Below are 54,457 nucleotides of genomic sequence, written 5' to 3' on the forward strand. Positions count from 1 at the left end.
CGACCGAATCCATCATCCGCTTGCGCTTGGTCACCAGCGCGAGATCCATGTCGGCGATCAGGATGCCCTCGCCGGGGCCGAGCGGTTCGGCGAGGTGCTTGCCCTCGGGCGAGACGATGGCGGTGCAGTTGCCGCCCCGGCAGGCGCCGCGCAGCCGCTCGTCGGGACAGACCTGCGCGACCTGCGCGTCGGTGAGCCAGCCGGTGGCGTTGACCACGAAGCAGGCTGCCTCCAGGGCGTGGTGGCGGATCGTCACCTCCATCTGGTCGGCGAAGATCTGGCCGACCAGCGAGCCCGGGAACTGCGCGGCGTGGATCTCCTCATGGCGCGCCATCAGGGCGTAGCGGGCGAGCGGGTTGTAGTGCTCCCAGCAGGCCAGCGCTCCGACCCGGCCGACCGCGGTCTCGACCACCGCGAGGCCGGCGCCGTCGCCCTGACCCCAGATCATGCGCTCGTGGTAGGTCGGGGTGATCTTGCGGCGCTTGAGCTTCAGCGCGCCGTCCGCGTCGAAGATCAGCTGCGCGTTGTAGAGCGAGCCGTGATCGCGCTCGTTGACGCCGAGCACGATCACGGCGCCGTGGCGGCGGGCGGCGGCCGAGACCGCCTGCGTCACCGGCCCCGGCACGGCGACCGCCCGCTCGTAGAGCTTCAGGTGCTCCGCGCCCTGCAGCGCAGGCGGCAGGACGAAGGAGAAGTAGGGGTAGTAGGGCACGAAGGTCTCGGGGAAGACCAGGAAGCGCGCGCCCTTGGCGGCGGCCTCGTCGACGGCGTTGAGCACGCGCTCCAGGGTCCCCTCCGGCCGGTCGAGGTCCGGCGCGATCTGGATTGCGGCCGCCCGCACGATCCGGGCCTCTGGCCGGCTCTCTGACATGGATGATCCTCCGGCGGGAACCGCGACCGCGTCACGCGCGGCCGCCGGCTGCGATGCGCACGCGTCAGACGGTCCAGGTGTCGATGATCACCGCGTTGTCGCGCTTGTGCAGGAGGATGCAGTCGAGCACGTCGAGGGGGTTGATCATGCGGATGCCCTCGATGAAGGCCGCCTCGCCGTGGCCGTAGAGGGCCTGGGTCGAGAACCGGCAGGCATAGACCTTGCCGCCCTCGGCCATGAACTTCTCGAGCTGGTTGTTGAAGTTGAGATGGCCCGGAAAAGCCTCGTCGCCGAGCCGCGGGAAGCCGCGCTGGACGCCGAGCGTGATGCCGGGGCCGTAGAGCAGGATCGAGGTCTCGAACCCCTTGCGCTGCAGGCGCGTCGCCTGGAGCAGGTTGACGAGGCCGATCGAGCCCTCGAACGCGACGGTGTGGAAGGTGACGAGCGCCTTCTGGCCCGGCTCGGCCTTCACGTCCTCGAAGACCTTCTCCTCGTAATCGACCAGGACGTCGCCCTTCTTGTGCGGTTCGCGGTTCACGGCTGGCATCGCTCACGCTCCTCGATGGGTTGGACCGCGGCAGAGGAAGCTGCGTGCGATCGGATCCTGTAATGGCAAGCGACATGCCAATTCATCTCGGGCGAATATGCATTCAATGCTCAGGCCAGGAATACATACAAATATCCATGCAATTTCCTCTGGTGATGATCCGATATCCGCGCCCGGACGCTCATTTCATCATCACGGATTGCACACGGGTAGCTCGCCACCTGCCGTTATAAGAACCACGGATTGTATGAATTGTATGGATTGTTCCGCCAATACCTGAAACCACCGGCGCGGTACGGCGCTTGCAGACCATACAATCAAGTCTTGATCGCATCTTGATGGTACGGGCGCGGAACCGATGAAGCCGACGGGGCAGGAGGGGCAGCCGGACGGCCGGACCGGTGCGGCGGATGTCTGGACCCCCGATCTCAAGCGCTGGGGCAAACCGCATTACCGCGCCATCGCGGAGGCCCTCGCGGACGACATCCGGTCGGGGCGCCTCGGCCCGGGCATGCGCCTGCCGACGCAGCGCGCCCTCGCGGAGGCGGTCGGGCTGAACTTCACCACCGTCTCCCGCGGCTACGTCGAGGCGCACAAGCGCGGGCTGATCGAGGGGCGCGTCGGCCAGGGCACCTTCGTGGTCGATCCGGCGCGGTCGGCCCGACCGGCCGGCCCCGTGCGGGCGAGCCGGGTCGGGCCGGTCGATTTCACCATGAACCTGCCGCCGGAGCCCGACCAGCCGGCGCTGCAGGCGCGCATGCGCAATGCGTTCGCGGAGCTGTCCGGCGACCTCGCCAACCTGCTGCGCTACCAGGGCTTCGGCGGGACCGACGACGACAAGGGGGCGGCCCTGCGCTGGCTCAGGGGCCGCGGGATCGTCGCGACGCGCGAGCGCCTGCTGATCTGCCCGGGCGGGCACAGCGCCCTGTTCGGCGTCCTGGCTCAGGTCGCGCGGGCGGGCGATACGATCTGCGCCGAGCGCATCACCTATCCGGGCATCCGGACGATGGCGGCGCATCGGGGCCTGCGCCTCGTCGGCCTGCCGATGGATCGGCACGGGATCGATCCCGACGCCTTCGCGGCCGCCTGCACCAAGGCCGCCCCGAAGGCGCTCTATCTCAATCCGCTGCTGCAGAACCCGACCACCGCGACCCTGCCCCGGTCGCGGCGCGAGGCCATCATCGCGGTGGCGCGCCGGTACGCCGTGACCATCATCGAGGACGACGCCTACGCGCGCATCTGCCCGACGCCGCCGCCGAGCTTCGCGGAACTCGCCCCCGAGATCACCTATTACGTGGCCGGCCTCGCCAAGTGCCTCGGCGCGGGCCTGCGCCTCGCCTATCTCGTGGCCCCGAGCGCCCGGGCCGCCCTGCCGCTCGGCGGCGCCCTGCGGGCCGCGACCGTCATGGCCTCGCCGATCGCGACGGCGCTGACGACGCGCTGGATCACCGACGGGACCGCGGAGGCCATCGTGCAGTTCGTCCGCGACGAATCGGCCGCCCGCCAGCGCCTCGCGGCCGCTCTGCTCCCGCCCGAGGCCTACACGGCCGATCCGCACGCCTTCCACGCCTGGATCACCCTGCCGGCGGGCTGGACGCGTTCGGCCTTCGCCAGCCAGGGCCGCTCGGCCGGCCTCGGCGTCGTCGCCAGCGATCCCTTCTGCGTGACGGGCACGCCCCCGGAGGCGGTCCGCCTCTGCCTCGGCGGTCCCTCGACCCGGCAGCAGATCACGAACGGCCTGGAGAGGCTCGCCCATGCGCTGGAGGGCTCACCGGCGCTGGCCTCGAGCTACATCTGATCCCGGGGCGACGCGGCCTCCGCCGACATCCGGCGGGCGCCGCGCAATCGCCCGGTGCGGCGCGCGAGACTCGGAAAGCACAGCGTATCGCCGGCGCGCGCCTCAGCGCCAAGTCTCACAGCGCCAAGTCTCACAGCGCCAAGTCTCACAGCGCCAAATCGTTCAACACCACGTCTCGATCCGGGTCCGATGGCGGGTGGCGTATGGCGGCCATCCGGGCCGAATGGCGCTTCACCGCCGACGAGGCCCGTATCAAGCTCGCCGCCTCCATCCGACAACAGAGGCGTGACAGAGCACGGCTGCCAGCGGGGCGGTTTTCGAGGGTCTTCCCGCGTACGAAGACCTCCGAGCCGTCAACAGATCTGGCTCGTGACCGTATCGCGCGCTTCCCAGCCGCGCCGGGGCCGGGTTAAGCAGGAGCGGCACAGGTCACCGCCAGAGATGACCGGCCCGCGAGGAAGCCCGAGAGGTCCGTCACGCCGCCGTCGCGGCGCTGATCGGCGTTCCTCGAATCCGCGCGGACCCCGCGACGCGTGACGAGGACAGGCCCCATGACTGGCCCGACGACTGGCTCCCCGGACGAGACCGCCCTGGAACGCGCGGCGATGCGCCGGATCGGATGGCGGCTCGTCCCGTTCCTGATCCTCGCCTACTTCATCTCGTTCCTCGACCGCGTGAATGTCGGCTTCGCGGCGATCCAGATGAACCACGAGGTCGGCCTCTCGGCGACCGTGTTCGGCTGGGGGGCCGGGATCTTCTTCCTCGGCTATTTCCTGATGGAGATCCCCAGCAACCTGATGCTGGAGCGCTTCGGGGCGCGGCTGTGGATCGCCCGGATCATGGCGACCTGGGGGCTGATCTCCGCCGCCATGGCGCTCGTGCAGGGGCCGTGGTCGTTCATCGGCCTGCGCTTCCTGCTGGGGCTCGCCGAGGCCGGGTTCTTCCCCGGCGTGATCCTCTATCTCACCTACTGGTTCCCCTCCGCCTACCGGGCGCGGATCATCGGGATCTTCATGATCTCGATCCCGATCTCGTCCTTCCTCGGCTCGCCGATCTCGGGGGCGCTCCTCAACGTGACCGGGCTGGGGCTCGCGGGCTGGCAGTGGCTGTTCATCCTCGAAGGGCTGCCGGCGGTGCTGATGGCGGTCGCGGTCCTGTGGCTGCTGCCGGATGGCCCCCGCGACGCGGCCTGGCTGCCCGCGGCCGAGCGCGACTGGCTGGAGCGGCAGCTCCGGGCCGAGGCGGCGCGCAACGCGAAGCGCGGGCAGGCGGCCAAGCCGCCCCTGTGGGAGATCCTGCGCGACCGGCGGCTCGCCCTGTTCGCGGCGATCTATTTCGGCTCGACGGCGAGCAGCTACGGGCTCTCGTTCTGGACCCCGCAGATCGTCAAGAGCTTCGGCCTCGGCAATGTCGAGACCGGCCTCTTGAACAGCATCCCGTACGGCTTCGCATCGGTCGCCATGATCCTCTGGGGGCGGCACAGCGACCGGATGGCCGAGCGGCGCTGGCACCTCGCGCTCTCCTTCCTGGTCCTGGCGCTCGGGCTCGCGGGCGGCACCGTGCTCACCGGGCTCGGGCCGGTGGTCGCGGCGCTGACCGTGGCGGCGGTCGGCGTCTACATGCTGAAAGGTCCGTTCTGGGCGCTCGCCACCGAGCAGATGCCCCCCGCCACCGCGGCGGCGAGCATCGCGGCGATCAACGCGGTCGGGAATCTCGGCGGCTTCCTCGGCCCCTACCTGATCGGCGCGATCAGGGACGGGACCGGCAGCTTCACCTTGAGCCTCCTGCCCCTGGTGGCCTTCGCGCTGCTCTCGGCCGCCCTGTCGCTCGTGCCGGGCCGCGCCCCGCAGCCGGAGGCGGGCGCCCGCCGGCCCTCGGCGGCCTGATCGCCGCGCGAACCGGTGCGGCGAACCTCCGGTTAGCCCGGTGTCGCCGCCGCGCGGCCGAGCCAGGAGCCGATGTCATGGATCTGAACACCACCGTGCGCGACGCCATCCTGGCGGAGCTGAAGCGCCAGGCGGAGGCGGAGGATCCCGCGCCGACGGTCGATCTGTCGGAGCCGGGCTACGCGCGGATCGCGGGTCGGATCGATCTTGAGGCGCTGATCATGGTGGTGGCGGGCGCCCTCGCGGGCGGTCCGTGACGGGATAGGACCTCATCCACACGCAGCGAGGCCGCCCCCTCGCGGAAGCGGCCTCGCCGATCGTCAGCCCGGGAGAGCGGCGGACCGGCAGGCCGGTCCGCCGCTCCCGTCGGGGGCTCTCAGTACGAGCCGAACTTGTAGTTCAGGCCGGCGCGGACGACGGCGAACTCGTCGGAGCGACGGCCGACGCCGCTGTAGACGACCGGGAAGTTGTTGGCGGCGTTGATGACGAACGCGCCCTGGTTGCGGTTGTTGTGGTCGAGGTTGACGTACAGGCCTTCGACCTTGAGCGTCACGGCCGAGGAGCGGAAGAAGTTCAGGAACGAGTCGGTGGGGAGCGCGTACTCGATGCCGCCGCCGACCGCGTAGCCGGTGCGGAAGCTGTCGTTGCCGGCGTAGCCACCGAACGAGCGATCCGAGGAGCCCGAGCCGTAGGCGAAGCCGCCGGTGCCGTACACGAGGGTGCGGTCGAAGGCGTAGCCGAGGCGGCCGCGCACGGTGCCGAAGTAGTCGAGGCTCGACAGGCCGCGCGGGTCGGTGACGTAGTAGCCCGGAGCCACGGCGCCGCTGATGAAGGCGTTGTTCCGGTTGCGGCCGAAGTCGAGGTACTGGGCGTCGGCCTCGATGCCGATGACCACGCCGGAGCCCGGGGTGAACTGGTAGTTGTAGCCGATCTGGCCACCGCCGGAGAAGCCGTCCTGGCTGCGGTCGCGGAAGGTGGCGACGGTGCCGGGGGCGGCGTAGGGGAAGGGCACGCCGAAGCTCGAGCCGGTCGAGCGGCTGGAGGCGTCGAAGGCGTAGCCGGCGTTGATACCGAAGTAGGCGCCGGTCCAGGTGAACACCGGCACGGGGGTGAACACCGGCGGCGGGGCGGCGCGGCGCGGCAGGTCGGCGGCCGAGGCGGCGCCGGTCAGGAGAGCCGTGGCGGCGCTCGCGAGAAGAAGCTTCTTGATCATCGGGTCCTCTGTCTCCCGTTGGGCGGGATGTGTGCCGGGCGACAAGAACGTCAGGATGCGTTCCGGCGATAGTGCAGGAATGCAACAGCGTGGGTGAGCCCCCGAACCCCACAGCCGAAAAGTGCGCTGGAGCACATCATGGCGCCGACTCGATTGGACGAGGTGGAACTATTAAGGGATCTCTGCCGCGGCACGGACTCTTTATATTTTGTTCATGCGTTCGATCGCGCGCTCTTCTGGGTAGGTCGATACAATGTCCGGTCCGGAGGGCCGCGCACCCGAGAAATCCTATCGCAAGTTGTCGTCTTCCATGTCCGGGGCACGCATATTGCGAAAGCACGGGGGTGTTGCCCAGACGCCGAGCCGAATCCCGGCATGCCTCAACCGCGTGGACGGGCCTCGGATGGTCTCCTATCTCTCCGGCATGGCTGAGACGCATTTCCGCCCGGATTCGGGCTTGGCGTTGGCCGCCGGCTCGCTGGAGGCTGCCGCATCCCTGGAGGAGATCGTATCCGTTCTCCGGCGGAACACGCGTGAAATCGTCGGCTCCGACGGGGTCGCGGTGGTTCTGCGCCAGGGCGACACCGTCTTCTACGCGGCGGAGGACGCGATCGAGCCGCTCTGGCGCGGGCGCCGGTTCCCGCTGGCGGATTGCATCTCCGGCTGGTGCATCCTGAACGGCGAGACGGCGATCGTGCCGGACATCGAGTCCGATCCGCGGCTGCCCGCAATGGCCTACCGCATGACGTCGATGCGCAGCCTCGTCATGGTCCCGATCGGCGTCCCCGACCCCGTGGCGGCCCTTGGCGCCTACTGGTGCGCCTCCGTCATCCCGGATGACGCGACCGTCTGCCGCCTGGAGGCGCTGGCCCAGCAGGCCGCGGCCGCCCTCGTGCGGATACGGCTCCTCTCCGACGCGATCGGCTCGCGGGCGCCGGAGCACCCCTCCGGTCCGTGAGGCCCGCGAGCCGCCGGCCGCATCACCCCTGTGCCGGGCGCGGGATCGTTCGGCCGTCCCGGTTGTTCTTCGGCTTCCCCGACTTGGTAGGAAGTTTGACGGCTCCCCATGAAGCGCCTCGTCCTCGCCGGCATCTTCGTCGCTCTGTTGCTCGCCATCGTGGCCATCGCGGCCACGTGGTCGAAGGTCACGCCCGTGACCCCGGCCGTCGCGCCCGATACCTCATCGACGCCCAACCCGACCGGCGAGCGGAAGTAGGGGGGCGGTCGGCCTCCGACGGCCCCGGCGCGGATCCCGTCCGCGGCCGAACGCACCGCGCGAGCCTGCGATCTGCCGGGAACATGCGCGCGGCTGCGGCCTTGGCCTTCTGACGGCTGCCTGGCGATCCGTCTGGAGGGTGCGAGAGGGCCATATGGGACAGGATGTCGACGCGGCCCGCGAAGCCTTCGGGTCAGTGCCACCGGGACGGCCGGCCCGACCCGCGGAGGAGACCGATCCGGCGGTCGGCGGCAGCGGCCCGCACGCGCCGGGCCCCGCCGCTCCCGAAGCCCAGGCCGTGCCCGAGACCGGCGGTTACGATACCCGGCCGCCCCGGCCCGGGCCGGACAACCGCAAGGGCGGCCACGGCGCGGGTTAGAGCGTCCCGGTGTAGCAACCGCGAAAGTCCTTCGCGGCGCAGGTCCTTGAGCGTGACGGGGATATCTGTGGGCGGCTGCAGATGGCGGCCGGATCGACAGATGAACATCACAAAAGATCGGATTTCGGAACGTCTTGTACCGGTGAAGAATTGGTCGTTCCGAAACGACCGACGGAGTCCATCATGCGTTCGCCCCTCGCCCTCGTCCTCGTGACCCTGCTCGGATCGAGCGCCGTGGCCCAGACCACGGTCACGGGCAAGCCGGCCGCCCCCGACGCCAAGACCAGCCAGCAATCCGGGGGCCAGGAGAGCGTGACCCGGCCGAACACCGATAAGATGACGCCGGACGGCACCGGGACCGGCGCGGCCGGCAGCGTCCGGCTCGAGAAGGGCGCGAACAGTTTCACGGAGGGCGAGGCCCGGGCGCGGCTCGCCAAGGCCGGCTTCATGAATGCCCGGGATCTCAAGAAGGATCCGGACGGCATCTGGCGCGGCACCGCCACGCGGGGCGGCCAATCCGTCCAGGTCGGCCTCGATTTCAAGGGCAACGTGTCGGCGCAGTGAGCCGGCCGCCGCCGCAGGAGGATGTTCATGGCCCAGCAGACCATCACGGCCCTCTACGACCGCTACGAGGATGCGAGCGCCGCGGTCGGTGAGATCGAAGGCAGCGGGATTCCGCACGGGGATGTCAGCCTCGTCAGCAACAACGAGGGCGATCGCCATGCCGGCATCCCCGGTGGCGCAGACAGGACCGCCGATACCCGGGACAGGACCAAGGACAGCGCGAAGGACGGCACCGGCGCGGGCGCGACCCTCGGCACGGTCGCGGGCGGCGCCGCGGGCCTCCTGGCGGGCCTCGGCCTGATCGCGATCCCGGGAGTCGGGCCGGTGGTCGCGGCCGGCTGGCTCGTCGCCACGCTGACGGGCGCCGGCATCGGCGCGGCCGCGGGCGGCCTCGCCGGCGCTCTGACCGGAGCCGGGGTGAGCGAAGGGGACGCGCATGCCTACGGCGAAGGCGTGCGGCGGGGTGGAACCCTCGTCACGATCCGCATCGACCCGGCGCGGGCCGCGCTGGCCCCGACGGTGACGGCGATCCTGGAGCGGCACGGCGCGGTCGACCTCGACGAGAAGGCAAGTGCCTGGCGCGCGGAGGGCTGGACGGCCCCGCAGGTCACCATGGGCACCGGTCCCGCGGGCACGACGGGGGGGCAGGGCCGGACCCGGACCTATCCGGCCACCACCGACCTCTGACCGGCCGGAGCCGCTTCGGAAGACCTGGGCAGGCAGACCGCGCGGGCGACCCGAGACGACGCCGTGGGCTGCCTGTACAGGCGGGCTGTATCGCAGAAGCTCAATCTATTCAGGAGGTCATCGTCTAAAATTTACTTCGTTTAAACCCTTGAGGTCCCCAAACGATCGGGAGGCAAAACGCAATTCGAAGGACCTCTTATGACCGACACACACGATGAGGCGACCGAGACCTTCGCGGTCATGACCGCCGCGCTCGTCTGCGCCTACGTGTCGAACAATCCCGTCCCGGCCGCGGAGCTGCCGGCCCTGATCGCCCGGGTGCACGGGGCCATCGCCGGCCTCGTCTCGGGCACCCTGACCGCGGAGGCCGGCGCGCCCGCGCAAGCCGAGATCGACCGGCCGAGCCCCGCCCAGATCCGCAAGTCGGTCCGGCCCGACGGGATCGTCAGCTTCATCGACGGCAAGACCTACAAGACGCTCAAGCGTCACCTGACCAGCCACGGGCTCGACCCGCGCACCTACCGGGACCGCTACGGCCTGCCGGCCGATTACCCGATGGTCGCCCCGGCCTATGCCGAGCAGCGCTCCGCGCTCGCCAAGGCGATCGGCCTCGGCCAGCCCGGCGCCATGGCCGAGCGCGAGCGCAAGGGCCGCAGCAGGGCCTGAGCGGGAGCGCCGCCTGTTTCCGGCGCCCGCGCTGCGGAGATTCGCCCATCTCGGGTTCGGGATCACCGTGCGGTTGCTCCGGGGGGGGCGCCCGGATGGCTCATGCGCCTCTCCCGGGCAGATGGGCGCATCCGTTGTCTTCCGCGGGGGAGGGCGCCTCGATCCGGGCCTCCCGTCCCGCCGAGACGTCTGACGACGCCGTGCCCGAGCGGGCCGGTCCGGGCGTCCCGGCCCCCGCACCGGTCCAGCCGCGGGCATAACCCCGCGAGATCAGCCGATCCTGCCGGGCGATGCGCCGCTCCGCCGCATCGAGATCGATCAGGGCGTCCGTGATGGCGGCCACGAGCGCGGCCCAGGCGTCACCCTGAGCCGCGCGATGATACGCGACCGCGATCGCCTCGGCCTCCTTGAGCGCCGCCCTGGGACGAATCTCCACAGGGACCTCCGCAGGATCTGCGTGCATTGCGGCTCCGATCCGTCTAGAACATTCCATGAACAAAGCGCATCGGTCGGACCGGTTCAACCGGGGGTGGCTTGCCGCCCCGGATTGCGGTGGATCGCTGTGGATGGATCAGGGAAACATCAATGCCGACGCGGCTTTACCGTTTCCATTGTACGGACGGCCATGAGCTGGTGACCGACCTCGGGGGCAGCCGGATGCCGAACGCCGCCCACATGCGGGTCCATGCCGAGCGCGTGGCCCTCGCCCTGATGGAGCGGGTGGTCGAGCGGTTCGATTGGTCGCGCTGGCAGGTCGAGGTCTACGACGCGCGGGGGCGCCGGGTCTGGATCCGGGCCTTCCCCGACGTGAACGTCGATGCGCGGGCCGCCTGAACGGCGCAGAACTTGGCAAGATCCTGGGAAGAAGGAGAAACGGGATGGCCTTCAAGCCGAAATCCGCCGCGGAGACCAAGGCGCGGGATCTGGGTCTCGCCCTGGCCCGGATCGCGGAGGACGAAGGGCTGCCGGCGCGCATCGGGGTGGACCGGCTGCGGCAGGCGAGCCCGCGGCTGACGCCGCTCGCGGTCGGCCAGATGGTCCGCAAGGAGCGGGAGACCGTGGCGGAGACGCTGGCCGCGCGTGGCCTCGCGCTGGTCGATTATTCCGACCACGGGCCGGGTCGCGGGATGGCCTTCACCATCGACGCGGCGGCGTAAGCACGCCCCTCAGGCGGCAGCCGGGCGGCCGCGCAACAGGCGGCCGACGAGGCGGAACGGCAGGAGCGGCAGCTTGAGCAGCGCCCGGGCCATCAGGATCGCGACGACCGTCAGAAGGGCCAGGAAGGAGTTCAGCATGGGGTGTCTGTCCGGAACCGGGCCGCCCCGCGGGGCTGATGACGCCAGGGGGCGCCCGGAACACGGCGAGACTATGGACGGACCCGGTCCAGCGGGTCGCAGGCCGGCTAGGTCGGTGCGGCGGAAGCGCCGAGCCGACTCGGCCGGCTCTCCCGGCGGCCGGGCCGGTCCATCCGCCCGATCGTGGAGCGCAGGGGCGAGGGAGGCTTCGCCATGGGCAGGCGCATCGCGGACTGCGTGGCCGGCCTTTCGGTTGCAGCGGGCGTTCCGTGAGAGGCTCTTCGGCCGCGGGGAACCGGGATGTCCCCCGCCCCTTCTCTCCAGCGAGCACCCCAGATCCGGAGCCCGCAATGTCCGCATCCGATTCCGACCAGTCCGACCCGCATCCATCCGCCCCGGACTCCGCCCGGACGGTGCTGAGCGAGGATCCGGCAGGGGCCCGTCCCTACCTCCCCGAGCCGATGTCGGGGCGCCCGCAGGGACCCCGGTCGCCGGGTCAGTCGGAGCCCGGCGCCATGGGGGCGTTCGAGCGCGACACCGATGCGAAGCCGCGGCACGAGGGTCCGGAGGGGGATGGCGGGACCGGCTATCGCGGCGGCTGACGCCGCGTCCGGCTGACGCCGCGTCCCGAGCGGCAATCCTCGGCTCTCGGCCCGCAGACAATCCCTACCGGCCGCTCGGGGCCGCCGTGCTCCCGGTCACGGCGTTGCCGCCGCTGTCGCCGCCGATGGCGCCCCGGGTGACGTTGTTGAACCGGGCGCCGGCCGGCATCCGGGCGCGCCGGCGCATCCGGTGGTGCCGGCGGACATGATGCCGGGCGCGCACGCTCGTCAGCAGGCCGTCCGATGCCGTCAGCGACGGGGACGGGCCGATCGGCGCCGCGTCGGCGGGGGCGGCCAGGGCGGAAGCCGCCAGACCGGTCAGCAGGATGGCGGCGAGGCTCGATGCGCGCATGGGGATCGTCTCTCCTTCGGCCGCAGCGGAACCCGGATCCCGGCCTTGGCTGGAAAAGCGCGACACCGGCCCGGAAGTTCATCGCCCCGGGACAGGTTTCGGAGGCGCCCCTACCATGCAGGACGGCCGTATAGTAATCCCGGCGGGCGGGACTGGGCCGGCAGCCGATCCCGTCCGCCCCATTCCGACCCCTGCCGATTGCGGGACCACGCCCATCGCCGCCCGTCCCGCGCCCACCCATCCCGAGGCCCCGCGGAGCGCCCGCCGGGCGCGCGGGGCCGCGACGCTTCCGGTCGGCTGCGGCGAACTCGGCGACCTGGTGCGGACCTACGATTGGGCGCGCACGCCGCTCGGCCCGATCGCCGACTGGCCGCAGAGCCTGATCTTCGCGGCCAGCACCGTGCTGCTCTCGCCGGTGCCGATCGTGCTGCTGTGGGGCGCGGACGGCATCATGATCTACAACGACGCCTATTCGGGCTTCGCGGGCGGGCGCCACCCGCAGCTCCTCGGCTCCAAGGTGCGCGAGGGCTGGCCGGAGGTCGCGGATTTCAACGACCACGTGATGCGCGTGGGGCTGGCCGGGGGGACGCTCTCCTACCGCGACCAGGAGCTCACCCTGCACCGCTATGGCCGGCCCGAGCAGGTCTGGATGAACCTCGACTACTCGCCGGTCTTCGACGAGGACGGGAAGCCCGCGGGCGTCATCGCCATCGTGGTGGAGAGCACCGAGCGGGTGCTCGCCGAGCGGCGCCTGCGCGAGAGCGAGGCGCTGTTCCGCACCCTCGCGCAGGGCATCCCGCAGCTGATCTGGCGCGCCGGGAACGACGGGGCCTGCATCTGGGTGAGCCCGCAATGGATCGCCTACACGGGCCAGGGCGACGACCGCAGCCTCGGATGGGGCTGGCTGGACGCGGTCCATCCCGACGACGTCGCCACCGCCCGGACCGCCTGGCAGGAGGCCGCGGTCAGCGGGCAGCTCTCCTACGAGCACCGGCTGTGCAGTGCCGGGAAACGGTCGCGCTGGTTCCAGACCCGCGCCGCCCCGGTGCGCGACGGGGAGGGGCGGATCGTCGAGTGGCTCGGCACCTCCACCGACATCGACGACCTGCGCCAGCTCCAGGAGCGGCAGCAGGTCATGGTCGCCGAGCTGCAGCACCGCACCCGCAACCTGCTCGGGGTCGTGCGCGCGATCGCCAAGCAGACCATGGCGCTGACCGGGCCGGGGGAGCTGTTCAAGCAACGGTTCAACGACCGCCTGTCGGCGCTCTCGCGGGTGCAGGGGCTCCTGTCCCGCTCGGACCAGGAGCCGATCACGCTGCGCACGCTGATCGAGACGGAACTCGCCGCCCTCAACGCCCCCGCGGCGCAGACGCGCATCCGGATCGCGGGACCGGTGGTGCGCCTGCGCAAGGCGACCGTGCAGACCTTCGCGCTGGCCCTGCACGAGCTGGCCACCAACGCGCTCAAATACGGCGCCTTCACCGCACCGCAGGGCTCCCTGAGCGTGACGTGGCGGATCTGCCAGTCCGAGGAGGGGCGCCGCCTCCTGATGGACTGGGTCGAGGAGGGGCTGGTCCGCCCGCCGGAGGCCCGGGACCCGCCTCCGCGGAGCGGCTACGGGCGCGATCTCATCGAGCGGGCGCTGCCCTACGCGCTGAAGGCCAGGACCCACTATGCCTTAAGCGAGACGGCGCTCCGGTGTACGATCGACATCCCCCTTCCCGAGGGTGAAACCGCAGGGAGCCTGCCATGACCTCGACCACGGCGCTGACCGGCCGGCGCGTGCTGCTGGTCGAGGACGATTACTTCATCGCCATCGACCTCAAGACATGGTTCGAGGAGGGCGGCGCCGAGGTTCTCGGCCCGGTGCCCAGCGTGGACGAGGCGCTGGCGCTGATCGCCGGCACGGACGCGATCGACGCGGCGGTGCTCGACATCAACCTGCAGGACGAGCTCGTCTATCCCGTGGCCGACGCGCTGCGCGCGCGCGGCGTGCCGTACCTGTTCGCCACCGGCTACGACCCGGCCGCCGTGCCGCCGCCCCACGGGGCCGTGGCCCTCTGCCAGAAGCCGATCGACCCGCAGGTCGTGGCCCGGGCGCTGTTCGGCTGAGGGGCTCGGGCGCTCCGGCGCCGCCAGCGACCCGGCCGAGACGACCCGGCCGAGACGACCTGATCGAGACGACTGGGGCGTTGGCACCGGGGCGCAGGTCGCCGATGCAGCTCGGCGACAGCATCACGCCCTCCGCTACCGGACCGGTCAGGCTCACCCCCAGAACCGCCGCGTCTCGGCTCAGCCTGCCGGTCCAGCGTGCTCGTCCGGCTCGCGCAGGTGCCGGTCGATCGGGTCGGTCACCAGTCGGCAGGCGGCGAAATCTGCCATCACGGGCATTTGCCGCCCGTACCGACCCAGGATCTGTGTCTGATACGGGTATGACCGCGTGCTCTCTAAATATATTTGTTATTTATTGATTAATTTTGTTCCCGGTTTTCAACAAGCGGACCAGAATCATAGCACTAACATGATCGTTTTGGCATGATTCAGATCCGGTGGCGCGAATACAGCCGTGCCCACCACCAAAATTATCCGCAGTGGACTTGAGACGACGATGCCTTTACTTTGGACGGATTGTCTCGCCGCGCGTGCCGTCCATGAACAGCCTTGAGAGCCGCCATCCGATTCGTTCCCGCGGATCGCTGGACGTGTCCCTCGGTGGGTCCGGATCGCCCCGGCCAAGCGCGCCCGCTGATCGGGGCGCCGGCATGTCGCCCGACGACTCAGATGCGGTGGAGGACGCAGCCTCGGGCCGCACCACGATATCCGCTACGGGCGTCGCGATCCACCGCTTCGAGCGGCCCCAGGATCCGAACGCCATCGGTCCCGCATGGCAGAATCATCTCGCGCCCATCTTCGAGGTGAGCTTCCGCCCGGAGACCGATCTCACGATCCCGATCTCCATGCACGGGTATCACCTCGGCGAGCTCCTGATCGGCGACGTGACCGCGCCGGCCCACATCCTGGTGCGGACACCGGAGATGATCACCCGGCAGGGCATCGATCACATCCTGCTGCAATTCTACCGCAAGGGACGCAGCGAGGTGCAGACGGATCGCCGGGTCAACCCGGTCACCGACGTGCAGTGCATCGTGTTCGATCTGGCTCAGCCGGTGCGCATCGTCGCCGACGCCGTCGATGCCACGAACGTCCTGATCCCGCGCGCCCTGCTGGAGGACCAAGGCTGCTACCCGGCGGCCCTGCACGGCCGCGCCATCGACCACGATCAGGACCCGTTCGGGCGGCTGGTTCACAATTTCCTGGCGAATGTCGTGGCGTGCGGCGAGCTGCTCGACCCGCGCGAGGCCCTCTCGGCCTCGACCGCGATCGTGCAGCTCTGCGCGAGCTGGCTGCGCGGGCAGGCGGATGGGCGCCCCGAGGCCAGCCAGGACATCCGGATCCGGATCCGCCGCTTCATCGAGGCGGAACTCAGCAACCCGAAGCTCACGCCGGCCCTGATCGCGACGGAACTCGGCCTGTCGCGCTCGACCCTGTACCGGCTGTTCGCACCGAACGGCATCGTCGCCTATATCCGCGACCGCCGCCTGATGGCGGCCATGCGGATGCTCGTGCGGGATGACGGGTCGCGGCCCGCCCGCATTGCACAGGTCGCCTACGCGGTCGGCTTCGCGGACGAGCGCACCTTCCGCCGCGCGTTCAAGCACCGGTTCGGCTTCGTTCCCAGTGTCGCCGGCCCGCTCCGTCTGGGGGGCGAGCCGGATCGCATGCCGGGGGCGGTCCTGCGCAGCTGGATCGAGAGCCTCTGATCCGGGGCCGCCCGGTCACGCGACCACCCCGGATCGAGGCCGCGATCCTGTCTTGCGGGCGAGGACCCGCAATCCGCACCGCCCGCGGGCAAAAGATCGAACCCGCCGGCCCTGTCGTCGCGAATGCCGGGCCTCTGTCCCGCAAGCAGACACGGGGCGTCCGATTTCACGACACTTTCCGTGATCTGTGCGGTGCCCCGGCCGCGATCACGAAAAATTAGGTCCGGCCGGGTCAGGCCTGCCGCCCGATCGCGGAACCTCACCGCGTCCGGGGCGTCGGGCCGGTCGCAACGCTTGCGGCCGCCGCCCCGGAGGCCCATCCGGAGGGCGCGATGGCTGGCGGAACAGGCGGATCGATCGGGCAGGCGCGGGCCGGCCTTGGCCGGGCGGGCGCGCCATGAGCGAGCCCCGGGGCGTGTTCGCCTTCGCGCATATCGGCGACCTGCACTTGCAACAGCCGGACGACCCGAACGCAGGCGACCTGCGGGCGATCCTCGCGGAGGTCGACGGCCTCCATAAGCGCGGCCTCCTCGACTTCGCCTATCTGCCGGGCGACCTCGCCGAGGACGGGCTGGCGGCACAATACGCGATCCTGACCCGGACTCTGGCGGCCCACCCCGATCTGCCGATCCGCCTGATCGCCGGGGATCACGACCGCCAGCACGGCAGCATGACGGATTTCGATGCCTTTTTCACGCAGGTGATGGGCAGCCCGCAGGGCGGCCACCACCGCGCGCACGATCATGACCTGTCCAAGTCCGGGCAGCCCGATCCCGTCCCGCAATATTACTTCGCCGAGACCATCGGCGGCGTGCGCTGCCTGTTCCTCGACATGATCAGCGCCGGCTACGGCCAGAAGGGATTCGGCCTCGATTTCCGGCTCGGTCCCGACCAGCGCGCCTGGATCAGGACCGAACTCGCGGCGGCCGAACGGGACGGCCTGCCCTGCGCGGTCTTCGCCCACACCTATCCGGACGACCTTCGGATCCCGGAGGTGAAGGCGGAGCTCGCCGGACTGATCCGCGGCCACAAGGTCCGCCTCGTCGAGATGGGCCACACCCACTACAACGAGCTCGCCCATGATGGGCGCACGCTCTATGCCGCGGCCCGCTCGGTCGGACAGAACGAGGAGGGCTCGGTCGGCTACGCGGTCGCCGCCATCGACGGGGCCGTGACGAGCTGGCGGTTCAAGCCCCTGGACCAGGACCTGCCCTTCGTCATGATCACGAGCCCGGCCGACCGGCGCCTCGCCACGGAGCCCCTGGAGGCCGGCGGGACGATCGCCGTGCGGGCCCTCGTGCTCTCGAACGCCCCCCAGGCGGCCTGGTCCTGCGAGGCCCGCGTCGATGGCGGCCCGGCTCACCCGATGCGTCCGGCCGGCCCGCGCATCGTCGAGGCGCAGGTCCCGTGGCCCGACGGGTCGCGCCGCCTGTCCGTCACGGCGGCGGACGGCACGGGCTGCTCCGACACCGAGACGATCGAGCCCGTCTCGTGCGGATTCACGCCGCCGCCCGCCCCGGAGCGCCCGGGCAGCGACGCGTTCCGCACTGAGGCCTGGCCCGGCAAGGGCATCCGCGGCGACCAGCTCGGACCCAACCGCAACGGTCGGGACTGGTAGCCGGCCCCATCCGAAACGCTGCAGACATCCCTTCCCCGACTCACCCGATACAGGACGACCGGAACCGATGGGCGCGCTGACGCTGTCCCCCAACATCACGACCTGGGCGATCACGGCCCTCGCGACACTCGGCGTCATCCTGCGGCCGTTCTCGTGGCCGGAGGCGATCTGGGCCGTGCTGGGCGCCGGCGCCCTCGTCGCCCTCGGGCTCTTGGCCCCCGCCACCGCCTGGGAGGGCGTCCTCAAGGGCACCGACGTCTACCTGTTCCTCGTCGGCATGATGCTGATGTCGGAGGTCGCCCGGAAGGAGGGCCTGTTCGACTGGCTGGCCTCGATCGCCGTGCGCGCCGCCAGGGGCTCGGCGGCGCGGCTGTTCACCCTGGTCTATCTCGTCGGCACCGTCGTCACGGTGTTCCTGTCGAACGACGCCTGCGCGGTGGTGCTGACGCCGGCCGTCTACGCCGCCACCAAGGCCGCCAAGGTGGAGAACCCGCTTCCCTACCTGTTCATCTGCGCCTTCATCGCCAACGCGGCGAGCTTCGTGCTGCCGATCTCCAACCCCGCCAACCTCGTGGTCTTCGCCGAGCACATGCCGCCGCTCATGCGCTGGCTCGCCCTGTTCGCGCTGCCCTCCCTGCTCGCCATCGCCACCACCTATGCGGTGCTGCGCCTGACCCAGGCCAAGACCCTCCGCGGCCAGAGCGTGGCGACCGATGTCGAGGCCGCGGCGCTCTCGCGCACCGGCCTCGTGGCGGGAATCGGCATCGTGGCGACCGGCGGCGTGCTGATCGGGGCCTCCGCGCTCGGCCTCGATCTCGGCCTGCCGACTTTCGTGGCGGGCTTGGCCACGACCATCGTCGTGCTGCTGCTCAAGCGCGGCGGCCTCGTGGAGGTCGCCAAGGACGTGTCGTGGAGCGTGCTGCCGCTGGTGGCCGGCCTGTTCGTGCTGGTCGAGGCCCTGGAGAAGACCGGCGTGCTCGCCATGCTGGCCGATCTGCTCAAGGGCTACGCCCACGCCGCCCCGGCGGAGACCGCCTGGGGGGCGGGCGGGCTGATCGCGGTGCTGTGCAACCTCGTCAACAACCTGCCGGCCGGCCTGATCGCGGGGGCCGCCGTGCACGCGGCGGACGTGTCCGAGAAGGTGGCGGGCGCGATCCTGATCGGCGTCGATCTCGGCCCGAACCTCTCGGTGACGGGCTCGCTCGCCACGATCCTCTGGCTCACCGCCATCCGCCGCGAGGGCCAGGATGTCGGCGCCTGGACCTTCCTCAAGCTCGGCCTGCTGGTGATGCCGCCGGCCCTCGTGCTGGCCCTCGCCGGCCTGCTCCTCCTCTGATCCCCCGAACCCAAGGTCCGCGCGCGTGACGGCTGCCCTGCTCTATCCCTTCATCCTGGTGGCCGGCGCGTTGCAGGCCCTCGGCAACGCCATGAACGCGCAGCTGCGCGGCAAGCTGGTCAATCCCTGGCTCGCCGCGACGGTGTCGTTCCTGCCGATCGTCTTCGTGTTCGCGACCCTGTTCTTCACGATGCCGACGCCGCTGCCGAACCTCGCCTCCCTGAGCAAGATGCCCTGGTACGCGCCGCTGGGCGGCGTCGCCGGCGCGGTGGCGGTGTTCGGCGGGCTCGCCTTCATCGACAAGGTCGGCGCCGGGCCGTTCAACGGCCTGACGCTCACCGCCAACATCCTCACCTCTCTGGCGATGGATGCGTTCGGCCTGTTCGGCCTGCAGGCCTCGGGCTTCAAGCCGCTGCCCTGGCTCGGCGGCCTGCTGATGGCGGTGGGCGTGACCTTCATCGCCCGCTCGGGCGGCAAGACGGAGGGCGGCGAGACGGGGATGGGCGGCAAGCTGCTCTACCCGTTCATCCTCGTGGCGGGCGCCCTGATGGCGATCGGCGTGGTGTGGAACGCGCAGCTGCGCGGCGCCCTGGAGAATCCCTGGCTCGCCGCCTTGGTCTCGTTCGTCCCGGTCGTGTTCGTGTTCGCTTTGCTGTTCCTGCTGCGTCCCTCGCCCCTGCCGAGCCGGGCGGACGTCGCGGGCGTCCGCTGGTGGATGCCGCTCGCCGGCCTCACCGGGGCGGTGGCGGTGTTCGCCGGGCTGCTCTTCGTCGACAAGGTCGGGGCGGGCGCCTTCAACGGGCTCCTGATCACCGCAAACCTGCTCACCTCGGTGGCGCTCGATCATTTCGGCTGGTTCGGCATGAAGCAGGTCAAGGCCGGTCCGCCGCGCCTGATCGGGGCCGCCCTGATGGTCGGCGGCATCGTCCTGATCTCGCTGTTCTGATCGCCCGGGGCGATGGGGACCCTTCCCGCCTGGCTGCTGCGCCGCGAGGCCCTGCTCCTGGCGGGCGCAGCGCTCCTCGGCGCGGGCGGGGTGGCGGCGTGGTCCCTGCTCCAGGCGACGGTGCTCACCATCGCGGTCGCCCCCCGGGACGGCACCGAGCCGGAGCTGATCAAGGCCTATGCCGACGCGCTGGACGCCGGGCATGAGAGCGTCCGCCTGAAGATCCTGTCCTTCGACGACGTGCGCGAGAGCGCCGCCGCCCTGCAGGAGGGCCGCGCCGATCTCGCGGTGGTCCGCCCCGACGTGCTGCTGCCGACCAACGGGCTGACCGTGGCGATCCTGCGCGATCAGGCGATGATCATCGCCTCGCCGGAGCCGGCCGGGATCACGAGCTTCCCGCAGCTCGCCGGCAAGCGCCTCGGCATCGCGGCCCACCGGGATGCCGATCTCGGGCTGCTGGGCAACATCCTCGGCTATTACGGCCTCACCCTGGAGGAGTCCGGCCCCGTGCGGGATTCCACGGTCCTGCTGGTGCCGGTCGAGCAGGAGGCGGTGGCGGAGGCCTTCCGCGAGAAGCGGATCGACGCCTTCGTGAGCATCATCGCGCCCTCGGCGCCGAAGGCCCTCGCCCTGGTGGGAACCGTGCAGGGGCTCGCCCGCGGCGGCAGGGTCGCGTTCGTCGCCGTCGAGGACGACGACGCCGTGATCGAGCGCTTCCCGCGGCTCCAGGCGGTGACCATCCCGGGGGGCCTGTTCGGCGGCCGCCCGAAGCTGCCGGCCGACGACGTAAAGACCGTGGGCGCCTCCTACCGGCTGATGGCCCGGGCCTCCCTGAGCCGCGTGGTGGTGGCCGACGTGACCCGGCAGCTCTTCGAGAAGCGCACCGCCGCCGCGCAAGGCACGGACGCGGCCGAGTACGTCCAGGCCCCGGCCTACGACACCACGGTGGCGGCCACCAGCGCGCGCATCCCGATCCATCCCGGCGCGATCGACTATTACGAGCGCGAGCCGCATGGCTTCATCGAGCGCTACGGCGACACGCTCTACCTCCTCGGCGCGCTGGCGGGCGGCCTCGTCTCGGTGCTGGCCTGGATCCGGCAGCGGCTCGCGAGCCTGCGCGGCGCGCGGATCGACGCGCTCATCGACCGGCTCCTGGAGATCGCGGGCCAGGCCCGGGCCCTGCGCGACCCGGCGGCGATCGAGGCGCTGACCGTCGAGGTCGACGCGCTCGCCATGGACGTGGTCCGCTACACGCGGGAGCGGGAGCCCGCCCCTCCGGTCCTGTCGGCGGCCACCGTCGCGATCGACACGGCCCGGGCCACCATCGCGGATGGCCGGATGCGGGCCGAGGAGGTCGGGGCACATGCCGGGCGGTCCGTGCGGCGGCACGGTTCCGGCGGGACCTGACGACCCGCCGCGAAGCCGTCTTTCGAAGACGCGTCGCGCGTTTCGCAGGCTCGGGCCGGCGCCCGAGAAGAAGATGTTTGCTTGCCGATCAGAATAGAGAACAAGAGTCTCCACGCGCCGGGAAATTCGAAAGACGCGTCCATTGCCGGAGGGCGGGTCCGGGGCGACATTCACCGCCATGCGCACGCGTTCCGACATCCGGCCGACGGCCTTCGATCCGTTCGGCGAGCCCGTCACGGACGGCGTCGCGCGCGCCTGCCCGGAAGCCACCGGCGACCGGACGGCCCGGCGGGTCGGCGGTGCCGTGTTCTGGACGCTCGCCCTCGTTATCTTGGCCGGCCGCATCTACGCCTACGACCTGCCGGCGGTGCAGGATGTCGCCGCCCATGCGGTTCAGGTGCTGGCCCTGCGCTGAGCGGGCAGGCCCATCCTCCTGTTCGCCGCGCCGCGGGGCCCCGCATCCCGCGTGGGGCTAGCCTGATTTCGTCTTTGCGAATCGCTTGAGCAGACGCTCGCGCTTCAGGCGGGACAGGCGATCGATCCAGAAGACGCCGTCGAGCTGATCGATCTCGTGCTGGATGACCGCGGACTCAAAATCCTCCGCCGTCTCCTCGTGTTCCGTGCCATCGAGGTCGCGATAGGCGAACCGCACCCGGGCGGGTCGGGTGATCCGCTCCCGCACCCCCGGCATGCTGACGCTGCCCTCGTCGTGGGTCGCCGTTTCGGGCGAGGCCCAGAGCAGGACAGGGTTCACGTAGACGCGCCGCTGCGCCTCCGGCGACATCCGGATCACCACGAGCCGCGCGGACACCCCGATATGCGGGGCGGTCAGGCCGATGGCGCTGACGTCCCGGAGCGTGTCCCAGACATCGGCGACGAGCGCCGACAGGTCCGGTCCGAAGGCCTCGATCGGGGCGGCCGGATGCGAGAGGCGCGGATCCGGGAACAGGATGAGGGGGCGGGCCGGCATGGCGGTTCACCTGCGACGATGTGGCTGCGGCCTTCCTGTATCGCGCCACCGCGACGGGGCAATCCGGCCGTGCCCTCTACCGGAGCTGACCGCCTCCCGAAGTGTGCGACCGGTGCCCCTCCACCCGCGCGATGGCAAACCGGGGGACTGCTCGCCGATCCGTTCCGGATCCGCCGAGCCGCCTCAAAAACGCACGGCCCTTGCATCAGGAAGGCCCGAGCCACGGGAGTTCGTCGCTTGGTCCGGACCGTCTGCCCGCACGATTGCCCCTCCGCCTGCAGCCTCGACGTGCAGGTGGACAACGGCCGCGTCGTCTCGGTCCGCGGAGGCGACAACCCCTACACGGCCGGGGTGATCTGCGCGAAGGTCAGCCGCTACGGCGAGCGCGTCCACCATCCGGACCGGCTCCTCCACCCGCTGGAGCGCGTCGGCCCGAAGGGCAGCGGACAGTGGCGGCGGATCGCCTGGGACGCGGCGCTCGACCGGCTGGCCGGGGCCTTCACGGAGACGGCGGAACGCTGGGGGCCGGAGGCGGTCTGGCCGTACAATTCCGGCGGCACCATGGGCCTCGTCCAGCGCGACGGGATCCACCGCCTGACCCACGTCATGGGCTATTCCCGGCGCAAGCGCACCATCTGCACGGCGATCGCCATCGCGGGCTGGAGCGCCGGGACCGGCCGGATCGCCGGGCCGGACCCGCGCGAGATGGCGCTGTCCGACCTGATCGTGGTCTGGGGCGGCAACCCGGTGAGCACCCAGGTCAACGCGATGACCCATATCAGCCGCGCCCGGAAGACCCGGGGCGCCAAGCTGGTGGTGATCGACCCCTACCGCACCGGCACCGCTTCCGCCGCCGACCTCCACCTCGCCCCCCGGCCGGGCACCGACGGGGCGCTCGCCTGCGCGGTGCTCCACGTGCTGTTCCGCGACGGCTACGCCGACCGCGCCTACCTCGCCGCCCATGCCGAGGATACGGCGGCGCTGGAAGCCCATCTCGCCTCGCGCACACCCGAATGGGCGGCTTCGATCACCGGCCTCGCGCCAGCCGAGATCGAGGCCTTCGCGGCGCTCTACGGCCGGACGCCGCGCAGCTATATCCGCTGCGGCTTCGGCTTCACCCGCAGCCGCAACGGCGCCGTGAACCTCCACGCGGTGACCTGCCTGCCGACCGTCACCGGCGCGTGGCAGCATGAAGGCGGCGGCGCCCTCTGGCAGCAGGCCGCGATCTACAACTGGGACAAGACCCTGACGGAGGGCCTCGACGCCAAGGCGCCGGGCGTGCGCGAACTCGATATGAGCCGGCTCGGCGCCATCCTGGCCGATGATCCCGACGCCCTGCAGGGCGGCCCGCCGGTGCGCGCCATGCTGATCCAGTCGGCCAATCCCGCCGTCTCGGCCCCCGACAGCGCCCGGGTGCGGGCTGGGCTCGCGCGGCCGGACGTGTTCGTGGCCGTGCACGAGCAGTTCATGACCGAGACCGCGGCGCTCGCCGACCTCGTCCTGCCGGCCACCACCTTCCTGGAGCACGACGACATCTACGGGGCCGGCGGCCACAGCCACATCCAGGCGGGACCCGCCCTCCTGCCGCCGCCGGGGGAATGCCGCTCGAACCACGCGCTGCTCGCCGCCCTCGCCGAGCGCCTCGGCGCGGACCATGCGGGCTTCCGCCTGAGCGCCCGGGAACTGGCGGATGCCACCCTCGCGCGTTCGGGCTGGGGCGGCCTCGACCGGTTGGAGGCGGCGGGCTGGATCGACGCGCAGCCGGACTTCGCCGAGAGCCATTTCCTCACCGGGTTCGGCCATCCGGGCGGGCGCTTCCGCTTCGCCCCCGACTGGGCGGCTTTGGGCCCCCGCGCGGCCGGGATGCCGGTGCTGCCCGACCATTGGCCGGTGGCCGAGCCCGGCGATTCCGAGCACCCGTTCCGGATGATCGCCCCGCCGGCCCGGCAATTCCTCAACACGACCTTCACCAACGTACCGGAATCGCTCCGCCGCGAGGTGCGGCCCACCTGCCTGCTGCATCCGCAGGACGGCGCGCGGCTCGGGATCGCCACGGGCGACGCGATCGAGATCGGGAATGCCCGCGGCCGGGTGCGGCTGCACGCCCGCCTCGCCGAGGGGCAGCAGCCGGGCGTCGTGGTGGTCGAGAGCCTGTGGCCGAGCGCGTCGTTCGGCGGGGGCGGCGGGATCAACACGCTGATCGGGTCCAGGCCGGCGGCGCCCAACGACGGCGCCGCCTTCCACGACACCGCGGTCTGGGTCCGGGCGGCCTGAGCCCCGGTGTTGGTTTCGAAAGGTCGGGACCTTTCGCGGGTCCAGGGCAGAGCCCTGGTAACGATCTCAGGGTTCCACCCTGAGAACCCGCCAAAGGGCTGAAGCCCTTTGGAAACCCAGGACCGGAGTGCAAACAGGCGCTCAGCCCTTCTTCACGTTCCAGAACACCGGCACGCCGTCGAGCACCCCCGTCAGGGACGGCTTGTACGAGGTCTGGTTGAAGTATTGGCCGAGCGGCAGGTAGGGCAGGTCGGTGAAGGCCTGCCGCTGCAGGTCGTCCGCGAGTTTCTTCCGGGCGGCGGTGTCGGGGGCGTCGAGCCACTGATCCCGCAGGGCCTCGATCTTTTCGCTCGTCGGCCAGCCGATCGCCGCGGTCTGGCCGGTCCCGCGCAGGAAGGCGCTGACCGCCGGGTTGGCCTGATCGAGCCCCGCCCAGAAGGTGCAGAAGGCGCTCCAGCCGCCCTGGGCGACCGGCTCCTTCTTGGCCCGCCGCTGCACCACCGAGCCCCAATCCATCAGCTGGTAATCGACGTTGAAGCCGGCGCGGGTGAGCATGTCGGCGGCGACATCGGCCAAAGCCTTCAGGCTCGGGAAGTCGGAGGCGCCCATCAGCACCACCTTCTCGCCCTTATAGCCGGCCGCCGCCAGCGCGGTCTTGGCCGCGTCGTAGTCGCGCTTGGCCGTGAGCACGCCGAGGCCGGCCTCGCTCGCCATCGGCAGGCCGGGGCAGAAGAAGCCGGTCGGCACGTGGATCAGCTTGGGGTCGGTGCCGGTCACCGCCTGCATGAAGTCGGTCTGGTCGACGACCTTCAGCAGCACCTGCCGGATCGCCGGGTTGTCGAAGGGCGGCTGCAGCTCGTTCATCCGCAGGCAGCCGATCAGGCCCGTCGGATCCGTGATCCGCGTCGTCAGCCCGCCCAGCGTCGGCACGAGGTCGGCGGGCGGCTGCTCCCACCAATCCATCTCGCCCGTCTGCATGGCCGAGGCTGCGGTGGCCTGATCGGGGATGACGCTCCACTCGACCCGGTCCACGAACACGCGCTTGGGTCCGGACGTCCATTGCGGTTCCCCGCCCTCGCGGGGGACATAGCCGGCAAACCGCTCGTAGACGACCCGGGCGCCGACCACCCGCTCGTCGGCCTTGAAGCGGAACGGTCCGCTGCCGACCATCTCGGTCACCTGGGTGAACGGGTCGGTCTTGGCCAGCCGCTCCGGCATGATCGCGCAGATCGCGGAGCCGACCTTGCCGAGGGCGTCCGGCAGGAGCGCGAAGGGCTTTTTCAGGCGGAACTGGATCGTTTTGTCGTCGGGGGCGGAGAGTTCGTCCGTATAGGCCATGAGCGTCTGGCCCATGGCGTCGCGCCGGCCCCAGCGGGCGATGCTGGCGACGCAATCCCGGGCGAGGACGGGCGTGCCGTCGTGGAACATCAGCCCGGGCCGCAGCGTGAGGCGCCAGAGCTTGCCGTCATTCTCCACATCATGACCCGCGACCATCTGCGGCTGGGCGCCGTAGCTGGCATCCGTGCCGTAGAGCGTGTCGAACACCGCGAGCCCGTGGTTCCGGGTGACGTAAGCGGTCGTCCAGATCGGATCGAGCACCGTCAGGTCGGCCTGCGGGATGAACTTGAGGACCCGCGCGGCCGTGCCCTGCGCCAGAGCCGGGGCGGCGAGCGCCGCGCCCGACAGGGCCATGAAGGATCGTCTGTTGAGCATGCCAGCCTGTCCACCCGGTGAGGTCGGTCGGACCTTAGCACGCCCCGGGCCAAGCTTGCGGATTCACGCATCCGCTCCGGCAATGCGCCTCAGGACCGGGCGCGGATCGCTTCTGCCGGGCGGGCGAGAGGGCCTGTCGCGCTCCGTCACCGAGGCGGCCGCCCGACGCAGTCGCGTGAACATCATAGCCGGACCAGGAAAGGCAGGACGGCCCAGGAACTCTCACAGCCCCCGAGCCGGCCGGCGCGCGGCAGGACGTGCGCGGGAAGCACTTTATTCGGGCCGTAATAGGAGCGTTTGTCCTCAGATCGACCGCTTGAACAAGGTTTTGTCAACAGAAAGACTTTATTGCCCATCACAGGGCCGATGCGGTCGAGCCCGGCCGTCAGGGCGTCCCGCGGACGTCATCCGGCCGGCGACGGCCAGCCGGTCCCCGACCGGTCGCGACCCTCCAGGATCCAAGTGTCACCATGAACTTCACGGTCTCCGCCCGCATCGCCGCGCGCCGGTTCGCCTACCAGCACGCCTCCATCCTCACGGCCCTGGACCAGGGGATGAGCCTGATCGCCGCCGGCATGGCCGACGTGACGATCACCGACGGAAGCGGCCGGACCCGATCGCCCGCTTCCCTCTACCAGTCCCTGTTCGGCGGCGGCCGCGTCGATGCGCTGCAGGCCGAGGCGATTCCCGGGGTAATGCAGGCCGCGTGATCGGCTCGGGACCGCGCTGTCCGGCCGTGGTTGACGCCGCTGACCTTGTGAACAAAGAAATCCGACGGATCCGCGATCGTGTTTCTGGACAATCCACGAGATCACGCCTAACCTAAGAGTGTTCGTGCCGCCGAGGTTCCGGCGCGAATGCTTCCAAGGATCATCGTACATGAAGCGCCGTAGCGCGCGGCCGTTTATGGTCGAAGTCAAGCACGCCCGGACTCCCCGCACCGCTCTGAGAGATGCCGAGCCGCAGGCGCGGCCCGACAAGATCCTCTGGCCGGAGCTGACCGAGGCCGAGCCGAAGCCGGTGCAGCCGGCCCTTGAGACGCCGGCCCCGCGGCCGGGGCCGAAGGAGCCGGATGCCCCGGTCCGGCGGGTCCTGCCGAGTCTCGTTCCGATGTTCGAGAATACGGGCGAGGCCGAACCCGAGCCTGAAGCGGCGATCGAGCCGCCGCCGCGCCGGACGCGGACCCGGCGTGAGCGCGCCCCCGCCGTCGCGCAGACGGTCCGGAAGGCGCAGCCGGCCGAAGCGATGGTGGAAATCCGTCCGGCCATGGTCCGACCGGAAGTGCCCGAGGCGGAGCCGAAGGCGGCGAAGCCGGTCGAGCCGGAGTCGCATGCGCCGCCGCGGCCCACACCGTGGCGCCGGACGAAGGAGCTTCGGCTCGGCGAACGCTGGAAGCGCCGTCTCCCGCCCTATCTCCGCTGACCCAGATTCGATCGTATCACGATTGCGGGCCGCCCGGTGAGAACGCTCTCCGCCGAAGCGGAGGCCGGTTCGGTGCAGGACAGCGCGCTGAAACGCAGGCTTGGCGCTGGGCTCGATTGCAACGCGCACCGGACACGACAGTGACGCCACCGTCATCTTCGTCGTGGAACAGGCGCGGACATCTCCCCGTCCCTCCCCCCCGGCAGAGGGGGGAGGGGGACGCGCACGAACGTCCTGTCTCCTCTGCGGGGAGATGTGTGAACCTTGAAGCCCTTGCGGGGGAGGGGGCAGGTCGCGCTTGCCGATCCGGTCGGCCGACAAGTCTCCGTGTGCCGTGTGCGACGCGCGCGGGCACGGATCTCACAGCGGACCGCCAGCTTTCCGGATCGCATCACGCCGGAAGGCGCCCACCGGTGGCTTATGCCGCCGTCCGTTCGGGCATCGCGTTTCCGGCCAGGCGCGAATTGCGGTATCGCGCATCGCTCGTGACCTCGCGCTGGATCCAGGGCGGCAGAGTTACCGGCTGATCCTCCCGCTCGAGTTCGATCTCCGCGAGGATCAGGCCCGCGAGCCCGCCACCGTACACGTCGACGTCCCAGGTGGCCCCGGCATGCTCCACCCGGAAGCGCGTCTTCTCCAGGCGCCGGCTGGCCGGCACATGCGCCAGCAGCGCCATGCCGTCCGCCGGGGGGATCGCGAACTCGACCTCATCGCGGCGGCAGCCGCGCCGCGGGCCCTTCCACGTCACCAGCATGCGCTCGCCCGCTTGGCGGATGCGGATCGTGTTGGCGTCGTCGGTGTAGAGATAGCCCTGAATCAGCGGCGTCCCCGACCGGCAGTGCGCCAGCACGGAGGGGCGCGCGATGAACTTGCGCTCGATTTCGATAGCCATGCGGCGACTCAGGGTCGTTGAACCCCGGAATTTTCGCCGACTAACCGACGCGTGGCAAGCAGTTTGGCTGATCCTGAGGATCGCGTGAAAAGCATGGCTCTTTGCGCGCTGAGGCGGGATGTCGAGAGGAATTTTTCAACTATGTAAAGGCGGCAGGAGTCTTGAGATTGCAGAATCGCCTCAGGCAAAGTCACCCCTTCTCACTTGCGAGTTCATCGCTGAAGCCGGAATCGAAACGCCCGAATCTGAAGAAGCTGGTCCGGAAGGCGCAGGCCAAGCCGCTCAGCAAGCCGCTCAAGCAGGTTGCGGCGCTGCCGTTCCGGGTCGGCTCGGATGGCCAGGTTGAAGTGCTGCTGATCACGTCGCGCGATACCGGCCGCTGGATCATCCCCAAGGGCTGGCCGATGATCGGCCGCAAGGCCCACCGGGCCGCCGAGCGGGAGGCGTTCGAGGAGGCTGGCCTGACGGGGCGGATCGCGGCGGATCCGGTCGGCTGGTACCGCTACGAGAAACGCGTCGCCCAGGGGCGCGCATTGCCCTGCAAGGTCCGCGTCTACCCGCTGCGGGTCGAGGTGCAGCACCCGCGCTGGCCGGAGCAGGCGCAGCGGACGCTCCGGTGGTTCAAGCCGGAGGATGCGGCGCGCCTCGTCCACGAGGACGACCTCCGGCGGCTGCTCGCGGGCTTCGCCGTGACGCGCGCCGACGCCTGCATCTGACGGCCTGCGGCCGGATGGGACCCGCGCCGCCGACGAGCGCGCGCATCGGGCGGCGCGACGCAACCCCTCCCGGGACGGCCGTCCCGCCGGGAACCCCGGCAGCGCCCCGTCGTTGGTCCGTCAGATTGGATCGTTTCTAAGATTCGAGCGGTCTTCTGAAGCCACGCCCGGCCGGTCCTGCGGCCGCCGGTCCTACGGGAGCCTGATCATGAACGCGAAGTGCGAGACCTGCCGGTTCTTCGACGAGCACAAGGGCAACGGCGCCGTTGCCCAGAACGATGCCGGCCTGTGCCGCTTCAACCCGCCCGTCAGCCAGCCCGCGCCCGAATCGAAGGGCCTCTGGCCCGTGGTCGCCGCCGCGGACTGGTGCGGCCACTACACCCCCGAGATGACGGCGGCCGAGTAAGCGCCCCGCACGGACGGACGATCGGGGCCGGCCTTCGGGTCGGCCCTTTCGTTTGCGCGGGTCTCGGCCTCGGAGCCGCGCCGGATGGACCCAGCCTCGCGCCACCCCCCTGATCGTCGCGCGCTTGTCGCCTACCTTGGAGCCAATCTAGGCTGTCGATGCTTCTCCGCGGGTGAGCCGATTCATGTCGATCCGCGTCCCCGTCCCGCGCGGGGAAACCGGGAAGCACCGCCCGCCCAGTTTTGATTCGAACCGGAGAAGCTTGATGGTGGGAGCCACCGCACCCGCGGCCGCTGCACGAACCGACGAGCCGGTCCTCGTGAAGGTCACCTTCACGGTGAACGGCCAGCGCCGCGACCTCGAACTCGACACCCGCACCAGCCTGCTCGACGCCGCGCGCGAGCACCTGCACCTGACCGGCTCCAAGAAGGGCTGCGATCACGGCCAGTGCGGCGCCTGCACGATGATCGTCGATGGACGGCGCATCAACGCCTGCCTGACGCTCGCGATCATGCACCAGGGTGCCGAAATCACCACGATCGAGGGACTCGGCCAGCCGGACCACCTGCACCCGATGCAGGCCGCCTTCGTGAAACACGACGGCTACCAGTGCGGCTACTGCACGCCGGGCCAGATCTGCTCGGGCGTCGCCGTGCTGGAGGAGATCACGGCCGGCATCCCGAGCCACGTGACCGCCGACCTCGAGGCCGCGCCCCAGGTCACCGAGGCCGAGATCCGCGAGCGCATGAGCGGCAACATCTGCCGCTGCGGCGCCTATTCCAACATCGTCGCGGCGATGACCGAGGTGGCAGGAGCGCGGGCATGAAGTCCTTCACGTACGAGCGCCCCACCTCCCCCGCGGAGGCGGCCGCCGCCGTCGCGCGCACGCCGGAGGCGAGATTCATCGCCGGCGGCACCAACCTGCTCGACCTGATGAAGCTGCAGATCGAGACCCCGCGCCACCTCGTGGACGTGAACGGCCTCGGCCTCGACACGGTGGAGCCGACCGAGGAGGGGGGCCTGCGCATCGGTGCCCTGGTGCGCAACACCGACCTCGCGGCCCATCCGCGGGTGCGCAAGGATTACGGCGTCCTCGCCCGGGCGCTCCTCGCCGGCGCCTCCGGCCAGCTGCGCAACAAGGCGACCACCGCCGGCAACCTGCTCCAGCGGACCCGCTGCCCGTATTTCTATGACACCGCGCAGGCCTGCAACAAGCGCCAGCCGGGCTCCGGCTGCGCGGCGCTCGACGGGGTGAGCCGCCAGCTCGCGGTGATCGGCGGCAGCGAGGCCTGCATCGCCACCTATCCGGGCGACATGGCGGTGGCCATGCGGGTGCTCGACGCCCAGGTCGAGACGATCGACGCCGCCGGCGCCGCGCGCAACATCCCGATCGCCGAGTTCCACCGCCTGCCCGGCGATGACCCTGCGCGCGACACGAACCTCAAGCCCGGCGAGCTGATCACCGCGGTGACTTTGCCCAAGCCGGTGGCCGGCACGCATATCTACCGCAAGGTCCGCGACCGGGCGTCCTACGCCTTCGCGCTGGTCTCCGTGGCGGCGATCCTCCGCAAGGACGGCTCCGGCCACGTCGCCTTCGGCGGCGTCGCCCACAAGCCCTGGCGGGTGGAGGCGGCCGAGGCCGACCTGCCCAAGGGCGCGAAGGCCGTGACCGACAAGGTCTTCGCCGACGCCAAGCCGACCCACGAGAACGCCTACAAGCTGAAGCTCGCCGAGCGGACCCTCGGCGCGGCGCTCAACCAAGCGAGGGCCTGAGCCATGAAGTTCGATTCCCCCGCCGGCCAGAACCCGATCGACCGCCTCAAGGTCGTGGGCCACGCCACCGACCGGATCGACGGCAAGTACAAGACCAGCGGCACCGCCCCCTACGCCTATGAGCGCCACGACGTGGCGCCGGACGCCGCCTACGGCTACGTGCTCGGCTCCGCCATCGCCAAGGGCCGGGTGCGCAGCATCGATACGGCCTCGGCCCGGCAGGCCCCCGGCGTGATCGGCGTGGTCACCACCCTCGACACGCCCCGGATCGAGCGCGGCGTGATGAACGTCGCCTACCTGTTCGGCGGCGACGTGATCCAGCACTACCATCAGGCGATCGCCGTGGTGGTGGCCGAGACCTTCGAGCAGGCCCGGGCGGCCTCCTTCCTGGTGACGGTCGATTACGCCCCGGACGACGGCGCGTTCGATCTCGCCGCCGCGGCCAAGACCGCCGAGCCCGTTCCGGCCGATAGCGGCGAGGGCAGCGGCGGGAACGGCGAGGAGCGGGTCGGCGACTTCGAGGGCGCCTTCGCGCAGGCCCCGGTCACGCTCGATGCGACCTACACGACCGCCGACGAGAGCCACGCCATGATGGAGCCGCACGCCACGACGGCGGCCTGGGACGGCGACAAGGTCACGCTCTGGACCGCCAACCAGATGATCGGCTGGGGCCATGGCAGCCTCGCCAAGATGCTCGGCCTGCCGAAGGACAAGGTCCGGCTCGACGCGCCCTATGTCGGCGGCGGCTTCGGCGGCAAGCTGTTCGTGCGCGCCGACGCGGTGCTGGCGGCGCTCGCCGCCAAGGCGGTCGGGCGCCCGGTGAAGGTGGCGCTGACGCGTCCGCTGATCGCCAACAACACCACGCACCGGCCGGCCACGATCCAGCGGGTGCGCATCGGCGCGACGCAGGACGGCACCATCACGGCGATCGCGCACGAGAGCGTTTCCGGCAACCTGCCGGACGGCGATCCCGAGACGGCGGTGAACCAGACCAAGTACCTCTATGCGGGCCAGAACCGCCTGACCGCCATGAAGCTCGCCCGGCTCGACCTGCCCGAGGGCAACGCCATGCGGGCGCCCGGCGAGGCCCCGGGGCTGGCCGTGCTCGAAATCGCCATGGACGAGATGGCGGAAAAGCTCGGGATGGATCCGGTGGAGTTCCGCATCCGCAACGACACGCAGGTCGTGCCGACCCAGCCGGATCTGCGCTTCTCGCAGCGCGACCTCGTCGGCTGCCTCAAGCTCGGCGCGGAAAAATTCGGCTGGGCCAAGCGCAACCCGAAACCCGGGCAGGTCCGGGACGGGCAATGGCTCGTCGGCCTCGGCATGGCGGCGGCGTTCCGCGACAACATGGTGATGAAGTCGGGCGCGAGGGTGCGGCTCGGCGCCGACGGCACGGTCACGGTCGAGACCGACATGACCGACATCGGCACCGGCAGCTACACGATCATCGCGCAGACCGCGGCCGAGATGATGGGCGTGCCCCTCGACAAGGTGGCGGTGCGATTGGGCGACTCGGACTTCCCGGTTTCGTCCGGATCCGGGGGGCAGTTCGGCGCCAATTCCTCGACCGCCGGCGTCTACGCGGCCTGCGTGCGCCTGCGGGAGGCGGTCGCGCAGAAGCTCGGCTTCAACGCCACCGACGCGGTGTTCGAGGAGGGACAGGTTCGGGCCGGCAACCGCGCCATCCCGCTGGCCCAGGCCGCGTCCGACGGCGAGCTGGCCGCCGAGGACACGATCGAGTTCGGCAAGTTCTCCAAGACGCAGCAGGTCTCGACCTTCGGGGCGCATTTCGTCGAGGTCGGCGTGGACGTTGACACCGCCGAGGTGCGGGTGCGGCGGATGCTGGCGGTCTGCGCGGCCGGGCGGATCCTCAACCCGAAATCGGCCCGCAGCCAGGTCATCGGCGGGATGGTCATGGGCACGGGCGCGGCCCTGATGGAGGAGCTGGCGGTCGATACCAAGCGCGGCTTCTTCGCCAACCACGATCTCGCCGGCTACGAGGTGCCGGTCCACGCCGACATCCCGCACCAGGAGGTGATCTTCCTCGACGAGGTCGATCCGATGTCCTCGCCGATGAAGGCGAAGGGCGTGGGCGAGCTCGGCTTCTCGGGGATCGCCGCCGCGGTGGCGAACGCGGTCTACAACGCCACCGGCATCCGGGTGCGGGACTATCCGATCACCCTCGACAAGCTGATCGACCGCATGCCGGACGCGGCCTGATCGCGGGGGGCGCCTACGCGGGTTCGCAGGAGGCAGGCGCTGGGCACGCGCCCTCCCTCCCCCGCAACGGGGGAGGGGGACGCGCGGTACCGACTTCCGGTGTGTGAAGATCGCAACGCTTGGGCCAGGGGACCGGCCCCTTCAAGCGCGCGCGAGCCCGCCGATACATCAAACCGATCCATCAAACCTATGTCGCTCGTAGTCCTACGGGGTGAGCGAGGTCGGTTTCCGGGAAGCGGCTCTCGAGCCGCCCCGAGACGGATGCCGATATCGCTCAAATCCGCGCCCGCCGCGCAAGCTAAAGGCGCCAATGCGGCTCCGGGAATGAGAGACTAAATTTCATGTCATAAAAGACGATCGCCACCAGATCGTGACCGGAGGGCGGCCAATACCTCCGCTTCTGCCGGGAATGTGAAGGTGGTGAGCCGTTCGGTGGCCGCTGAACCGGAACGCTTTCGGCGGATACCGGGTTTCCGGCCGCGCACGACGTGCGGTCCGCGAGACCGGTGCGCTGTTCCTCCAGGGAGCCCGTCAATGGACAAGACAGTCGCTGGCCTCGTCGGGGCCGTCACCCTTCTGGCCGCCGTCGATCCGGCCCAGGCCGCAATGCCGGCTCCGGTCCGGTTGCAGGCGGCGATGCAGGCCGAGAGCTATGCCGACCTCCTGAAGCCGATTCCCGATGCGGTGGCGCTTCTCAAGGAATCCGACGCGGCGGCGCAGGCCGAACCCCTGCCGGCCGCCTCAGAGAGCGATGCCACGGTCCAGCAGGCACAATATTACTATCACCACCACCATCATCACCATCACCGGTTCTTCCGGCCGTTCTACCACCACCATCACCATCATCACCGGTATTTCCGGCGGTACCATCACCATCACCACCATCATCACGGGTATTACGTCCCGTACGGGTACTGAGCAGCCCGGCGGGGGCGCCCGGGCCCCCGCCGCAGCCCTGCCGTCAGCCCTGGCTCTTGGCCGCCCCCAGGATGCGCCGGTAGGTCCCATCGAACACCGTGTTGGTCGCCGAGGTCCATTGCGAATCCGCCGACAGCGTGTGCCGGCTCGCGTAGATGCGCCGCGACTGCAATTCGCGCTCGGCGGCCTCGTCCTCCGGCATCGGCACGAGCTCGAACTCCGCGTCCACCGGCACGACGGTAATCTGCATGAACGGCTCGCCCTGCCGGAACACATGGGTGCGCCCCTCGTCGGGGGCCTTGAACACCATGAAGTACATCATCGGCCACCAGTGGCGCAGGAGCGCCGGCACCGCGACCGGCACGGTCCCGGTCCGGTCGGTGTAGAAGCGCGGATGCGGTTCGGTCCGGATCGCCCAGCCCTCCTCCACCTTCAGGTCGAGGAGGATCTGGTAGGTGTAGTAGGCCTCGCCGAAGCTCCGGAACGGCGGCCATTGGAGGCCGGGCTCGGGCGGCGGCCCGAAATCGCCTTCGAAGACGAGTCGGCCCTCCCGCGTGCTGACGCGCAGCTCGGGCTCGTAGGGATAGAACAGCTCGATCCCCGCCTTGGCGGCCTCCGAGAAGGGGATGCAGTGCCAGGCATATTCCTGCGATCCGTCCGTCCGGGGCTCCGGCTGCCCGGCCCAGCCCGGGATCTCGAGCCGCGTGCGGCGCGGGCGCAGGCCCGGCTCGTTCAGCCTGAACTTGACCTGCCGCATGCTGATACTCCCCGGCGATCCGGCTCCCGCGGAGCCGCTCCGCAACGCGTCCGGGCGGGCGTCCTGCCGCCCGGCTGCTTCGCGACGTGCTCTAACTCGCGATCCCCTGTTCCGGTTCGCCGCCCGGACGGCCCGGCTCCACCCCGCCACGGCAACGTGACCGGACGCGAACCGGCACAGACCGGGTCCGGCCGCGTTGATGCGGCACCTTTCGCTTGGAGATCCCAATGGCGGACCCGTTTGCGCCGCAGCCCGCGGTGCTGTTGGTCGAGGACGATCCGGTGCAGCTCATGGAGGCGGCCGCCGCCCTGCGGGAGGCTGGATACGCGGTGGCCGAGGCCTCCACCGTCGCGGCGGCGCAGGCGCATCTGGCCGCCCGGCCCGAACTCGTCGCCATGGTGGCGGATGTCGATCTCGCGGGCGCGCCGCTCACCGGATTTTCCCTCGCCAAGGCGGTGGCGGCGCGCTGGCCCGAGCGCGCGATCCTGATCGTGTCGGGGCTCGTCTGGCCGGCCGAGGGGGAGATGCCGATGGGGGCGGGTTACCTGCGCAAGCCGTTCACCGCGGACGGGCTGGCGAAGGCCCTGCGGGCGGTGCTCACGGCGCGGGGCCTGGAGGGGCCCGGTGCCGTGCCCGATCTCCGCCCGGCGGGAGGCGCGCAGGATCCGCGTTGACGCCGCTCCCCCGGCCCGCCGGCGAAGGGGGTTGGAGGCCGATCAGGCGCCGCCTGCGCTCGTCTCCGCGTCGCCGTCATCCGACAGGAGCCAGTCGGGCAGGCCGGGAATGACCTCTCCGGCGATTGCGCCGGCGCTCTCAAGGGCTCGACCGGCCTTCGCCTCGGGGCTTTCCGCCCGAACCTCCGCAAACAGCTTACGGGCCAGACGGTCGAGTTCCTCGTCCGAGAGCTGCTGCGCGTTCGGATCCACCATCGGATACCTCCTCGACGGAGTGGGTCGCCCCGCTGGGTGCGGGATATCCGGATAACAGGCCGCGCCGTCCGCCAGAGCGCATCGGACGGCAGAATCCTGCGCTGCGGTTAGCCGGCCGTATGCGGGGCTGCGGCGGATATGTCCCGAAGCGGGAGCGCTCCGCCGGGAGAGCGTTGGCCGGCGGGTCCGATCGCCCGTCCGGGCGGCGGAACATATTTCCCAGATCTGATCACCGTAAAATGCAGTAACGATCCTGTTATCCCGATCCCGTCTCCGTGTTTCGGAAAGTAAACGAGGTGTGGCAGCGCACGTTCTGCATACCTTTGCATGCCGATTACGGATCTCGGGCGTGCGGCTCGGGTTCACCGACGCAGCCGGATCCACCCGGCCCATTCGCTCCCTCAGGAGATCCCAGTGACGCGCTTGACCCTCGCCACCGCCCTCATGGCGGCCCTGGCGACCCCCGCCTTCGCGCAGGTCGTCGAGACACCCACCGACACCCAGGTTTTCATACCCCCCGGGGCGCCCGGCCTGGTCACGCGCCAGACCAATTCGACGGGCGACGCGGGCGCCGCCACCTATTCGCCGACCGGCCGTGCGGCCGACGGGATCGAGACGGACTCGGCGGCCGCCGGCAACGAGGATCAGCCCTCCCGGGTCGGCTCGATCGGCAGCGGCGGCGCCGGCGGCAACGGCGGCGGCTGAGAACCACCCGATTACTGCGCACCCCGTCCCCGGCTCGGCGCCGGGGTGCGTGTCATCCGGCGCGGCGCCCGCAGCGGATATAGGCGGCGGTGCCCCACGCGCTCGTCCAGGTCAGGCGATCGCCCTCGACGACGAGGCGGACATGGGACGACCAGCGGCGGTCCTGGCCGGCGCAATCGGCCGCCATGGTCCAGACGTTGCCCGAGCGGCGCGTGTCGCGGAACGTGCAGAGCGTGTCGCCGGCCCTGGCGCGTTCGGACGTGATCGTGGCCGGCAGGTAGCCGTGCCGGCGCGACGGGGCGCCGCAGGCCTCGGCCGTCGGCCCCCAGGTCCCGACATAAGTCCCGACATAATCGGCGCTCGGGCGGGATGGCGCGGCCGATCCGGCCGGCGGAGCGGCGAGGGCCGCCGGGGGCGGTGCGGGCGGCGTCTCGGCCGCGGGGCTTGTCGCCGGGATGAGAACGCCCGCCGGTTCCCCGGGCTGCGCGAACGCCAGGGCGCGGCGCGGCAGATCTTCCGGCTGGTCGATCAGCGGTTCCCCGACGGTCAGAGGCGTCGGCGTCCGGAACGGCATGTCCTCGGTCAGATAGGCGGCGCAGTAGGCGAACAGGCCGATCCAGCCCGCGACGAGGACGATCTGAGGCGCGCAGGAGCGCCGGCCTTCGTGCGGAGAGTCGACGGCCGGCCCCGCCAGAACGATCGCCGTCACCTCACCCCTCCTCGCGCTGCCCCGCGGGGCCATCACCGGGCCTGGACCCTGAACTCAGTTTTCGTCACCCGGAAGCTACACCGGGCGCCCGAGATCGAGAGCTTCTCAGTATCGGGCCATGGACTGGTTTATTAACGTCGGGTAAATCGTTAACGATACGTTAATGGCCGAGTCGGCTCCGGTTCCGGCAGGTGCGGCATGCCCGATGCCCCGTCGGCGCCGGCCTGTGGGACAGGGTGGAACACGCGCCGTCCCGGGCCGGCGGACGGCGCCGGATGACGCGGCTCGGGCCGGTCGCACGAAGTCCTTCGGACGCCCGGAAGCCCTGTGCAGAGTCCCCGGCAGTCTCGGCCTGTGAACCGCGAAGTAGAGAGCAAAATATCGCTCGACAGTGATATAGGTTTAAGATCTAGTTAATTCGCCCGGATTGTGGGCGCGCGCGAGCTCGTTTCATGGCGTGGACGTCTTTCCGTAACATGCTCTCCTCGACCGAGGGGGGATCCGACTCGCACCCGCCGGCTCAGGGGCAGGCCCAAATCGCATCCCGGCCGCCGACCGAGCCGGCCATGCCGCAGGCCCGGGCGCGCCTGAACGCCGAGGCGCCGGCCCAGCGGGCCGCCCTGCCGGATCGGAGCCATTCCTCCCTCGACGCGATCGGCAAGCGCGACGAGATGCTGCGGCAGCGCATCGACGCCATGGTCGACCGGCTGGAGGATATCCGCTCGCTGCAGGACGACTTCGTGTCGATCCTGGAGCCGATCGTCAGCATCAGCGACGAGCTTCCGCGGGCGAGCATGCGCATCGCCGAGCTGGAGACCTCGCTCGCCCAGGAATTCCAGACCGGCAAGGCGATCCGGCTGGAGGCCGCCGAGCTCTCGGCGCGCATCTCGGTCCTGACCAACGAGTATTCCGAGGCCTCGGCGCGGGTGGCCCGGGCCGAGGAGCAGCTCCACGCCCGCGACGCCGCCCTGGCCGCCCAGGCGATCGAGCTGCGGGACCGCGTGCTGGCCTTCGAGAATCTGGAGCGGCGCCTCGCCGCCGAGATCGAGCAGGGCAAGGCGCTGGTCGCCGAGGGCAAGGCGCTGCGGACGGAGGCCCAGGCCGCCGACAGCGCCCTCACGCGCACGGAGCACGACCTGCTGGCGGCGCGGGAGACGCTGGCGGCCCTCGAACAGGACAACCGGCGGCTGCGGACCCAGAACGAGGAGCTGACCCTGCGCCTCGACGAGCTGGAGGCCCGGTGCCGGACCGTCGAGGGCACGGTCGAGGCCGAGCGCCAGAAGGCGCGGGCCGCCGAGGGCCAGCTCGCCGCCGAGACCGCCAATCGCGTCCGCCTGGAGGCCCAGTTCGAGACCGACACGGCCGCCCTGCGCACCGAGCGCTCGGCGCTCGCCATGAAGCTCGAAGCCGCCGTCAACCGGGCGGACACGAACGAGCAGCTCCTCGGCCAGGCCCGGGCGCAGCTGCGCGACCGGGACGAGGCCCACCGGCTCGCGGAGCGCAATTTCAAGGAGACCAACATCGCCCGCGTCACCGCCGAGCGGCGCCTGGAGACCGTCCAGGAGGACCTCGCCCGGCAGACCGAGCGCTTCGTGGAGATGCAGCGCGCCCGCGGCGATCTCGAGGCGCGCTGCGACATGCTGACCAAGGCGCTGGCCGCCAAGGACGCCGCCCTGGAGCAGGCGGGCGCCCGCAACGCCGCCCTGACCGAGCGGATCGAGCAGCTGACCCATCGCCAGGAGGCGGCCCGGATCGAGTTCGAGGCCACCAACCGGCGCCTCGCCGAGGATCTCCAGAACGAGCGCTCGGAGCGGGCCCTGGTGCAGGGCGCCCTCGACATCGCCCGCGAGACCCGGGCGACGCTCCAGAAGCAGTACGAGGCGCTCAAGCGCTCGGGCCGCGGCTGGCGCAAGCCGGACGGGGCGGGCGAGGGCCTGCCGCACGGGCCGGCCCTGCATGCCGAGCGGGACGAGCCGAGCAACGTGCACCCGTTCGCATCTCCCGGCACGGCCGGTTGATCCGATGCTGTCCTGTGAGGGGTTCCAACGATGAGCGATAGGGCTTCGATCGACGCGGCCTACACCGGCAGCCCGAACGTGATGATGCGCGCGTGGCAGGCGAAGGCGGATGCGTCCCCCGAGAAGGTGGTCAGCTTCATGGGGCTCGAGAACCGCAACGGGGCCGTCCCGACCAACGACAGCCCGAACGGGGGCGGCCCTGCCGTCACCCGGGAATGGTCCTCGGCCGTCGACCTGATCCGGGAGGCCAGCGAAGCCATCCGGGTCGGCGAGGAGCGGGCGGCCGAACTGGAGGCGCAGCTCGCCCAGGTGGTCGCGCAGGCCGATCTGGAGATCCGGCGCCTGGAGCAGGAGGTCGCCACGGGCGTGCAGAACCTCGCGCGCTCCGAGGAGCGGGTCCGGCTGGCGGAGGCGCGGGCCGCGGAGGCCGAGGAATGGCTCGTGCGCCTGCACGACGCGGCGATCGAGGCCTTCGGCAATCGGGCCAAGCCCACCCCCGTGGCCAGCGCCCCCGAAGAGACCGAGTAGCCCCGGTCCCATGCGCGGATGGCGCAGCCGACGACCAGAGAGGCCGACATGATCGCCGAGGCGCTGCCGCTGGCGCCGGATCCGCACGCCGCCGTCCGCGTGATCGATCCGCGCCTGACCCTGGCGCTCATCCGGCAGGCCGGGGATCAGATCAGCGACTTTCAGGGGTGGCGCGCCGTCATCCAGCAGCGGGCGCGCGGGTTGTTCCGGCAGGTCTACGAGGAGCGCAGCGTCAAGGACGCGACGATCCGCGCGCTCGAAGCCGACCTGTCGCGGATGGACCGGCGGAACGCCGATCTGGAGCGCGCCCTCGCGGAGATCGCTTCGGACTACGAGCGCGTCGTCATGCGCTGCATGGAGGCCGAGTTCCGGGTCATCCAGGCGGAGCACCGGGCCTTCATCGCCGAGCGGTCGGTGTTCCGGCTGGACGATCTGCTCGACCGGGTCGGAGACCCCGCGGGGATCACGGAGCAGGACTGACGTCGGCCGCGTAACCGAACCTTTCACTTGGGTTAGCACTTATTGGGGGATGAGCGGATCAGTCCAGGCCCCGGCACCCTACGCCCTCGTCGTCGACGATGACGGCTTCATCCGCATGGACGCGATGGACATCCTGGCGGAGGCCGGATTCCGCACCTTCGAGGCCAGCGACGGCGACAAGGCCATGGCGCTGCTCGGCCGGGAACACGCCGCGATCGTGCTGCTGTTCACCGACGTGCAGATGCCGGGCTCGCGGAACGGTTTCGCGGTGGCGCGCGAGACCGCCAGCCGCTGGCCGCACATCGCCATCGTGGTGGCGTCCGGGCAGGTGCAGCCGGGGCCGGGCGACATGCCCGAGGGCGCCCGCTTCATCGGCAAACCCTTCACCGCCGACATGGTGCACGATCACCTGCGGGAGATCCTCCCGGATGGGCAGAAGCCGGAGCCGCTGCGTCAGTAGGGCCCGGGCCGACCGGGTTGCCGCGATGCCCGTCTCCGCCCGCGGATCGTGTCGGGCCGGTGGCCGGGCTCGCGTGCGGATCGGCCCGGCGCGGCCTTCGCCCGCCGCATCATCACCCTCCGTCCGGAGGCAATCGGGAGAAGACGCATCTCATTTGCGGGTCCGGATCCGGGTCGCGGTTGCATCCCGCCCACCGGCCTGATTCACAGTGGCGGATCGACGTCCCGCCCGCATCGCCACGAGTCTATCGGTTCATGCGACACGACACGCTGCGCCTCGGCGCCTTCTTCTACGCCACCGGGCACCATGTGGCCGGCTGGCGCCATCCCTCCAGCGAGGCGGATGGCGGCCTCGTCCTCGAGCGCTACGTCGGCTGGGCGCGGAAGGCCGAGGCGGCGAAGTTCGATCTCGTGTTCCTGGAGGACGGGACCGGCATCCGCGACAGCAACCTGCGCTCCAGCGAGCGGACGGCGCGCTCGACTCATTTCGAGCCGGTGACGCTGCTCTCGGCGCTGGCGGCGGTGACCAGCCGGATCGGGCTGGTGGCGACCACCTCGACGAGCTTCAACGAGCCCTACAACGTCGCCCGCCGCTTCGCCTCCCTGGATCATCTCAGCGGCGGCCGCGCCGGCTGGAACCTCGTGACCTCGACCACCGACGCGGAGGCCGCCAATTTCGGCGGCGACCGGATCGCGCAGCATGGGGACCGCTACGAGCGGGCGGAGGAGTTCGTCGACGTCGTCCTCGGCCTGTGGAACACCTGGGACGACGGAGCGGTGATCATCGACAAGGCGAGCGGCCAGTTCTCGAAGCCCGACGGCTTCCGCCCCCTGAACCACCGCGGCAAGCATTTCACGGTGCGGGGGCCGCTCAACATCTCGCGCACGCCCCAGGGGCAGCCGGTTCTGGTGCAGGCCGGGGCGTCGGGTCCCGGCAGGGACCTCGCGGCGCGCACCGCCGAGATCGTGTTCACCGCCAACCAGACCCTGGAGGAGGCGACCGAGTTCTACGGCGACCTCAAGGACCGGATGGGTCGCTTCGGACGTGAGCGCGACGACCTGAAGGTGATGCCGGGCCTGTTCCCCGTGGTCGGGCGCAGCGAGGCGGAGGCGCGGGCGAAGTTCGAGGCGCTTCAGGACCTGATCGATCCCGTCGTCGGCCTCGCCCTGCTGGAGCGGATGATCGGCGGGTTCGACCTCTCCGGCTACGATCCGGACGGGCCGGTGCCGGAACTGCCCGAGGCCAACGGCGCCAAGTCGCGCCAGCAGCTGATGTTCGACCTCGCCCGCCGGGAGGGGCTGACCCTGCGCCAGCTCTACCTGCGGATCGCGGGCGCGCGCGGCCATTCGCAGATCGTCGGGACCCCCGCCCAGATCGTGGACGAGATGGAGGAACGCTTCCGGGCGCAGGGGGCCGACGGCTTCAACATCATGCCGGCGACCCTGCCCGGGGGCCTCGACGACTTCATCGAGCTGGTGCTGCCGGAACTGCGCCGCCGCGGTCTGGTCCGCACCGACTACGAGGGGCGGACCCTGCGCGGCCATCTCGGCACGCGGCCGCCGGCCGGTCAGATCCAGCGTCTGGGGTGATCGGGCGATGCCTTCTCGCCGGAGGGGCCGGCAGCAATTCCTGGCGGCGGCCGCCGGCATCAAGCCGTAGCTCCTCTCGGACAAGGCCGCCCGCTACGCCGCGCGCCCGTGGGCCGCGACTCTGCCGGCGGGCTGCCTTTCCAGACGCTCTCCAGCCCCACCGCCGAGATGCGGCCCGGCCTGTTCGCGTCCGCCGCGCTCAATCCGCCGCGGTTGTCATCGTCATCAGCCTGGACCGATAGGCGATCGCGCCCGCGTCCTGCGGGTCGACGGACCAGGCGAGGTCGCGGGGCGGTCCCGTCGGCCGCAGAGGCTTGGCGCCCACGGTGTCGTGGTTGGCCGCGGCGATCATCGTCGCCAGGGCATCGGGGCCCTCGAGCGACGCGAACGGCAAGGTGGCTTGAGGAGCCCGGTCGAGGGACGTCGCGAAGGCGACGTCGCCACCCGGCCGCGTGACCCGGCTGACCTCGGCGACGAGCCGCGCCGGGTCTGGCACGCAGTCGAGCACGTTCAGCGCGACGACGAGGCGGAACGTATTCTCCGCGAAGGGAAGGGCCTGGGCGTCGGCGATCCAGAAATCCACCCGATCGGCCTCGGGCGGGAAGTGGTAGGTCTCCCGGCGCTCATAGGCGTCGCCACCGTGCCGGAGCGGGTAACGCAGCAGGCCCCGATCGAGGATGCCCCGGCCGATCCGCAGCAGGGGCCAGTTCAGGTCCACGCCGAGCACGGGCGCGTCGTGGCTGGCCGCGAGGTCGAAGCTGGTCCGGCCGGCAGCGCAGCCGAGATCGAGCCTCGGGCCGCGCCCAATGCCGAGGTGCCTCAGGACCTCCGCCAGGCAGTGCCGGGCGTGGCCGGGCGGCGGCTCCGCACCGTCCGGCTCGCCCTCGAACAGATCGCCGTAATGATCGTGGGCATATCGCGATTGCTGCGCGCGGGTGATGTTGTGGGCCGAGTCCGGCCCGACCGCCGCGCTGATCACCGCCTCCACCGCGGCATCCTCGACATCGCCCGCCAGGACGAGCGGAAGATTCGCCGACAGCCAGCCGCGGACGTCCGGGACCAGGATCGGGACCCCCGCGATGATCGGGAAGCGCTCGCCGCAATCCGGATCGAGGCAGCGCAGGACCCCGGACACGACCGCGTTGCTCGTCGCCTGCGCGCCCGGCTCCAGCACCAGGGCATCGCGGCGGCAGGTCGGGCAGATGGGTTTCAGGGCGTCGAAATGCAGGCGCCGCATCGGGTCAACCGCCGATCATCACGGTGGCGTTCTGCCTGCGCGGGAGCGCCAAGCCGAGCGCGTTGAGGTTGCACCGGCCCACGCCGCACGATCCGCTGAGCCGCACCGGCTCATCAACCACCATCATCCGATCCGATCCTGTAATCATTTTTGCTCTTACATAGGGGATATCCCGCCCTACGGCCAGTGCTCATGACTGACCATCCACGATTTCGCGAGTGAACGAAAAGATAATTGCTCACAATAAACAACGCAAAAACTTATTTATTCTGCTGGATAACAACTCCTAGAACATGTCTTGACATCAGAAACACATCATTTTCGAACGGAAAGCTGTTACCGCAGAAGTTTATACGATTTCACTTTGACAATGTGTGATTGTTTCGCCAACGCTGAGGTTTCTTCCTGGATGCGGCAGCGCGATTCGCCCGGCAGGGAGCGGGCTCCGGTGCAACCAACCAGGCCGGGTGCGGGACCCCTGCGTTCAGGCCATCGCTGCCGTCAGGCGGCCACCACGCCGGACCCGGCGTCAGCCCGCGTGACAGGCCACGTGGCGTCCCAATCCTGCACGCAGTGACCGGGCGAGACCTCCCGGTACAGACGTTCCGGCGGCTCGTAGTCCGGGGACCGGATCGGGCTGCGGATCTCGTCGTCCGGCAGGGCGTGCCGCGCCCGGCGCCGGGCCGGATCAGGGACCGGGACGGCGGCCAGCAGCTTCTTCGTGTAGGGGTGCTGCGGGTTCCCGAACACGGCGTCCCGCGGGCCGATCTCCACGATCTCGCCGAGATACATCACGGCGACCCGGTGGCTCACCCGCTCCACCACCGCCATGTCGTGCGAGATGAACAGGTAGGCGAGCCCCAGCTCGGCCTGCAGGTCGAGCATCAGGTTCACGACCTGCGCCTTGACCGAGACGTCGAGCGCCGAGACCGCCTCATCGGCGACGATCAGCCTTGGGTTCAGGGCGAGTGCCCGGGCGATGGCGATACGCTGGCGCTGGCCGCCGGAGAATTCGTGCGGGAAGCGCGTCGCCATGTCGGGGGTGAGCCCGACCCGGGCGAGCAGATCCGCGGCGCGGCGCAGGGCCTCCGCGCGCGAGGCGAGGCGGTTGATCAGCAGCGGCTCGGCCACCGCGGCGCCCACGCTCATGCGCGGATCGAGGCTCGCGAACGGATCCTGGAATATCATCTGCATCCGGCGGCGGCGGGTGCGCAGGGCGCGGGCGTCGAGGCCCGTGATGTCCTCGCCGTCGAGGACGACCGAGCCCGACAGGGGCTCGACGAGCCGCAGGATCGAGCGGCCGGTGGTGGACTTGCCGCAGCCGGATTCGCCCACCAGCGCCAGGGTCTCGCCGGCCGCGAGGCTGAACGAGACCCGCTCCACCGCGTGACACCGGCCGGTCACGCGGCCGAACAGGCCCGAGCGGATCTCGAACCGGGTGGTCAGGTCGCGCACCTCCAGCAGGGGGCGCTCGGCGGCCTTGACGGTGTCGGGCAGGGGGGCGCGCTCGTCGAGCGGTGCCGCCGCCACGCCGGTGGCCCGGTCGATCACGGGGAAGCGCATCGGCCGGGCGTGGCCCGCCATGGTGCCGAGCCGGGGGACGGCGGCGAGCAGCGCCCGCGTATAGGGCTCGGCGGGCTCGGAGAAGATCCGCGCGGTGGGGCCGGCCTCGACGGCACGGCCCTTGACCATCACCACCGTCCGGTCGGCGATCTCGGCCACCACGCCCATGTCGTGGGTGATGAACAGGACCGACATCCCCGTCTCGTCCTGGAGGCTCTTGATGAGGTCGAGGATCTGGGCCTGGATGGTCACGTCGAGGGCGGTGGTCGGCTCGTCGGCGATCAGGAGCTTGGGCCGGCAGGCCAGCGCCATGGCGATCATCACCCGCTGACGCATGCCGCCCGAGAAGCGGTGCGGGTAGTCGTGCAGCCGCGCGCGGGCCGCCGGGATCCGCACCGTGTCGAGGAGGCGCAGCGCCTCCGCCTCGGCGGCGGCGCGCGACAGGCCCCGGTGCCGGATCAGCGCCTCGGCGATCTGGAAGCCGATGGTCAGCACCGGGTTCAGGGAGGTCATCGGCTCCTGGAAGATCATGGCGATGGAATCGCCGCGCACCCGCCGCATCTCGGCCTCGGAGGCGGTCAGCAGCTCGCGGCCTTCGAAGCGCACGCTCCCGCCGATGCGGCTCGCGTCCCGGGGCAGGAGGCGCAGGACCGACAGGGCGCTGACGCTCTTGCCCGACCCGGATTCGCCGACGAGCGCCACGGTCTCGCGGGGGGCGACCGCGAAGGAGACGCCGTGCACGACCTCCCGCCAGCGCCCGTCCGAGCGGAAGGAGACCGTGAGGTCGCGGACGGTGAGGATCGGGTCCGTCATGGCCTGTCTCCCGGAGCAGTCACGAAAGCGTAGGGCGTCGCGCCCCGTAAGCGAGGGGCGGGTCACAAGCACAGGACGGTCCATCCTGGCTGCAGGCGGGCGCTCCGGCTCTCGTATCGGCGCCAGCGAAGGCCGCTCGCCTGCATAATCGCCCCGTCTGGACGCCCCATCGCGCGGGGCCGATCAATCCGTCATCTTGAATACAGTACGCAATATCGATGCGGATGGCGCGGGGTTTGCGAGATGCCGTCCGTGACCGCGATGACCGTACCGCCCACCCTCCGTCGCACCCTGCCCGCCGCCGATCCGGCGGCCGCGCGGGCGCGCGTCCCGTTCCCGTTGTCACGCCGGGCCATTGCGCCCCTGCCTAAGAATTGTTCAAACTCGCCCACAAGGTGTGGGCCGGCGATCAGTGCCTGAGATCCGCACCGCCAGGGAGATCACGATGGACCGCAGGACCTTCCTCAAGGGCTCGGCTGCGCTCGGTCTGGCCGCACCGCAGGTCGCGAGGCCGGCCCTCGCCCAGGGCGCCAAGGTGCTGCGCTTCGTCCCTCAGGCGAACCTCGCCAATTTCGATCCGATCTGGGGCACCCAATACGTGGTGCGCAACGCCGGCACCCTCGTGTGGGACATGCTGTACGGCGTCGATGAGCAGCTGAAGCCGCAGCGCCAGATGGTCGAGTCCGAGGAGGTCTCGGATGACAAGCTGACCTGGACCTTCCGGCTGCGCCCCGGCCTCACGTGGCACGACGGCGCGCCGGTCCTGTCCAGGGACGTGGTGGCGAGCCTCACCCGCTGGATGGCCCGGGACCCGATCGGCCTCATGATCCGCGGCGTCCAGGACGAGCTGGCGGCGGCCGACGACCGGACCTTCCGCTGGCGCCTCAAGAAGCCCTTCCCGAAGCTGCTCTACGCGCTCGGCAAGACCAACGCCCCGATGGCGCTGATCATGCCGGAGCGGATCGCCAAGACCGACCCGTTCACGCAGATCACCGAGTATGTCGGCTCCGGGCCGATGACGTTCGTCCGCAACGAGTGGGTGCCGGGCGCCCGGGCGGTGTTCGAGAAATTCGCCGGCTACAAGCCCCGCGAGGAGCCGAATTCCTGGCTCGCCGGGGGCAAGCGCATCCTCGTCGACCGGGTCGAGTGGGTGATCATGCCGGACGCCGCCACCGCCTCGGCGGCCCTGCAGAACGGCGAGGTCGATTGGTGGGAGAACCCGATCTCCGACCTCGTGCCGCTCCTGCGCAAGAACAGCAGCATCACCGTCGATATCGCCGATCCGCTGGGCAATATCGGGTCGTTCCGGATGAACCACCTGTATCCGCCCTTCGACAACCCGAAGATCCGCCAGGCCGTCATGGCCGCCATGAGCCAGGAGGATTACATGCGGGCGATCGTCGGCGACGACGACAGCCTCTGGAAGAAACTACCGGGCTTCTTCACCCCGGGCACGGCGCTCTACAGCGAGGCGGGCGGGGGCCAGGTCGGCAAGGGCGACATCAAGCTCGGGCAGAAGCTGCTCAAGGAAGCCGGCTACAAGGGCGAGCCCGTCATCTGCGTGGTGGCGCAGGACCAGCCGATCACCAAGGCGCAGGGCGACATCACCGCCGACCTCCTGAAGCAGATGGGCTTCAACGTCGATTTCGTCGCCACCGACTGGGGCACCACCGGCACCCGCCGCGCCTCGAAGGCGCCGCCGGCCCAAGGCGGCTGGAACATGTTCCACACGTGGCATGCGGGCGCCGACACCATCAACCCGGCGGGCTACCCGGCGGTGCGCGCCAACGGCGACAAGGCCTGGTTCGGCTGGCCCAACGTCCCGCCCGTGGAGGCGGGGATCGCCGAGTGGTTCGACGCCGCCGACCCGGCCTCCGAGAAGGCCGCCATCGACAAGGTCAACGCCGCCGCCTGCGAGGGCGTGGTCTACGTCCCGACCGGGTTCTTCCTCGGCTACCAGGCGTGGCGGAAGAATGTCTCGGGCATCGTGAAGGGGCCGATCCCCTTCACCTGGGGCGTGTCGAAGGCATGAGGGGGCGGGTGGTCATGGCGACGGACGCGCGCCTTCCCTCCCCCCTCTGCGGGTTCGAGACCTTACGGGTCACCCGTCGCACCAACAACGATCGCGGTTCACCCCCCTCGCCCCGCTTGCGGGGAGAGGGCTCCGGCGACCCTGTCGTCGCCGGAGCGAGGCGGCAGCCGAAGGTGAGGGGGCTTATCAGGATGAGACTCTTCCGGAATCGCCCCCTCACCGCCGCTCCGGCTGCGCCTCCGCTTCCCGCACGGACGACGAGGTCCGTGCGGGCCTCTCCCCGCACGCGGGGAGAGGGGGGCGCCGCGCTCTGTGTTCGAGGGAGCTTTGTAAGCGTCATCATGCGCAGCGGAGGGAAGGGGCGCAGCGGCGCCCGCCGCGCCCTCCCGGCCACCCGATAGCGAGGATTCATGCTCGGCTATATCGGCAGGCGCATCCTCGCCACCATCCCGGTCATGGCGGTGGTCGGGCTGTTCGTCTTCAGCCTCCTCTACTTCGCCCCCGGCGACCCGGCCGCCATCATCGCGGGCGATCAGGCGACGCCCGACGACGTCGCCCGCATCCGCGCCACGCTCGGCCTCGACCGGCCCTTCCTGGTGCGGTTCGGGGAATGGTCCTGGCACATCCTGCACGGAGACCTCGGCACCTCGATCTTCACCAACCTGCCGGTCACCACCATGATCGGCCAGCGGGTGCAGCCCACCGTCTCGCTGATGCTCGTCACCCTGGTCTTCGCCATCGCGGTGGCGGTGCCGCTCGGCGTCGTCGCCGCCTGGAAGGCCGGCAGCCTGATCGACCGCCTCGTGATGGGGCTCGCCGTGACGGGCTTCTCGGTGCCGGTCTTCGTGGTCGGCTACGTGCTCGCCTACGTCTTCGCGCTCCAGCTCGGCTGGCTGCCCGTGCAGGGCTACACGCCGATCGAGCAGGGGCTCTGGCCCTGGCTGTCCAACCTGATCCTGCCGGCGGTGACGCTCGGCCTCGTCTACATCGCGCTGATCGCCCGGGTGACCCGGGCCACCATGCTCGACGTGCTGAGCCAGGATTACGTGCGCACCGCCCGGGCCAAGGGGCTGGCGCAGGGGCCGGTCCTGTTCATCCACGCCCTCAAGAACGCCGCGGTGCCGATCGTCACCGTCATCGGCATCGGCATCGCCCTGCTGATCGGCGGCGCCGTGGTGACCGAGACGGTCTTCGCCATTCCCGGCCTCGGGCGCCTCACGGTCGATGCGATCCTGCGGCGCGATTACCCGGTCATCCAGGGCGTCGTGCTGCTGTTCAGCTTCGTCTACGTGCTCGTGAACCTCGCCATCGACCTCTTCTACACCGTGCTCGACCCGAGGATCCGCTATTGACCGCGACCGTCGCGCCCTTCTCCGATCACGCCCCGCCGGCGGGCCTCCCGCCCGAAGGGGCCTCCCCCAAGGTACCGCCGCCGCCCGGCCTCGCGGTCGCGGCGCCGCTGCCGGACGTCATCCCGGCCCGCAAGCGCCGGGGCAAGGTCTGGTCCTACACCCGCCGCAACCCGACCATCGTGGTCGGCGGCGTGCTGCTGCTCATCGTGTTCCTGATGGCCGTGCTGGCGCCGTGGCTCGGCACGGTCGATCCGACCGCCCTGGCGCCGGCCAAGCGCACCCGGCTGCCCTCCGCGCAGTACTGGTTCGGCACCGACATGCTCGGCCGCGACGTCTATTCGCGGGTGGTCTACGGCGCCCGGGTCTCGCTGCTGGTCGGCTTCTCGGTGGCGTTCCTCGCCTCGATCGCCGGGCTCGCGGTCGGGCTCATCTCCGGCATGGTGCGCTGGCTCGACGGCGTGGTCATGCGGATCGTCGACGGCATGATGTCGATCCCGCCGATCCTGCTCGCCATCGCGCTGATGGCGCTGACCCGCGGCTCGATCCAGAACGTGATCATCGCCATCACCATCGCGGAGATCCCCCGCGTCGCCCGCCTCGTGCGCGGCGTGGTGCTGTCCCTGCGCGAGCAGCCCTATGTCGAGGCGGCCGTGACCACGGGCACCCGGATGCCGGCGATCATCTGGCGCCACATCCTGCCCAACACGCTGGCGCCCATGACCGTGCAGGCGACCTATATCTGCGCCTCCGCGATGATCACCGAGGCGATCCTGTCGTTCATCGGCGCGGGCGTGCCGCCGGCCACCCCCTCCTGGGGCAACATCATGGCCGAGGGCCGGGCGCTCTGGCAGGTGAAGTTCTACATCATCCTGTTCCCGGCCATCTTCCTCTCGATGACGGTGCTCGCCGTGAACCTCGTCGGCGACGGCCTGCGCGACGCCCTCGACCCCCGCATGGCGAAAGACGTCTGATGAGGAGCGGCAGCATGAGCGGCACCCCCCTCCTGTCGATCGAGAACCTGCAGGTCCATTTCCGCACCCCCGACGGAGTGAACCGGGCGGTGGACGGGGTCTCGTTCGCGATCCGCTCGGGCGAGACCCTGGCGATCGTGGGCGAATCCGGCTGCGGCAAGTCGGTGACGTCCATGTCGATCCTGCGGCTCCTGCCCGAGCCGCCGGCCCGCATCGCCGGCGCGATCAGGTTCGAGGGCAAGAATCTCCTCGACCTGCCCGACAGCGCCATGCGCAGGATCCGCGGCAACGACATCAGCGTGATCTTCCAGGAGCCGATGACCTCGCTGAACCCGGTGCTGACGGTCGGCCGCCAGATCGGCGAGACGCTGCGCCTGCACCAGGGCCTGAGCCGGCGCGCGGCCGAGGAGCGGGCCGTGGAGATGCTGACGCTGGTCGGCATCCCCGAGCCCCGGCGCCGGGTGCGGGAATATCCGCACCAGCTCTCCGGCGGCATGCGCCAGCGGGTGATGATCGCCATCGCGCTCGCCTGCTCGCCCAAGCTCCTGATCGCCGACGAGCCGACCACCGCCCTCGACGTGACCATCCAGGCCCAGATCCTCGACCTGATGCGCGACCTGAAGGCCCGGGTCGGCGCCGCGATCATGCTGATCACCCACGATCTCGGCGTCGTGGCCGAGGTCGCCGACCGGGTGGTGGTGATGTATGCCGGCCGCAAGGTCGAGGAGGCGCCGGTCCGCGACCTGTTCCGGGCGCCGCGCCACCCCTATACCCGCGGCCTGATGGGGGCGGTGCCGAAGCTCGGCGCGGTCGAGCACGGCGCCGACGCGCGGCTCGCCGAGATCCCCGGCATGGTCCCGAGCCTGAAGGGGCGGATCGAGGGTTGCGTCTTCGCCGGGCGCTGCCCGGACGTGACCGACCTGTGCCGCGCCTACGCGCCGGCCCTGGAGCCCAAGGCCCCGGGCCACCTCGCCGCCTGCCATTACGCGCCGAAGGACGCGCTGGCGGCGTGACGTCTTTTCCTGATCAGACCGACACCCGCCCGCGCCCTCCCTCCCCCCTCTGCGGGGGAGGGTACCCTGCGCAGCAGGGGGGGAGAGGGGAGCGACGCTTCAGAAAGGGGCGCCGGCCCTCACGTTTGCTCCGCGCCTTCCTGAAGCGTTGCTCCCCTCTCCCGACCCTCGCTGACGCGAGGCCCACCCTCCCCCGCAGAGGGGGGAGGGTATGCGCGGCTTTCGGCGCGCCTTACCTTGATCGGGAGCCCCGCTCATGAACCCGGCCCCCCGCACCCTGCTGGAGGTCAACGACCTCAAGAAGCATTTTTCCCTCGGCGGCGGCCTGTTCGGCCGGTCCAAGCGCGTGCTCAAGGCGGTCGACGGCCTGTCCTTCACGGTCGCCCGGGGCGAGACCCTGTCGCTCGTCGGCGAATCCGGCTGCGGCAAGTCCACGGTCGCCAAGGCCTTGATGCGCCTCTACGCGCCCACCGCCGGTCAGGTGGTGCTGGATGGCCGACGCATCGACGACCTCTCGCCCGGGACGCTCCGGCCCCTGCGGCGCCACATCCAGATGGTGTTCCAGGACCCGTTCTCGTCGCTGAACCCGCGGATGCGGGTGCGGGCGATCCTGGCCGAGCCGATCCGCAATTTCGGGCTGGCCCGGAACAAAGCCGATCTGGAGGCCCGCCTCGCCAGCCTGATGGAGCGGGTCGGCCTGCCGCGCGAGGCGCTGGGCCGCTATCCGCACGAGTTCTCGGGTGGCCAGCGCCAGCGCATCGGCATCGCCCGGGCGCTGGCCGCCGAGCCGGACCTGATCATCTGCGACGAGGCGGTCTCGGCGCTCGACGTCTCCGTGAAGGCGCAGATCGTCAACCTGCTGCGCGACCTGCAGCGCGAACTCGACCTGGCCATGCTGTTCATCTCGCACGACCTCGCCATCGTCGAGCACATGACCCATCGAGTAGCCGTGATGTATCTCGGCACGATCGTCGAGATCGGCCCGCGCCGGGACATCTTCCTGGCACCCAAGCACCCCTACACCCAGGCCCTGCTCTCGGCGGTGCCGATCCCCGAGCCCGGGGCCGGGCGGACCCGGATCGTGCTCAAGGGCGACGTGCCGAGCCCGATCGACCCGCCCGCGGGCTGCCGCTTCCACACCCGCTGCCCGCACGCCTTCGACCGCTGCCGCACCGAGGTGCCGGGCCTCGACACCGTGGGCGCCGGCCACTTCGCCGCCTGCCATCTCAACGACACGGCCGCCCCCGCGCAGGCGGCCTGACGGTCGCGTTTCACGTGAAACACACCGGGACCAGACATGCAGCACGACCTCATCCTGAAGGGCGCGCGGGTCATCGACCCGTCGCAGAACCATGACGGGATCTGCGACGTCGCCTTCGCGGACGGCCGGGTCTCGGGCTTCGGCCCCGATCTCCAGGCCGGCCCCGGCACGCAGGTGCGCGACATGGAAGGCGCGATCGTCACGCCGGGCCTGATCGACCTCCACACCCATGTCTACTGGGGCGGCACCTCGATCGGCATCGATGCCGACGAATTCTGCCGCACCTCCGGGGTGACCACATCGGTCGATACCGGCAGCGCCGGGCCCGGCAATTTTGCGGGGTTCCGCAAGCACGTCATCGACCGCTCGGAGGCGCGGATCCTCGCCTACCTGCACGTCTCCTTCGCCGGCATCTACGCCTTCTCGAGGACCATCATGGTCGGCGAGAGCCAGGATCCGCGCCTGATGGCGCCGCGGGAAGCCGTCGAGGTCGCCGAGGCCAACCGGGACGTGATCATCGGCATCAAGGTCCGGGTCGGGCGCAATTCCTCGGGGGACCAGGGCACCGCGCCGCTCGGCATCGCGCTTCAGGTCGCGGAGGAGACCGGCCTGCCGCTGATGGCCCATATCGACGAGCCGCCGCCGAGCTACGAGGAGGTGCTGGCGATGCTGCGCCCCGGCGACGTGCTGACCCACGCCTTCCGGCCCTTCCCGAACGCCCCCGTCACCGCTCAGGGCGCGGTGAAGCCGGCCGTGCGCGAGGCGCGGGCGCGGGGCGTGCTGTTCGATATCGGCCACGGCAAAGGCTCGTTCGCCTTCAAGACGGCGCGGGCCATGATGGCGGGCGGCTTCCTGCCCGACACGATCTCGTCGGACGTGCACCAGCTCTGCATCGACGGGCCGGCCTTCGATCAGGTCACCACCATGTCGAAGATGCTCTGCCTCGGCATGAGCCTCACCGACGTGATCGCCGCCTCCACGGTGAACGCCGCCGTGGCGGTGAAGCGGATGGAGTACGGCACCCTGAAGGTCGGCGCGCTCGGCGACGCCACCGTGCTGGCGGTCCGCGACGGGGAGTTCGACTACGTCGACACACGCGGCGAGCACATGACCGGTGCCCAGCGGATCACCGCGGAGGGCGTGGTGCTGCGCGGCCGGTGGTGGCACCCGGCGTAACGGGCCGGGAGAAAATCGTCAGGACGCTGACCCTGACACGGATACAAGAACGGCCTTTACAGCCTCTTCGGCGCACCGATACACTTTCCCGTGAGGGCCGTGCCATCGTGGAGCCCTCAGCGAAACGCGCATCAAGCCGCGGCGCCCGGGAGGATGGATGGGTACGGATCAACCTCTTCTGGAGGTGGACGGGGTCACGCTGCGGTACAAGACGCGGGATCATCTGGTAACCGCGACCTACCGGGTCAGCTTCCGGGTCTTTCCCGGGGACCGGTTCGTGCTCCTGGGTCCGTCGGGTTGCGGGAAGTCGACGCTGCTGAAGGCGGTGGGCGGCTACATGGCGCCGACCGAGG

The 54,457-nt window shown here is 70.6% G+C and carries 58 protein-coding genes (2 of these 58 only partly in view); 43 read left to right on the forward strand and 15 right to left on the reverse strand.

All coding sequences use genetic code 11. From position 1 onward, the window contains the following. Together FVE89_RS23045 and FVE89_RS23050 are read right to left on the reverse strand one after the other, a co-directional pair. Nucleotides 1-871 carry the 5' portion of a Nit6803 family nitrilase gene (locus FVE89_RS23045; RefSeq protein WP_160536598.1) on the reverse strand. Its footprint begins 218 nt before the window's first position, so only the first 871 of its 1,089 coding nucleotides appear in the window; it begins with the start codon at nucleotides 869-871; the stop codon falls past the left edge of the window. Between the two features lie 64 nt (nucleotides 872-935). Continuing rightward, nucleotides 936-1,418 (reverse strand): MSMEG_0572/Sll0783 family nitrogen starvation response protein, encoded by a 483-nt coding sequence (locus FVE89_RS23050; protein ID WP_012317268.1) that lies wholly within the window; start codon nucleotides 1,416-1,418, stop codon nucleotides 936-938. 358 nt (nucleotides 1,419-1,776) lie between these two features. Between FVE89_RS23050 and FVE89_RS23055 the strand changes: the two genes are divergently transcribed. The 3 genes from FVE89_RS23055 (at nucleotide 1,777) to FVE89_RS23065 (ending at nucleotide 5,359) form a co-directional block, all read left to right on the forward strand. Next, nucleotides 1,777-3,216 carry a PLP-dependent aminotransferase family protein gene (locus tag FVE89_RS23055; protein WP_160536599.1) on the forward strand — a complete coding sequence of 480 codons (1,440 nt, stop codon included), beginning with the start codon at nucleotides 1,777-1,779 and terminating at the stop codon, nucleotides 3,214-3,216. A gap of 551 nt (nucleotides 3,217-3,767) precedes the next feature. Further along, nucleotides 3,768-5,102, forward strand: a complete 1,335-nt coding sequence (locus FVE89_RS23060) for an MFS transporter (RefSeq protein WP_160536600.1) — start codon at nucleotides 3,768-3,770, stop codon at nucleotides 5,100-5,102. Nucleotides 5,103-5,179: 77 nt separating this feature from the next. Continuing rightward, nucleotides 5,180-5,359, forward strand: coding sequence for a hypothetical protein (locus tag FVE89_RS23065; protein WP_160536601.1), 180 nt, complete (start codon nucleotides 5,180-5,182; stop codon nucleotides 5,357-5,359). 119 nt (nucleotides 5,360-5,478) lie between these two features. On the opposite strand, the gene FVE89_RS23070 is transcribed toward FVE89_RS23065, so the two are convergent. After that, nucleotides 5,479-6,315, reverse strand: a complete 837-nt coding sequence (locus tag FVE89_RS23070) for a porin family protein (protein ID WP_160536602.1) — start codon at nucleotides 6,313-6,315, stop codon at nucleotides 5,479-5,481. 424 nt (nucleotides 6,316-6,739) lie between these two features. On the opposite strand from FVE89_RS23070, the gene FVE89_RS23075 reads away from it, so the two are divergent. The 6 genes from FVE89_RS23075 (at nucleotide 6,740) to FVE89_RS23095 (ending at nucleotide 9,827) form a co-directional block, all read left to right on the forward strand. Then, nucleotides 6,740-7,273 (forward strand): GAF domain-containing protein, encoded by a 534-nt coding sequence (locus FVE89_RS23075; RefSeq protein ID WP_160536603.1) that lies wholly within the window; start codon nucleotides 6,740-6,742, stop codon nucleotides 7,271-7,273. Nucleotides 7,274-7,381: 108 nt separating this feature from the next. Further along, nucleotides 7,382-7,531, forward strand: a complete 150-nt coding sequence (locus FVE89_RS30655; RefSeq protein ID WP_202131021.1) for a hypothetical protein — start codon at nucleotides 7,382-7,384, stop codon at nucleotides 7,529-7,531. A gap of 154 nt (nucleotides 7,532-7,685) precedes the next feature. Further along, nucleotides 7,686-7,910, forward strand: a complete 225-nt coding sequence (locus tag FVE89_RS23080) for a hypothetical protein (RefSeq protein ID WP_160536604.1) — start codon at nucleotides 7,686-7,688, stop codon at nucleotides 7,908-7,910. A 183-nt stretch (nucleotides 7,911-8,093) separates the two neighbouring features. Next, the gene (locus FVE89_RS23085) at nucleotides 8,094-8,474 is read left to right on the forward strand and encodes a hypothetical protein (protein ID WP_160536605.1); all 381 of its coding nucleotides are present in this window, start codon (nucleotides 8,094-8,096) and stop codon (nucleotides 8,472-8,474) included. Between the two features lie 27 nt (nucleotides 8,475-8,501). Further along, nucleotides 8,502-9,161: a hypothetical protein gene (locus FVE89_RS23090; protein ID WP_160536606.1), complete on the forward strand. Its 660-nt coding sequence runs from the start codon at nucleotides 8,502-8,504 to the stop codon at nucleotides 9,159-9,161. 198 nt (nucleotides 9,162-9,359) lie between these two features. Continuing rightward, nucleotides 9,360-9,827, forward strand: coding sequence for a MucR family transcriptional regulator (locus FVE89_RS23095; RefSeq protein ID WP_160536607.1), 468 nt, complete (start codon nucleotides 9,360-9,362; stop codon nucleotides 9,825-9,827). A gap of 100 nt (nucleotides 9,828-9,927) precedes the next feature. On the opposite strand, the gene FVE89_RS31700 is transcribed toward FVE89_RS23095, so the two are convergent. Beyond that, entirely contained in the window at nucleotides 9,928-10,263 is a 336-nt protein-coding gene (locus FVE89_RS31700; RefSeq protein ID WP_342389728.1) for a hypothetical protein, read from the reverse strand. Between the two features lie 149 nt (nucleotides 10,264-10,412). Here FVE89_RS31700 and FVE89_RS23105 point away from each other — a divergent pair, with 149 nt between their 5' ends. Together FVE89_RS23105 and FVE89_RS23110 are read left to right on the forward strand one after the other, a co-directional pair. After that, nucleotides 10,413-10,661 carry a hypothetical protein gene (locus tag FVE89_RS23105; protein ID WP_160536608.1) on the forward strand — a complete coding sequence of 83 codons (249 nt, stop codon included), beginning with the start codon at nucleotides 10,413-10,415 and terminating at the stop codon, nucleotides 10,659-10,661. Nucleotides 10,662-10,705: 44 nt separating this feature from the next. Next, complete coding sequence (locus FVE89_RS23110) at nucleotides 10,706-10,984, forward strand: adenylosuccinate synthase (RefSeq protein WP_160536609.1); 279 nt, start codon at nucleotides 10,706-10,708, stop codon at nucleotides 10,982-10,984. Nucleotides 10,985-10,993: 9 nt separating this feature from the next. Here FVE89_RS23110 and FVE89_RS31580 read toward each other — a convergent pair whose 3' ends face one another. Beyond that, nucleotides 10,994-11,122, reverse strand: a complete 129-nt coding sequence (locus FVE89_RS31580) for a hypothetical protein (protein ID WP_281409006.1) — start codon at nucleotides 11,120-11,122, stop codon at nucleotides 10,994-10,996. Between the two features lie 350 nt (nucleotides 11,123-11,472). On the opposite strand from FVE89_RS31580, the gene FVE89_RS23115 reads away from it, so the two are divergent. Then, the gene (locus tag FVE89_RS23115; RefSeq protein WP_160536610.1) at nucleotides 11,473-11,724 is read left to right on the forward strand and encodes a hypothetical protein; all 252 of its coding nucleotides are present in this window, start codon (nucleotides 11,473-11,475) and stop codon (nucleotides 11,722-11,724) included. Between the two features lie 64 nt (nucleotides 11,725-11,788). Here the strand turns inward: FVE89_RS23115 and FVE89_RS23120 are convergent, their stop codons facing one another. Further along, nucleotides 11,789-12,076: a hypothetical protein gene (locus FVE89_RS23120; RefSeq protein ID WP_160536611.1), complete on the reverse strand. Its 288-nt coding sequence runs from the start codon at nucleotides 12,074-12,076 to the stop codon at nucleotides 11,789-11,791. 115 nt (nucleotides 12,077-12,191) lie between these two features. Here FVE89_RS23120 and FVE89_RS23125 point away from each other — a divergent pair, with 115 nt between their 5' ends. The 8 genes from FVE89_RS23125 (at nucleotide 12,192) to FVE89_RS23160 (ending at nucleotide 21,619) form a co-directional block, all read left to right on the forward strand. Further along, nucleotides 12,192-13,829, forward strand: coding sequence for a PAS domain-containing protein (locus FVE89_RS23125; protein ID WP_160536612.1), 1,638 nt, complete (start codon nucleotides 12,192-12,194; stop codon nucleotides 13,827-13,829). After that, entirely contained in the window at nucleotides 13,826-14,188 is a 363-nt protein-coding gene (locus tag FVE89_RS23130) for a response regulator (protein WP_160536613.1), read from the forward strand. The genes FVE89_RS23125 and FVE89_RS23130 overlap by 4 nt, the downstream gene beginning before the upstream one ends. A gap of 650 nt (nucleotides 14,189-14,838) precedes the next feature. Continuing rightward, nucleotides 14,839-15,897, forward strand: coding sequence for a helix-turn-helix domain-containing protein (locus FVE89_RS23135; protein ID WP_160536614.1), 1,059 nt, complete (start codon nucleotides 14,839-14,841; stop codon nucleotides 15,895-15,897). Nucleotides 15,898-16,294: 397 nt separating this feature from the next. After that, nucleotides 16,295-17,515 carry a metallophosphoesterase gene (locus FVE89_RS23140; protein WP_160536615.1) on the forward strand — a complete coding sequence of 407 codons (1,221 nt, stop codon included), beginning with the start codon at nucleotides 16,295-16,297 and terminating at the stop codon, nucleotides 17,513-17,515. A gap of 67 nt (nucleotides 17,516-17,582) precedes the next feature. Further along, nucleotides 17,583-18,851: an arsenic transporter gene (locus tag FVE89_RS23145; protein ID WP_160536616.1), complete on the forward strand. Its 1,269-nt coding sequence runs from the start codon at nucleotides 17,583-17,585 to the stop codon at nucleotides 18,849-18,851. A 25-nt stretch (nucleotides 18,852-18,876) separates the two neighbouring features. Beyond that, complete coding sequence (locus FVE89_RS23150; protein WP_160536617.1) at nucleotides 18,877-19,797, forward strand: DMT family transporter; 921 nt, start codon at nucleotides 18,877-18,879, stop codon at nucleotides 19,795-19,797. A 12-nt stretch (nucleotides 19,798-19,809) separates the two neighbouring features. Continuing rightward, entirely contained in the window at nucleotides 19,810-21,204 is a 1,395-nt protein-coding gene (locus FVE89_RS23155; protein WP_160536618.1) for a TAXI family TRAP transporter solute-binding subunit, read from the forward strand. A 178-nt stretch (nucleotides 21,205-21,382) separates the two neighbouring features. Beyond that, the gene (locus FVE89_RS23160; protein ID WP_160536619.1) at nucleotides 21,383-21,619 is read left to right on the forward strand and encodes a hypothetical protein; all 237 of its coding nucleotides are present in this window, start codon (nucleotides 21,383-21,385) and stop codon (nucleotides 21,617-21,619) included. 57 nt (nucleotides 21,620-21,676) lie between these two features. Here the strand turns inward: FVE89_RS23160 and FVE89_RS23165 are convergent, their stop codons facing one another. Then, the gene (locus FVE89_RS23165) at nucleotides 21,677-22,174 is read right to left on the reverse strand and encodes a peptide deformylase (RefSeq protein WP_160536620.1); all 498 of its coding nucleotides are present in this window, start codon (nucleotides 22,172-22,174) and stop codon (nucleotides 21,677-21,679) included. Between the two features lie 237 nt (nucleotides 22,175-22,411). Between FVE89_RS23165 and FVE89_RS23170 the strand changes: the two genes are divergently transcribed. Then, nucleotides 22,412-24,448, forward strand: coding sequence for a molybdopterin oxidoreductase family protein (locus FVE89_RS23170; RefSeq protein WP_160536621.1), 2,037 nt, complete (start codon nucleotides 22,412-22,414; stop codon nucleotides 24,446-24,448). Between the two features lie 141 nt (nucleotides 24,449-24,589). On the opposite strand, the gene FVE89_RS23175 is transcribed toward FVE89_RS23170, so the two are convergent. After that, a complete protein-coding gene (locus tag FVE89_RS23175) occupies nucleotides 24,590-26,161 on the reverse strand; it encodes an ABC transporter substrate-binding protein (protein ID WP_160536622.1) in 1,572 nt (523 codons plus the stop codon). Between the two features lie 470 nt (nucleotides 26,162-26,631). Between FVE89_RS23175 and FVE89_RS23180 the strand changes: the two genes are divergently transcribed. Beyond that, nucleotides 26,632-26,871: a hypothetical protein gene (locus tag FVE89_RS23180; protein WP_160536623.1), complete on the forward strand. Its 240-nt coding sequence runs from the start codon at nucleotides 26,632-26,634 to the stop codon at nucleotides 26,869-26,871. Between the two features lie 169 nt (nucleotides 26,872-27,040). Further along, nucleotides 27,041-27,583: a hypothetical protein gene (locus FVE89_RS23185; protein ID WP_160536624.1), complete on the forward strand. Its 543-nt coding sequence runs from the start codon at nucleotides 27,041-27,043 to the stop codon at nucleotides 27,581-27,583. Nucleotides 27,584-28,001: 418 nt separating this feature from the next. Here the strand turns inward: FVE89_RS23185 and FVE89_RS23190 are convergent, their stop codons facing one another. Next, nucleotides 28,002-28,475, reverse strand: a complete 474-nt coding sequence (locus tag FVE89_RS23190; protein ID WP_160536625.1) for a CYTH domain-containing protein — start codon at nucleotides 28,473-28,475, stop codon at nucleotides 28,002-28,004. Nucleotides 28,476-28,642: 167 nt separating this feature from the next. On the opposite strand from FVE89_RS23190, the gene FVE89_RS23195 reads away from it, so the two are divergent. The 6 genes from FVE89_RS23195 (at nucleotide 28,643) to FVE89_RS23220 (ending at nucleotide 34,511) form a co-directional block, all read left to right on the forward strand. Beyond that, a complete protein-coding gene (locus FVE89_RS23195; protein WP_342389729.1) occupies nucleotides 28,643-29,191 on the forward strand; it encodes an NUDIX hydrolase in 549 nt (182 codons plus the stop codon). A gap of 208 nt (nucleotides 29,192-29,399) precedes the next feature. Further along, nucleotides 29,400-29,597, forward strand: a complete 198-nt coding sequence (locus FVE89_RS23200) for a hypothetical protein (RefSeq protein ID WP_160536626.1) — start codon at nucleotides 29,400-29,402, stop codon at nucleotides 29,595-29,597. A gap of 265 nt (nucleotides 29,598-29,862) precedes the next feature. Beyond that, nucleotides 29,863-30,423 carry an aldehyde dehydrogenase iron-sulfur subunit PaoA gene (paoA, locus tag FVE89_RS23205; protein ID WP_160536627.1) on the forward strand — a complete coding sequence of 187 codons (561 nt, stop codon included), beginning with the start codon at nucleotides 29,863-29,865 and terminating at the stop codon, nucleotides 30,421-30,423. Beyond that, nucleotides 30,420-31,370 (forward strand): xanthine dehydrogenase family protein subunit M, encoded by a 951-nt coding sequence (locus FVE89_RS23210; protein WP_160536628.1) that lies wholly within the window; start codon nucleotides 30,420-30,422, stop codon nucleotides 31,368-31,370. Before paoA ends, FVE89_RS23210 begins: the two co-directional genes overlap by 4 nt. A 3-nt stretch (nucleotides 31,371-31,373) precedes the next feature. Then, nucleotides 31,374-33,593 (forward strand): aldehyde oxidoreductase molybdenum-binding subunit PaoC, encoded by a 2,220-nt coding sequence (gene paoC / locus FVE89_RS23215; protein ID WP_160536629.1) that lies wholly within the window; start codon nucleotides 31,374-31,376, stop codon nucleotides 33,591-33,593. Nucleotides 33,594-34,127: 534 nt separating this feature from the next. Continuing rightward, a complete protein-coding gene (locus FVE89_RS23220; RefSeq protein WP_160536630.1) occupies nucleotides 34,128-34,511 on the forward strand; it encodes a hypothetical protein in 384 nt (127 codons plus the stop codon). 43 nt (nucleotides 34,512-34,554) lie between these two features. Here the strand turns inward: FVE89_RS23220 and FVE89_RS23225 are convergent, their stop codons facing one another. After that, nucleotides 34,555-35,268, reverse strand: a complete 714-nt coding sequence (locus FVE89_RS23225) for a hypothetical protein (RefSeq protein WP_160536631.1) — start codon at nucleotides 35,266-35,268, stop codon at nucleotides 34,555-34,557. Between the two features lie 227 nt (nucleotides 35,269-35,495). On the opposite strand from FVE89_RS23225, the gene FVE89_RS23230 reads away from it, so the two are divergent. Next, a complete protein-coding gene (locus FVE89_RS23230) occupies nucleotides 35,496-35,942 on the forward strand; it encodes a response regulator (RefSeq protein ID WP_160536632.1) in 447 nt (148 codons plus the stop codon). Between the two features lie 42 nt (nucleotides 35,943-35,984). Here the strand turns inward: FVE89_RS23230 and FVE89_RS23235 are convergent, their stop codons facing one another. Further along, nucleotides 35,985-36,197 (reverse strand): hypothetical protein, encoded by a 213-nt coding sequence (locus tag FVE89_RS23235; protein WP_160536633.1) that lies wholly within the window; start codon nucleotides 36,195-36,197, stop codon nucleotides 35,985-35,987. Nucleotides 36,198-36,611: 414 nt separating this feature from the next. Here FVE89_RS23235 and FVE89_RS23240 point away from each other — a divergent pair, with 414 nt between their 5' ends. Then, entirely contained in the window at nucleotides 36,612-36,902 is a 291-nt protein-coding gene (locus FVE89_RS23240) for a hypothetical protein (protein ID WP_342389730.1), read from the forward strand. A 52-nt stretch (nucleotides 36,903-36,954) separates the two neighbouring features. On the opposite strand, the gene FVE89_RS23245 is transcribed toward FVE89_RS23240, so the two are convergent. Beyond that, nucleotides 36,955-37,611: a peptidase inhibitor family I36 protein gene (locus FVE89_RS23245; RefSeq protein WP_160536634.1), complete on the reverse strand. Its 657-nt coding sequence runs from the start codon at nucleotides 37,609-37,611 to the stop codon at nucleotides 36,955-36,957. A 566-nt stretch (nucleotides 37,612-38,177) separates the two neighbouring features. Between FVE89_RS23245 and FVE89_RS23250 the strand changes: the two genes are divergently transcribed. The 5 genes from FVE89_RS23250 (at nucleotide 38,178) to FVE89_RS23270 (ending at nucleotide 42,686) form a co-directional block, all read left to right on the forward strand. Next, entirely contained in the window at nucleotides 38,178-39,629 is a 1,452-nt protein-coding gene (locus FVE89_RS23250) for a chromosome partitioning protein ParA (protein WP_246731143.1), read from the forward strand. 30 nt (nucleotides 39,630-39,659) lie between these two features. Beyond that, nucleotides 39,660-40,157 carry a hypothetical protein gene (locus FVE89_RS23255; protein ID WP_160536636.1) on the forward strand — a complete coding sequence of 166 codons (498 nt, stop codon included), beginning with the start codon at nucleotides 39,660-39,662 and terminating at the stop codon, nucleotides 40,155-40,157. An 18-nt stretch (nucleotides 40,158-40,175) separates the two neighbouring features. After that, nucleotides 40,176-40,637 carry a hypothetical protein gene (locus tag FVE89_RS23260; RefSeq protein WP_210254067.1) on the forward strand — a complete coding sequence of 154 codons (462 nt, stop codon included), beginning with the start codon at nucleotides 40,176-40,178 and terminating at the stop codon, nucleotides 40,635-40,637. Nucleotides 40,638-40,686: 49 nt separating this feature from the next. Next, the gene (locus tag FVE89_RS23265; RefSeq protein ID WP_160536638.1) at nucleotides 40,687-41,097 is read left to right on the forward strand and encodes a response regulator; all 411 of its coding nucleotides are present in this window, start codon (nucleotides 40,687-40,689) and stop codon (nucleotides 41,095-41,097) included. Between the two features lie 254 nt (nucleotides 41,098-41,351). Further along, nucleotides 41,352-42,686 carry an LLM class flavin-dependent oxidoreductase gene (locus FVE89_RS23270; protein WP_160536639.1) on the forward strand — a complete coding sequence of 445 codons (1,335 nt, stop codon included), beginning with the start codon at nucleotides 41,352-41,354 and terminating at the stop codon, nucleotides 42,684-42,686. Nucleotides 42,687-42,885: 199 nt separating this feature from the next. Here FVE89_RS23270 and FVE89_RS23275 read toward each other — a convergent pair whose 3' ends face one another. The 3 genes from FVE89_RS23275 to FVE89_RS23280 all read right to left on the reverse strand — a co-directional run bounded on the left by FVE89_RS23275 (nucleotide 42,886) and on the right by FVE89_RS23280 (nucleotide 46,299). Further along, nucleotides 42,886-43,923, reverse strand: coding sequence for a methyltransferase domain-containing protein (locus FVE89_RS23275; protein WP_160536640.1), 1,038 nt, complete (start codon nucleotides 43,921-43,923; stop codon nucleotides 42,886-42,888). A gap of 4 nt (nucleotides 43,924-43,927) precedes the next feature. Further along, the gene (locus tag FVE89_RS31585) at nucleotides 43,928-44,050 is read right to left on the reverse strand and encodes a hypothetical protein (RefSeq protein WP_281409008.1); all 123 of its coding nucleotides are present in this window, start codon (nucleotides 44,048-44,050) and stop codon (nucleotides 43,928-43,930) included. A 374-nt stretch (nucleotides 44,051-44,424) separates the two neighbouring features. Next, the gene (locus FVE89_RS23280; protein WP_160536641.1) at nucleotides 44,425-46,299 is read right to left on the reverse strand and encodes an ABC transporter ATP-binding protein; all 1,875 of its coding nucleotides are present in this window, start codon (nucleotides 46,297-46,299) and stop codon (nucleotides 44,425-44,427) included. Nucleotides 46,300-46,744: 445 nt separating this feature from the next. Between FVE89_RS23280 and FVE89_RS23285 the strand changes: the two genes are divergently transcribed. From FVE89_RS23285 to FVE89_RS23315, 7 genes are all read left to right on the forward strand, one after another. Further along, complete coding sequence (locus FVE89_RS23285; RefSeq protein ID WP_160536642.1) at nucleotides 46,745-48,331, forward strand: ABC transporter substrate-binding protein; 1,587 nt, start codon at nucleotides 46,745-46,747, stop codon at nucleotides 48,329-48,331. 410 nt (nucleotides 48,332-48,741) lie between these two features. Further along, nucleotides 48,742-49,683 carry an ABC transporter permease gene (locus FVE89_RS23290; RefSeq protein WP_160536643.1) on the forward strand — a complete coding sequence of 314 codons (942 nt, stop codon included), beginning with the start codon at nucleotides 48,742-48,744 and terminating at the stop codon, nucleotides 49,681-49,683. Further along, a complete protein-coding gene (locus FVE89_RS23295) occupies nucleotides 49,680-50,654 on the forward strand; it encodes an ABC transporter permease (protein ID WP_160536644.1) in 975 nt (324 codons plus the stop codon). Before FVE89_RS23290 ends, FVE89_RS23295 begins: the two co-directional genes overlap by 4 nt. Before the next feature lie 14 nt (nucleotides 50,655-50,668). Further along, a complete protein-coding gene (locus FVE89_RS23300; protein WP_160536645.1) occupies nucleotides 50,669-51,667 on the forward strand; it encodes an ABC transporter ATP-binding protein in 999 nt (332 codons plus the stop codon). 256 nt (nucleotides 51,668-51,923) lie between these two features. Next, nucleotides 51,924-52,928, forward strand: a complete 1,005-nt coding sequence (locus FVE89_RS23305) for an oligopeptide/dipeptide ABC transporter ATP-binding protein (RefSeq protein WP_160536646.1) — start codon at nucleotides 51,924-51,926, stop codon at nucleotides 52,926-52,928. A gap of 36 nt (nucleotides 52,929-52,964) precedes the next feature. Further along, complete coding sequence (locus FVE89_RS23310) at nucleotides 52,965-54,104, forward strand: amidohydrolase/deacetylase family metallohydrolase (protein ID WP_160536647.1); 1,140 nt, start codon at nucleotides 52,965-52,967, stop codon at nucleotides 54,102-54,104. Nucleotides 54,105-54,261: 157 nt separating this feature from the next. Beyond that, nucleotides 54,262-54,457 carry the 5' portion of an ABC transporter ATP-binding protein gene (locus FVE89_RS23315; protein WP_160536648.1) on the forward strand. It continues 575 nt past the right edge of the window, so the window shows 196 of its 771 coding nt (coding positions 1-196); the start codon lies at nucleotides 54,262-54,264; its stop codon lies beyond the right edge, outside the window.

The organism is Methylobacterium sp. 2A (genome assembly GCF_009806555.1).
Taxonomy (GTDB): domain Bacteria; phylum Pseudomonadota; class Alphaproteobacteria; order Rhizobiales; family Beijerinckiaceae; genus Methylobacterium.

Bases quoted from the DNA above. Each gene is read 5' to 3' on its own strand.
- FVE89_RS23050 (WP_012317268.1), bottom strand. From the start codon at position 1,418: ATGCCAGCCGTGAACCGCGAACCGCACAAGAAGGGCGACGTCCTGGTC.
- FVE89_RS23055 (WP_160536599.1), top strand. From the start codon at position 1,777: ATGAAGCCGACGGGGCAGGAGGGGCAGCCGGACGGCCGGACCGGTGCG.
- FVE89_RS23060 (WP_160536600.1), top strand. From the start codon at position 3,768: ATGACTGGCCCGACGACTGGCTCCCCGGACGAGACCGCCCTGGAACGC.
- FVE89_RS23065 (WP_160536601.1), top strand. From the start codon at position 5,180: ATGGATCTGAACACCACCGTGCGCGACGCCATCCTGGCGGAGCTGAAG.
- FVE89_RS23070 (WP_160536602.1), bottom strand. From the start codon at position 6,315: ATGATCAAGAAGCTTCTTCTCGCGAGCGCCGCCACGGCTCTCCTGACC.
- FVE89_RS23075 (WP_160536603.1), top strand. From the start codon at position 6,740: ATGGCTGAGACGCATTTCCGCCCGGATTCGGGCTTGGCGTTGGCCGCC.
- FVE89_RS30655 (WP_202131021.1), top strand. From the start codon at position 7,382: ATGAAGCGCCTCGTCCTCGCCGGCATCTTCGTCGCTCTGTTGCTCGCC.
- FVE89_RS23080 (WP_160536604.1), top strand. From the start codon at position 7,686: ATGGGACAGGATGTCGACGCGGCCCGCGAAGCCTTCGGGTCAGTGCCA.
- FVE89_RS23085 (WP_160536605.1), top strand. From the start codon at position 8,094: ATGCGTTCGCCCCTCGCCCTCGTCCTCGTGACCCTGCTCGGATCGAGC.
- FVE89_RS23090 (WP_160536606.1), top strand. From the start codon at position 8,502: ATGGCCCAGCAGACCATCACGGCCCTCTACGACCGCTACGAGGATGCG.
- FVE89_RS23095 (WP_160536607.1), top strand. From the start codon at position 9,360: ATGACCGACACACACGATGAGGCGACCGAGACCTTCGCGGTCATGACC.
- FVE89_RS23105 (WP_160536608.1), top strand. From the start codon at position 10,413: ATGCCGACGCGGCTTTACCGTTTCCATTGTACGGACGGCCATGAGCTG.
- FVE89_RS23110 (WP_160536609.1), top strand. From the start codon at position 10,706: ATGGCCTTCAAGCCGAAATCCGCCGCGGAGACCAAGGCGCGGGATCTG.
- FVE89_RS31580 (WP_281409006.1), bottom strand. From the start codon at position 11,122: ATGCTGAACTCCTTCCTGGCCCTTCTGACGGTCGTCGCGATCCTGATG.
- FVE89_RS23115 (WP_160536610.1), top strand. From the start codon at position 11,473: ATGTCCGCATCCGATTCCGACCAGTCCGACCCGCATCCATCCGCCCCG.
- FVE89_RS23120 (WP_160536611.1), bottom strand. From the start codon at position 12,076: ATGCGCGCATCGAGCCTCGCCGCCATCCTGCTGACCGGTCTGGCGGCT.
- FVE89_RS23125 (WP_160536612.1), top strand. From the start codon at position 12,192: ATGCAGGACGGCCGTATAGTAATCCCGGCGGGCGGGACTGGGCCGGCA.
- FVE89_RS23130 (WP_160536613.1), top strand. From the start codon at position 13,826: ATGACCTCGACCACGGCGCTGACCGGCCGGCGCGTGCTGCTGGTCGAG.
- FVE89_RS23135 (WP_160536614.1), top strand. From the start codon at position 14,839: ATGTCGCCCGACGACTCAGATGCGGTGGAGGACGCAGCCTCGGGCCGC.
- FVE89_RS23140 (WP_160536615.1), top strand. From the start codon at position 16,295: ATGAGCGAGCCCCGGGGCGTGTTCGCCTTCGCGCATATCGGCGACCTG.
- FVE89_RS23145 (WP_160536616.1), top strand. From the start codon at position 17,583: ATGGGCGCGCTGACGCTGTCCCCCAACATCACGACCTGGGCGATCACG.
- FVE89_RS23155 (WP_160536618.1), top strand. From the start codon at position 19,810: ATGGGGACCCTTCCCGCCTGGCTGCTGCGCCGCGAGGCCCTGCTCCTG.
- FVE89_RS23160 (WP_160536619.1), top strand. From the start codon at position 21,383: ATGCGCACGCGTTCCGACATCCGGCCGACGGCCTTCGATCCGTTCGGC.
- FVE89_RS23165 (WP_160536620.1), bottom strand. From the start codon at position 22,174: ATGCCGGCCCGCCCCCTCATCCTGTTCCCGGATCCGCGCCTCTCGCAT.
- FVE89_RS23175 (WP_160536622.1), bottom strand. From the start codon at position 26,161: ATGCTCAACAGACGATCCTTCATGGCCCTGTCGGGCGCGGCGCTCGCC.
- FVE89_RS23180 (WP_160536623.1), top strand. From the start codon at position 26,632: ATGAACTTCACGGTCTCCGCCCGCATCGCCGCGCGCCGGTTCGCCTAC.
- FVE89_RS23185 (WP_160536624.1), top strand. From the start codon at position 27,041: ATGAAGCGCCGTAGCGCGCGGCCGTTTATGGTCGAAGTCAAGCACGCC.
- FVE89_RS23190 (WP_160536625.1), bottom strand. From the start codon at position 28,475: ATGGCTATCGAAATCGAGCGCAAGTTCATCGCGCGCCCCTCCGTGCTG.
- FVE89_RS23200 (WP_160536626.1), top strand. From the start codon at position 29,400: ATGAACGCGAAGTGCGAGACCTGCCGGTTCTTCGACGAGCACAAGGGC.
- paoA (WP_160536627.1), top strand. From the start codon at position 29,863: ATGGTGGGAGCCACCGCACCCGCGGCCGCTGCACGAACCGACGAGCCG.
- FVE89_RS23210 (WP_160536628.1), top strand. From the start codon at position 30,420: ATGAAGTCCTTCACGTACGAGCGCCCCACCTCCCCCGCGGAGGCGGCC.
- paoC (WP_160536629.1), top strand. From the start codon at position 31,374: ATGAAGTTCGATTCCCCCGCCGGCCAGAACCCGATCGACCGCCTCAAG.
- FVE89_RS23220 (WP_160536630.1), top strand. From the start codon at position 34,128: ATGGACAAGACAGTCGCTGGCCTCGTCGGGGCCGTCACCCTTCTGGCC.
- FVE89_RS23225 (WP_160536631.1), bottom strand. From the start codon at position 35,268: ATGCGGCAGGTCAAGTTCAGGCTGAACGAGCCGGGCCTGCGCCCGCGC.
- FVE89_RS23230 (WP_160536632.1), top strand. From the start codon at position 35,496: ATGGCGGACCCGTTTGCGCCGCAGCCCGCGGTGCTGTTGGTCGAGGAC.
- FVE89_RS23235 (WP_160536633.1), bottom strand. From the start codon at position 36,197: ATGGTGGATCCGAACGCGCAGCAGCTCTCGGACGAGGAACTCGACCGT.
- FVE89_RS23250 (WP_246731143.1), top strand. From the start codon at position 38,178: ATGCCGCAGGCCCGGGCGCGCCTGAACGCCGAGGCGCCGGCCCAGCGG.
- FVE89_RS23255 (WP_160536636.1), top strand. From the start codon at position 39,660: ATGAGCGATAGGGCTTCGATCGACGCGGCCTACACCGGCAGCCCGAAC.
- FVE89_RS23260 (WP_210254067.1), top strand. From the start codon at position 40,176: ATGGCGCAGCCGACGACCAGAGAGGCCGACATGATCGCCGAGGCGCTG.
- FVE89_RS23265 (WP_160536638.1), top strand. From the start codon at position 40,687: ATGAGCGGATCAGTCCAGGCCCCGGCACCCTACGCCCTCGTCGTCGAC.
- FVE89_RS23270 (WP_160536639.1), top strand. From the start codon at position 41,352: ATGCGACACGACACGCTGCGCCTCGGCGCCTTCTTCTACGCCACCGGG.
- FVE89_RS23275 (WP_160536640.1), bottom strand. From the start codon at position 43,923: ATGCGGCGCCTGCATTTCGACGCCCTGAAACCCATCTGCCCGACCTGC.
- FVE89_RS31585 (WP_281409008.1), bottom strand. From the start codon at position 44,050: ATGATGGTGGTTGATGAGCCGGTGCGGCTCAGCGGATCGTGCGGCGTG.
- FVE89_RS23280 (WP_160536641.1), bottom strand. From the start codon at position 46,299: ATGACGGACCCGATCCTCACCGTCCGCGACCTCACGGTCTCCTTCCGC.
- FVE89_RS23285 (WP_160536642.1), top strand. From the start codon at position 46,745: ATGGACCGCAGGACCTTCCTCAAGGGCTCGGCTGCGCTCGGTCTGGCC.
- FVE89_RS23290 (WP_160536643.1), top strand. From the start codon at position 48,742: ATGCTCGGCTATATCGGCAGGCGCATCCTCGCCACCATCCCGGTCATG.
- FVE89_RS23300 (WP_160536645.1), top strand. From the start codon at position 50,669: ATGAGCGGCACCCCCCTCCTGTCGATCGAGAACCTGCAGGTCCATTTC.
- FVE89_RS23305 (WP_160536646.1), top strand. From the start codon at position 51,924: ATGAACCCGGCCCCCCGCACCCTGCTGGAGGTCAACGACCTCAAGAAG.
- FVE89_RS23310 (WP_160536647.1), top strand. From the start codon at position 52,965: ATGCAGCACGACCTCATCCTGAAGGGCGCGCGGGTCATCGACCCGTCG.